At 70.5% G+C, this 55801-nt stretch carries 53 protein-coding genes and 2 pseudogenes (1 of these 55 only partly in view); 34 read left to right on the plus strand and 21 right to left on the minus strand.

Annotation, left to right across the window (positions count from 1 at the left end; translation table 11 throughout):
* The 5 genes from ACZ60M_RS12020 to ACZ60M_RS12040 all read left to right on the plus strand — a co-directional run.
* Window positions 1-518, plus strand: partial view of a DUF2264 domain-containing protein gene (locus tag ACZ60M_RS12020; protein ID WP_465417327.1) — the final stretch only. 1177 nt of this gene lie to the left of the window's left edge; only the last 518 of its 1695 coding nucleotides appear in the window; its start codon lies beyond the left edge, outside the window; the stop codon is at window positions 516-518.
* A 163-nt stretch (window positions 519-681) separates the two neighbouring features.
* A complete protein-coding gene (locus ACZ60M_RS12025) occupies window positions 682-1575 on the plus strand; it encodes a sigma-70 family RNA polymerase sigma factor (protein ID WP_465417329.1) in 894 nt (297 codons plus the stop codon).
* A gap of 16 nt (window positions 1576-1591) precedes the next feature.
* The gene (locus ACZ60M_RS12030) at window positions 1592-2257 is read left to right on the plus strand and encodes an NAD(P)-dependent oxidoreductase (protein ID WP_465417330.1); all 666 of its coding nucleotides are present in this window, start codon (window positions 1592-1594) and stop codon (window positions 2255-2257) included.
* 16 nt (window positions 2258-2273) lie between these two features.
* Entirely contained in the window at window positions 2274-2627 is a 354-nt protein-coding gene (locus ACZ60M_RS12035; RefSeq protein ID WP_465417331.1) for a DoxX family protein, read from the plus strand.
* Window positions 2628-2752: 125 nt separating this feature from the next.
* Window positions 2753-4087, plus strand: a complete 1335-nt coding sequence (locus ACZ60M_RS12040) for a jacalin-like lectin (RefSeq protein WP_465417332.1) — start codon at window positions 2753-2755, stop codon at window positions 4085-4087.
* A gap of 7 nt (window positions 4088-4094) precedes the next feature.
* On the opposite strand, the gene ACZ60M_RS12045 is transcribed toward ACZ60M_RS12040, so the two are convergent.
* Together ACZ60M_RS12045 and ACZ60M_RS12050 are read right to left on the minus strand one after the other, a co-directional pair.
* Window positions 4095-4622, minus strand: coding sequence for a hypothetical protein (locus tag ACZ60M_RS12045; RefSeq protein WP_465417334.1), 528 nt, complete (start codon window positions 4620-4622; stop codon window positions 4095-4097).
* Between the two features lie 91 nt (window positions 4623-4713).
* Complete coding sequence (locus ACZ60M_RS12050; RefSeq protein WP_465417336.1) at window positions 4714-5736, minus strand: phosphotransferase enzyme family protein; 1023 nt, start codon at window positions 5734-5736, stop codon at window positions 4714-4716.
* Window positions 5737-5933: 197 nt separating this feature from the next.
* Between ACZ60M_RS12050 and ACZ60M_RS12055 the strand changes: the two genes are divergently transcribed.
* Together ACZ60M_RS12055 and ACZ60M_RS12060 are read left to right on the plus strand one after the other, a co-directional pair.
* Window positions 5934-6749, plus strand: a complete 816-nt coding sequence (locus tag ACZ60M_RS12055; RefSeq protein ID WP_465417337.1) for a class I SAM-dependent methyltransferase — start codon at window positions 5934-5936, stop codon at window positions 6747-6749.
* A 157-nt stretch (window positions 6750-6906) separates the two neighbouring features.
* Window positions 6907-8004, plus strand: coding sequence for an epoxide hydrolase family protein (locus ACZ60M_RS12060; protein WP_465417339.1), 1098 nt, complete (start codon window positions 6907-6909; stop codon window positions 8002-8004).
* Between the two features lie 50 nt (window positions 8005-8054).
* Here the strand turns inward: ACZ60M_RS12060 and ACZ60M_RS12065 are convergent, their stop codons facing one another.
* Window positions 8055-8468 carry a peptidase inhibitor family I36 protein gene (locus tag ACZ60M_RS12065; protein WP_465417341.1) on the minus strand — a complete coding sequence of 138 codons (414 nt, stop codon included), beginning with the start codon at window positions 8466-8468 and terminating at the stop codon, window positions 8055-8057.
* Window positions 8469-8836: 368 nt separating this feature from the next.
* Between ACZ60M_RS12065 and urtA the strand changes: the two genes are divergently transcribed.
* The 11 genes from urtA to ACZ60M_RS12120 are packed head-to-tail and all read left to right on the plus strand — an operon-like array spanning window position 8837 to window position 21076.
* Window positions 8837-10093 (plus strand): urea ABC transporter substrate-binding protein, encoded by a 1257-nt coding sequence (gene urtA / locus ACZ60M_RS12070; protein WP_465417408.1) that lies wholly within the window; start codon window positions 8837-8839, stop codon window positions 10091-10093.
* Between the two features lie 28 nt (window positions 10094-10121).
* Complete coding sequence (gene urtB, locus ACZ60M_RS12075) at window positions 10122-11006, plus strand: urea ABC transporter permease subunit UrtB (RefSeq protein ID WP_465417343.1); 885 nt, start codon at window positions 10122-10124, stop codon at window positions 11004-11006.
* Entirely contained in the window at window positions 11003-12067 is a 1065-nt protein-coding gene (gene urtC / locus ACZ60M_RS12080) for an urea ABC transporter permease subunit UrtC (protein ID WP_465417344.1), read from the plus strand. Before urtB ends, urtC begins: the two co-directional genes overlap by 4 nt.
* Window positions 12064-12825 carry an urea ABC transporter ATP-binding protein UrtD gene (urtD, locus tag ACZ60M_RS12085; RefSeq protein WP_465417346.1) on the plus strand — a complete coding sequence of 254 codons (762 nt, stop codon included), beginning with the start codon at window positions 12064-12066 and terminating at the stop codon, window positions 12823-12825. The genes urtC and urtD overlap by 4 nt, the downstream gene beginning before the upstream one ends.
* Window positions 12809-13501, plus strand: coding sequence for an urea ABC transporter ATP-binding subunit UrtE (gene urtE / locus ACZ60M_RS12090; RefSeq protein ID WP_465417348.1), 693 nt, complete (start codon window positions 12809-12811; stop codon window positions 13499-13501). Before urtD ends, urtE begins: the two co-directional genes overlap by 17 nt.
* A 23-nt stretch (window positions 13502-13524) precedes the next feature.
* Window positions 13525-14208 carry a GntR family transcriptional regulator gene (locus ACZ60M_RS12095; RefSeq protein WP_465417410.1) on the plus strand — a complete coding sequence of 228 codons (684 nt, stop codon included), beginning with the start codon at window positions 13525-13527 and terminating at the stop codon, window positions 14206-14208.
* Window positions 14209-14236: 28 nt separating this feature from the next.
* On the plus strand, window positions 14237-17809 hold the full coding sequence (uca, locus tag ACZ60M_RS12100) for an urea carboxylase (RefSeq protein ID WP_465417350.1): 3573 nt from the start codon (window positions 14237-14239) through the stop codon (window positions 17807-17809).
* 19 nt (window positions 17810-17828) lie between these two features.
* On the plus strand, window positions 17829-19520 hold the full coding sequence (atzF, locus tag ACZ60M_RS12105; protein ID WP_465417351.1) for an allophanate hydrolase: 1692 nt from the start codon (window positions 17829-17831) through the stop codon (window positions 19518-19520).
* Between the two features lie 37 nt (window positions 19521-19557).
* Window positions 19558-19791, plus strand: coding sequence for a ribosomal protein L7/L12 (locus ACZ60M_RS12110; RefSeq protein ID WP_465417353.1), 234 nt, complete (start codon window positions 19558-19560; stop codon window positions 19789-19791).
* Window positions 19792-19831: 40 nt separating this feature from the next.
* Complete coding sequence (locus tag ACZ60M_RS12115) at window positions 19832-20581, plus strand: maleylpyruvate isomerase family mycothiol-dependent enzyme (protein ID WP_465417355.1); 750 nt, start codon at window positions 19832-19834, stop codon at window positions 20579-20581.
* Window positions 20582-20632: 51 nt separating this feature from the next.
* Window positions 20633-21076: a hypothetical protein gene (locus ACZ60M_RS12120; protein WP_465417357.1), complete on the plus strand. Its 444-nt coding sequence runs from the start codon at window positions 20633-20635 to the stop codon at window positions 21074-21076.
* On the opposite strand, the gene ACZ60M_RS12125 is transcribed toward ACZ60M_RS12120, so the two are convergent.
* The 4 genes from ACZ60M_RS12125 to ACZ60M_RS12140 are packed head-to-tail and all read right to left on the minus strand — an operon-like array spanning window position 21077 to window position 24656.
* A complete protein-coding gene (locus tag ACZ60M_RS12125; protein WP_465417359.1) occupies window positions 21077-21568 on the minus strand; it encodes a methylated-DNA--[protein]-cysteine S-methyltransferase in 492 nt (163 codons plus the stop codon).
* A gap of 13 nt (window positions 21569-21581) precedes the next feature.
* On the minus strand, window positions 21582-23066 hold the full coding sequence (locus ACZ60M_RS12130; RefSeq protein WP_465417360.1) for an AlkA N-terminal domain-containing protein: 1485 nt from the start codon (window positions 23064-23066) through the stop codon (window positions 21582-21584).
* 50 nt (window positions 23067-23116) lie between these two features.
* Window positions 23117-24091: a tyrosine-type recombinase/integrase gene (locus ACZ60M_RS12135; RefSeq protein WP_465417362.1), complete on the minus strand. Its 975-nt coding sequence runs from the start codon at window positions 24089-24091 to the stop codon at window positions 23117-23119.
* 28 nt (window positions 24092-24119) lie between these two features.
* Entirely contained in the window at window positions 24120-24656 is a 537-nt protein-coding gene (locus ACZ60M_RS12140) for a DUF1697 domain-containing protein (protein WP_465417364.1), read from the minus strand.
* A 76-nt stretch (window positions 24657-24732) separates the two neighbouring features.
* On the opposite strand from ACZ60M_RS12140, the gene ACZ60M_RS12145 reads away from it, so the two are divergent.
* Complete coding sequence (locus ACZ60M_RS12145) at window positions 24733-25152, plus strand: secondary thiamine-phosphate synthase enzyme YjbQ (protein WP_465417412.1); 420 nt, start codon at window positions 24733-24735, stop codon at window positions 25150-25152.
* Here the strand turns inward: ACZ60M_RS12145 and ACZ60M_RS12150 are convergent.
* Window positions 25149-26114 carry an aldo/keto reductase gene (locus ACZ60M_RS12150; protein ID WP_465417366.1) on the minus strand — a complete coding sequence of 322 codons (966 nt, stop codon included), beginning with the start codon at window positions 26112-26114 and terminating at the stop codon, window positions 25149-25151. The genes ACZ60M_RS12145 and ACZ60M_RS12150 overlap by 4 nt on opposite strands.
* Before the next feature lie 102 nt (window positions 26115-26216).
* Here ACZ60M_RS12150 and ACZ60M_RS12155 point away from each other — a divergent pair.
* Together ACZ60M_RS12155 and ACZ60M_RS12160 are read left to right on the plus strand one after the other, a co-directional pair.
* Window positions 26217-26579 (plus strand): annotated as a pseudogene (locus tag ACZ60M_RS12155) (MerR family transcriptional regulator); the annotation flags it as partial.
* Window positions 26580-26974: 395 nt separating this feature from the next.
* Window positions 26975-27937 carry an AAA family ATPase gene (locus ACZ60M_RS12160; protein WP_465417414.1) on the plus strand — a complete coding sequence of 321 codons (963 nt, stop codon included), beginning with the start codon at window positions 26975-26977 and terminating at the stop codon, window positions 27935-27937.
* 68 nt (window positions 27938-28005) lie between these two features.
* Here ACZ60M_RS12160 and ACZ60M_RS12165 read toward each other — a convergent pair whose 3' ends face one another.
* On the minus strand, window positions 28006-28503 hold the full coding sequence (locus ACZ60M_RS12165) for a tetratricopeptide repeat protein (protein ID WP_465417368.1): 498 nt from the start codon (window positions 28501-28503) through the stop codon (window positions 28006-28008).
* Between the two features lie 35 nt (window positions 28504-28538).
* Window positions 28539-29264: a hypothetical protein gene (locus ACZ60M_RS12170; protein WP_465417369.1), complete on the minus strand. Its 726-nt coding sequence runs from the start codon at window positions 29262-29264 to the stop codon at window positions 28539-28541.
* A 36-nt stretch (window positions 29265-29300) separates the two neighbouring features.
* On the opposite strand from ACZ60M_RS12170, the gene ACZ60M_RS12175 reads away from it, so the two are divergent.
* Entirely contained in the window at window positions 29301-29978 is a 678-nt protein-coding gene (locus ACZ60M_RS12175) for a maleylpyruvate isomerase family mycothiol-dependent enzyme (protein ID WP_465417371.1), read from the plus strand.
* Here ACZ60M_RS12175 and ACZ60M_RS12180 read toward each other — a convergent pair.
* Window positions 29975-30679: an HNH endonuclease family protein gene (locus tag ACZ60M_RS12180; RefSeq protein WP_465417373.1), complete on the minus strand. Its 705-nt coding sequence runs from the start codon at window positions 30677-30679 to the stop codon at window positions 29975-29977. The genes ACZ60M_RS12175 and ACZ60M_RS12180 overlap by 4 nt on opposite strands.
* A gap of 118 nt (window positions 30680-30797) precedes the next feature.
* Between ACZ60M_RS12180 and ACZ60M_RS12185 the strand changes: the two genes are divergently transcribed.
* The 7 genes from ACZ60M_RS12185 (at window position 30798) to ACZ60M_RS12215 (ending at window position 40355) form a co-directional block, all read left to right on the plus strand.
* Window positions 30798-31334, plus strand: coding sequence for a P-loop nucleotide/nucleoside kinase family protein (locus ACZ60M_RS12185; protein WP_465417375.1), 537 nt, complete (start codon window positions 30798-30800; stop codon window positions 31332-31334).
* A 64-nt stretch (window positions 31335-31398) separates the two neighbouring features.
* Window positions 31399-32538 (plus strand): WD40/YVTN/BNR-like repeat-containing protein, encoded by a 1140-nt coding sequence (locus ACZ60M_RS12190; protein ID WP_465417377.1) that lies wholly within the window; start codon window positions 31399-31401, stop codon window positions 32536-32538.
* A complete protein-coding gene (locus tag ACZ60M_RS12195) occupies window positions 32535-32816 on the plus strand; it encodes a MoaD/ThiS family protein (RefSeq protein ID WP_465417379.1) in 282 nt (93 codons plus the stop codon). The genes ACZ60M_RS12190 and ACZ60M_RS12195 overlap by 4 nt, the downstream gene beginning before the upstream one ends.
* A 635-nt stretch (window positions 32817-33451) precedes the next feature.
* Window positions 33452-35386 carry a potassium transporter Kup gene (locus tag ACZ60M_RS12200; protein ID WP_465417416.1) on the plus strand — a complete coding sequence of 645 codons (1935 nt, stop codon included), beginning with the start codon at window positions 33452-33454 and terminating at the stop codon, window positions 35384-35386.
* A 141-nt stretch (window positions 35387-35527) separates the two neighbouring features.
* Window positions 35528-37057, plus strand: a complete 1530-nt coding sequence (locus ACZ60M_RS12205; RefSeq protein WP_465417380.1) for an alpha-N-arabinofuranosidase — start codon at window positions 35528-35530, stop codon at window positions 37055-37057.
* Window positions 37054-39321 carry an alpha-L-arabinofuranosidase C-terminal domain-containing protein gene (locus ACZ60M_RS12210; RefSeq protein ID WP_465417381.1) on the plus strand — a complete coding sequence of 756 codons (2268 nt, stop codon included), beginning with the start codon at window positions 37054-37056 and terminating at the stop codon, window positions 39319-39321. The genes ACZ60M_RS12205 and ACZ60M_RS12210 overlap by 4 nt, the downstream gene beginning before the upstream one ends.
* 38 nt (window positions 39322-39359) lie before the next feature.
* The gene (locus ACZ60M_RS12215; protein WP_465417382.1) at window positions 39360-40355 is read left to right on the plus strand and encodes a LacI family DNA-binding transcriptional regulator; all 996 of its coding nucleotides are present in this window, start codon (window positions 39360-39362) and stop codon (window positions 40353-40355) included.
* A 67-nt stretch (window positions 40356-40422) separates the two neighbouring features.
* Here ACZ60M_RS12215 and ACZ60M_RS12220 read toward each other — a convergent pair whose 3' ends face one another.
* A complete protein-coding gene (locus ACZ60M_RS12220; protein WP_465417383.1) occupies window positions 40423-40866 on the minus strand; it encodes a hypothetical protein in 444 nt (147 codons plus the stop codon).
* A gap of 166 nt (window positions 40867-41032) precedes the next feature.
* The gene (locus ACZ60M_RS12225) at window positions 41033-43111 is read right to left on the minus strand and encodes a cellulase family glycosylhydrolase (protein WP_465417384.1); all 2079 of its coding nucleotides are present in this window, start codon (window positions 43109-43111) and stop codon (window positions 41033-41035) included.
* A gap of 292 nt (window positions 43112-43403) precedes the next feature.
* Here ACZ60M_RS12225 and ACZ60M_RS12230 point away from each other — a divergent pair, with 292 nt between their 5' ends.
* On the plus strand, window positions 43404-45005 hold the full coding sequence (locus ACZ60M_RS12230; protein WP_465417386.1) for a carbohydrate-binding protein: 1602 nt from the start codon (window positions 43404-43406) through the stop codon (window positions 45003-45005).
* A 45-nt stretch (window positions 45006-45050) separates the two neighbouring features.
* Here ACZ60M_RS12230 and ACZ60M_RS12235 read toward each other — a convergent pair whose 3' ends face one another.
* Window positions 45051-45461, minus strand: coding sequence for a MerR family transcriptional regulator (locus ACZ60M_RS12235; RefSeq protein ID WP_465417388.1), 411 nt, complete (start codon window positions 45459-45461; stop codon window positions 45051-45053).
* A 49-nt stretch (window positions 45462-45510) separates the two neighbouring features.
* On the opposite strand from ACZ60M_RS12235, the gene ACZ60M_RS12240 reads away from it, so the two are divergent.
* Complete coding sequence (locus ACZ60M_RS12240) at window positions 45511-46470, plus strand: alpha/beta hydrolase (protein WP_465417390.1); 960 nt, start codon at window positions 45511-45513, stop codon at window positions 46468-46470.
* 16 nt (window positions 46471-46486) lie between these two features.
* Here ACZ60M_RS12240 and ACZ60M_RS12245 read toward each other — a convergent pair.
* From ACZ60M_RS12245 to ACZ60M_RS12255, 3 genes and pseudogenes are all read right to left on the minus strand, one after another.
* Window positions 46487-47881: pseudogene (locus tag ACZ60M_RS12245) on the minus strand (pectinesterase family protein); the annotation flags it as partial.
* Between the two features lie 162 nt (window positions 47882-48043).
* Window positions 48044-48904: a twin-arginine translocation signal domain-containing protein gene (locus ACZ60M_RS12250; protein ID WP_465417392.1), complete on the minus strand. Its 861-nt coding sequence runs from the start codon at window positions 48902-48904 to the stop codon at window positions 48044-48046.
* A gap of 130 nt (window positions 48905-49034) precedes the next feature.
* Window positions 49035-49619, minus strand: a complete 585-nt coding sequence (locus tag ACZ60M_RS12255; protein ID WP_465417394.1) for a TetR/AcrR family transcriptional regulator — start codon at window positions 49617-49619, stop codon at window positions 49035-49037.
* An 82-nt stretch (window positions 49620-49701) separates the two neighbouring features.
* Between ACZ60M_RS12255 and ACZ60M_RS12260 the strand changes: the two genes are divergently transcribed.
* Entirely contained in the window at window positions 49702-50139 is a 438-nt protein-coding gene (locus tag ACZ60M_RS12260; protein WP_465417395.1) for a nuclear transport factor 2 family protein, read from the plus strand.
* Here the strand turns inward: ACZ60M_RS12260 and ACZ60M_RS12265 are convergent.
* The 4 genes from ACZ60M_RS12265 to ACZ60M_RS12280 form a co-directional block, all read right to left on the minus strand.
* Window positions 50136-51002: an ATP-grasp domain-containing protein gene (locus ACZ60M_RS12265; protein WP_465417397.1), complete on the minus strand. Its 867-nt coding sequence runs from the start codon at window positions 51000-51002 to the stop codon at window positions 50136-50138. The two genes, ACZ60M_RS12260 and ACZ60M_RS12265, sit on opposite strands and share 4 nt — an antisense overlap.
* Window positions 51003-51060: 58 nt before the next feature.
* Window positions 51061-52332 carry an MFS transporter gene (locus ACZ60M_RS12270; protein ID WP_465417399.1) on the minus strand — a complete coding sequence of 424 codons (1272 nt, stop codon included), beginning with the start codon at window positions 52330-52332 and terminating at the stop codon, window positions 51061-51063.
* Window positions 52329-53723 carry a GH1 family beta-glucosidase gene (locus ACZ60M_RS12275; RefSeq protein ID WP_465417401.1) on the minus strand — a complete coding sequence of 465 codons (1395 nt, stop codon included), beginning with the start codon at window positions 53721-53723 and terminating at the stop codon, window positions 52329-52331. Before ACZ60M_RS12275 ends, ACZ60M_RS12270 begins: the two co-directional genes overlap by 4 nt.
* 77 nt (window positions 53724-53800) lie before the next feature.
* Window positions 53801-54562 (minus strand): helix-turn-helix domain-containing protein, encoded by a 762-nt coding sequence (locus ACZ60M_RS12280; RefSeq protein ID WP_465417403.1) that lies wholly within the window; start codon window positions 54560-54562, stop codon window positions 53801-53803.
* 70 nt (window positions 54563-54632) lie between these two features.
* Between ACZ60M_RS12280 and ACZ60M_RS12285 the strand changes: the two genes are divergently transcribed.
* Together ACZ60M_RS12285 and ACZ60M_RS12290 are read left to right on the plus strand one after the other, a co-directional pair.
* Entirely contained in the window at window positions 54633-55445 is an 813-nt protein-coding gene (locus tag ACZ60M_RS12285) for a phytanoyl-CoA dioxygenase family protein (protein ID WP_465417405.1), read from the plus strand.
* The gene (locus ACZ60M_RS12290; RefSeq protein ID WP_465417407.1) at window positions 55445-55705 is read left to right on the plus strand and encodes a hypothetical protein; all 261 of its coding nucleotides are present in this window, start codon (window positions 55445-55447) and stop codon (window positions 55703-55705) included. The genes ACZ60M_RS12285 and ACZ60M_RS12290 overlap by 1 nt, the downstream gene beginning before the upstream one ends.
* The last annotated feature ends 96 nt before the right edge of the window (window positions 55706-55801 follow it).

Genomic DNA, 55801 nt, shown 5'->3' on the forward strand with positions numbered 1-55801 from the left:
ACTCGACGCTCGCCGGGTTCTCGCACGCCACGGGCGGGCCGGGCCTGGAGTCGGCGGTGCCGGACGGGGCGCTGCTGCTCTCCGAGGACGGGCGGCACTGGCGGGGCCGCGAGGACTCCGACGAGGGAACGATCGATGCGAACGGCGTGCTGACGGTGAACTGGCAGCCGTGGGAGGACGTGACGATCACGACCTCCCTCGAGGCGGCGGTCGACGGGTGGCACGCGCGGGTCCACGTGATCGATACCGGCCGGGTGCTGCACACGGGGGAGGGCGGCTGGTGCGTCCCCAGGGGTGGTCACACCGCCGAGGCCGGGGACGCGCGCGTCGCCGTCTCCAGCCAGGGGCTGCGTTCGGAGCTCATCGACAGCACGGGGGAGCGGGAGGCGGCCCTGATCGAGCCGATGCCGGGCACGCACTTGTACTGGCCCGCAACGGTACTGCCGGTGCTCAGAGGGGTCCTTGAACCGGGCAAGCATGTCCTGAAATCTCTGATATATATCGGATCCGAGGTTTAGAACCTCGCTCTTAAAAAGAGACAAAAAGACTGAAGCGTGCGCGGCTTCGCCGCGCTCTCACCAGAAGAACGACTGCGAGCCCGGTCACGATTGCGCTCCGGGTGTCACAATCGGCGGCCCTCTTCGGCTCTTGGAGTGCGACCGAGAGAAGAGGAGGGCCGCCGTGAACGCAGTACCAGAGGGTTCGGCGCCTGCCGCGGTGTTCGCCGAGCACCGCGAGCTGCTGTTCGGCATCGTCTACGGGATGCTCGGCACGGTCGCCGACACCGAGGACGTGCTCCAGGACGTCTGGCTCGCCTGGGAGCGCCGTTCCCACGGCGACCCGGTCGAGCATCCCCGCGCGTATGTGGTGCGGGTGGCGATCAATGCCGCGATCGCCCGGCAGGAGGCGGTGAAGCGCCGCCGCGAGACGTATATCGGGCCGTGGCTGCCCGAGCCGGTGATGACCGAGGCGGCGCCGGACGCGGCCGGGCCCGCGCTGCTGGCGGAGTCGGTGTCGTTGGCGCTCATGGTGGTCCTGGAGTCGCTGACCCCGGCGGAGCGGGCGGTGTTCGTGCTCGCCGACGTGTTCGGGTACGCGCACGGGGAGATCGCCGCGCTGCTGGGACGCACGCCCGCGTCGGTGCGGCAGATCGCGCACCGGGCCCGGTCGCACGTGCAGGCGCGGCGGCCGAAGTTCGATGTGGACCCGGCGGTGCACCGGCAGGTCACCGAGCGGTTCATGGCGGCCGTCTCGGGCGGCGACATCGACGGGCTGCTGGGGCTCATGGCGCCCGACGTGGTCCTCACCTGCGACGGGGGTGGCCTGGGGCCCGCGGCGGGGCCGCGTCCGATGCGCGATCCCGCGCGGATCGCGTCGCTGCTGGTCAGCCGTCGGTTCCGCCGTCACGACGGGCTCGAGGTCGAGTTCCGTCCCGTGAACGGTTCGCCTGCGGCGCTGATGATCCGCGAGGGCCGCGTCGTCGGCGTCCTCATGCTCGACCTGACGCCGGGCCTCGACCAGGTCGCGGCGGTCTATGCGGTCACGAACCCGCAGAAGCTCACCACACTTCACTGAATCCGGGGGAATCCCAATGAAACTCACCGTCGTCGCGGCGACGGGCGGGGTCGGCCGTGCCGTGCTCGCCCAAGCCCTCGCAGCGGGCCATGACGTGACCGCTGTCGTCCGTGATCCGTCCCGACTCGACCGCGCGGTGCGGTCGGTCGCCGTCGATCTGACCGAGCCCGTCGCCGAACCGCTCATCGCGGCGGTGGCCGGGGCGGACGCGGTCCTGTCGTGCATCGGTCCGCGCGGGAAGGCCGAGACCGGGATCGTCAGTGCGGGGACCGCGCGGCTCCTCGCGGCGATGCAGGCGGCCGGGGCGCACCGGATCGTCGCCATCGCGGGGATCGGCCTGTCAACGGTCGCGTCGCCGAACCGCCCGCGGCCGCTGCGGCGCGAGCCCGGCGCGGGCGCGGTCATGAACCTCGTGACGCTGCCGCTGGTGCGGGCGATGCTGGGCCCGCACATGAGCGATGTCGCCGCCGCCGAGGAGCAGCTGGCGGCGAGCGGCCTGGACTGGACGAGCGTGCGGGCCCCGTACCTCTCGGACGGGCCGCTCACCGGGACCTACCAGGTCGCCTACGGCACCAGCCTGCCCCGGGCGTTCAAGCTCTCGCGGGCGGACGCCGCGCACTGCATGCTCCGGTCGGTCACCGACCCGCGCGCTTCGCGCACCCACCTCACCGCAGCCAACTAACCAAGGAGACTCCACCATGTCCACCCTGTACCTCGTCCTCGCGATCACCTTCGGCGTCCTCAACCTCGGTTCGGGGATCGGCGCGATGGTCCGCCTGAAGACCATCCTTCCGCTCATGGACGGTGCGAACGTGCCGCAGTCGCTGCTGGTCTTCCCGATCGGCGTCCTCAAGGCCGCGGGCGGCCTCGGCCTCCTGGCCGGCCTGGCCTTCCCGCTGGTCGGCACTGCCGCCGCGGCGGGGCTCGTCCTGTTCTGGACCTGCGCGATCCACACGCACGTCCTCGCGAACTTCTGGCCGAAGGAGACGGTCCTAACGTTCACGTTCCTCGCCTCCTCGATCGCGCTGCTCGCCCTCGACCTGGCCATGTGAGCGAGGGTTCACCGCCCGGCGGGGCGCGGTTCTCCCGGCAGTCTTGAACATTTCGCATTATTCGGGCAATCTGATTGCGCCATAACCGAAGCCGGGCCCCCTCGGCCGCAAGACTCTGGAGCCACATGCACCTCCCGCCCCGCCTGGCGGCGCTCACCGCGCTGACCTCGCTCACCGCCCTCGCACTCACCGCCGCACCCGAACCGGCCGAGGCGCAGGAGACCGCGCTCAGCGGCGACCTCTCCGTCCTCTCCTACAACGTCGCTGGCCTGCCGCTCGGGCTCGGCGACGGCGACCCGGAGACGAACACGCCGATCCTCGGGTCGCGCCTGGGCTCGTACGACATCGTGCACGTCCAGGAGGACTTCAACTACCACGCGGCGCTGTACGCGGCCGACGACCATCCGCACCGGACGGCGACCAGCGGCGGCGTGCCGTTCGGCGACGGCCTGAACACCTTGTCGGACTTCCCGTTCGAGGACTTCGAACGCGTCAAGTGGGACGACTGCGCCTCGGGCTCGGGCGACTGCATCACCCCGAAGGGGTTCACGTTCATGCGTGCCCGCCTCGCCGAAGGCGTGTGGGTGGACCTGTACAACGTGCACACCGACGCCGGGAGCGAAGCGGCCGACATCGCCGCCCGCGAGAAGAACCTGCAGCAGGTCGCGGCGTTCATGGCCTCGCACTCGGCCGGGAATGCCGTGATCGTCTACGGCGACACCAACACGCGGTACACCCGCGGGGACGGCATCGCCGAGTTCGCGGCCGGCAGCGGGCTCACCGACGCCTGGGTCGAACTCGTCCGCGGCGGCGACGCCCCGAATGAAGGCGACGAGGCGCTCGTCTGCGACGACGCCACGGTGAACGAGCAGTGCGAGGTCGTCGACAAGGTCCTCTACCGCTCCGGCGACCACGTCAAGCTCGACGCGGGCCAGTTCCGCAACGACCACGCCGCGTTCCGGGACGACGCCGGGAAGAACCTGTCCGACCACTACCCGATCGCCGTGGACTTCTCGTGGTCGACCGGAGGCGACTTCACGTTGAGCGACCAGTTCGGCGGGCCGCACGGCGACTTCTTCACCGATGTGGACGACCTCGACGCGGGCGACGCGGCCCGGGTGCTGCGCCTGCGCGCGGGGTCGCGCGTCGACCAGATCGGGGCGACGCTCGCCGACGGCACCGTACTCGCCCACGGCGGCAGCGGCGGCACCCTCAAAGAGCTCCAGCTCGCTGCGGGGGAGTACCCGACGGCCCTTCGTGTGTGCCAGGGCAAGTACGACGGCCACACGCGGATCTTCTACGCCCGCTTCACGACCAGCACCGGTCGCACGCTCGAAGGCGGAACCGTGACGGGCGAGTGCGCGACGTTCACCGCGCCGTCGGGCTGGCAGATCGCGGGCTTCCACGGCCGCTCGGGCACCGCGCTCGACAAGATCGGCGTGGTCTACACGCGCCGCTGAGCCGTGCTCAGCTGTCGGCGAAGATCGGGGCCAGGAAGCCCACGGGTGCGCTGACGGCGGTCAGGACGATGAACCAGACCAGGTAGCCGGGGTCGGCCGCGTGGAGCAGGATGCCCATCACGACGACGGCCGCGACGCACAGCAGTGCAAGGAAGACCAGGAAGAAACCGCCCACAGCATCGAGCGCGGCGGTTGCGTGCAGCACGAGCGCGCCCGCCGCGCCCGCTATGAGCATCGAGCCCCCGATCGCGGCGATGCCCCAGAGCAGGTTGTCGAAAGTGCCCTCGGACCAGGCGAGCACGGCATCCCACGAGAAGCCCGCTCCCTCGTCCGAGGGCTCCTGCTCGCCGCCGGTGGTGTTCTCGGTGGCGGTCCGGTCCTCGTCGGGTTCGGCCTCAGTGGTCTGCGCGGCGCTCGGGGCGAGGGTCCAGCCTTTCTCCTCGAGCCACTGCTGGCCGCCGAAGAGGGCGAAGATGGTGGCGACGCCGGACAGGAAGGCGACGGTCCAGGCGAGGCCCTTCACGAATGTCGACAAGGGGTTCCGTTCCTCCATCGGGCGGCGCATGCGGGCGAATACCTCATGCGGGGGCGGGGCGGTGCTGATCTTATTGCCGCCGCGCCACCGGTCAGCGGTCAGTGCCGAGCGCGAGGCAGCGGCGGACTTCGCCCATGCGCCAGGCGATGTGCCCGGCGGTGTCGACTTCGCCGCTGCCGTTGCTGTGGACGAGACCTGCGGCCCAGAGGCACTGGGCCGCATGGCGGGCGGCCATGAGCAGCGGCAGGTGGGTCTCGTGTTCGGCCGGGAGTTCGCGGACGGTCCGGTACCCGTCGAGGAGGGCGGTGCGCAGGCGCGGGAAGTGGGGGTAGTCGTAGAGGTTGCCGAGCACGGGGCCGAGGTCGGCGAGGTAGTGGCCCCAGCCCGTTTCGTCGAAGTCGAGGACGCCGATGCTCCAGCCGCGCGGGGTGCGGGCCGGGTGGCAGTTGCCGAGGATGTAGTCGTGGTGGACGATCCCGTACGCATCGCGGCCCTGGCCGAGCCGGTCGAGGAGTGCGGCGGTCCGGTCGGCGACGGTATCGAAGTCGGCGAGGTCGGTGGGACTGAGAAGTTCGCGGAAGTCACCGGGGCGGTAGGGCGAGGCTTCGGTGAACAGTGCTGCGGGGTCCCAGGTCGGCAGCTGGAAACCCTCAGGTGGAGTGAAGGTCTCGGCGGCGTTGTGGAGGTGCGCGAGGGCGCGGCCGATCGCGTGGACGCCCTTAGGTCCGAGCCCGTTCTCGGGGCGTCGCACTTCTCCGTCGATCCAGGTGAGCAGGTCGCAGTGGAGGGTTCGTTCAGGCAGGGCGACTTCGACGGCGAGCGCTCCGTCTTTGGCGGGTACCGGTGCAGGGACGCGAACTCCGGCGTTCGCGAGGTCGGTGTGGACCGTGTCGAGGAACGCCAGTTCGGAACGGGTGTGTTCGGGGCGGCGGTAGTTGGGGCGGTGAACGCGGAGCACGAGGCGGCGCCGGTCTGCGGTGGTGACCTTGTAGACCGCGTTGTTGAGCAACCGGATCGGCTCGACCTCTACGGGCCCGGGAAGGTCGTAGGCGGTGAGCGCCTGCTCGGCAGCGAGGCGGGTACTGGAGGCGTAGTCGGTGTCGTTGGGCGGCAAGTGGATTCCTTCAGTGAGGCGGGTTGCGGCTATCGCAGCAGATTCGCAGCTCGCCCGCAATCGGATATCGACGGCGGGGAATGCGATTGCCCCTCGGTGCAACCGGGGCGCGGGGGTCGGGCGTGAAGTAGTGGTACGCGAAAGCAGTGGGCCCGTGAGGTTTGCGGGACTCGACAAGAACGCGGAAGGACCATGCGATGCAGCACGCTTCTGGACGAACCACCGATGAGCGGTTCCAGACGGTCGACAACTACCGGAGCGATGATGGCCTCGCGGCCCGTCAGCGCCTCTTCCAGTACAAGACTCCCGATCACGATCTTCCCGGCACGGTCATCTCGCGCATCGCGGGGCGGCCGAAGCGGGTGCTCGATGTCGGTTGCGGCAACGGCCGCTACACCGTTCGTCTCCGTGAGGCCTTTCCCGGTGCGGAGGTGATCGGTGTGGACCTCGCCTCGGGTGTTCTGGAGGCGGTGCCGGGGCCGACGGTGGTTGCGGATGTGGCGGATCTGCCGTTCGAGGACGGTTCGGCGGAGGTGGTGCTGGCGATGCACATGCTGTACCACGTGCCGGATATCCCGGCTGCGCTTGACGAGCTCCAGCGGGTGCTGGCTCCGGGCGGGGTCCTGTTCGTTTCGACGCTCGCTTCGGATGACAGGCGCGAGTACCTGCCGATCTGGCGTGAAGCGGCGCGGTCGGCGCTGGGGAGAGAAGTGCGGCAGGCGCTTTCGGTGCTCACTGAGCGGTTCTCGCTTGAGATCGCGCAGTCGATGCTGTCGGAGCGGTTCGCTTCGGTCGAGCTTCATGATCTGCAGGGGGAGATCAAGTTGCCTGAGCCGGAGCCGCTGGTGACCGCGTTCCGTTCCGAAGCGGACTTCACGGCTCTGGAGCCGGAGGAGTTCGACCGTGTCATGCTGGCGATCGAGCGGCAGCTGGAGGCGCATTTCGCCGAGCATGACCTGCTGCGGATCAAGACGCATTTGGGGATCCTTGAGTGCCGGGGTGGGCGAGGCTAGCAGGGGAAGTGGGAGGCCGGAGACCGTTTGGTTTTCGGCCTCTTGTCGTGTCTGGTGTGATACCCGCGACTGATCGTTTGGGTTTCTAACGAATGTGGTATCGTTAGATCATCAAACGTTAGCGGTTCGAATGAATATGACCCCTGGAGTGAACGCCATGAGCGCCAACGACATCACGCCCTTCCGCATCGACATCCCGCAGGCCGACCTCGACGACCTTTACGACCGGCTCTCGCGCACGCGCTGGCCCAACGAGGTCGCCGACGCCGGGACCGACTACGGGTTCCCGCTCGCCCGGCTCAAAGAGCTGGCCGAGCACTGGCGCACCGGCTACGACTGGCGGGCACAGGAGGCGAGGCTCAACGAGCTGCCGCACTTCACCACCGAGATCGAGGGCCAGAGCATCCACTTCGTCCACGTCCGCTCCGAGAACCCGGACGCCCTCGCGCTGGTCCTCACGCACGGGTGGCCCGGGTCGTTCCTGGAGTTCATCGACGTGATCGAGCCGCTGTCGCAGGACTTCCACCTCGTCATCCCGTCGATGCCCGGGTACGGGTTCTCCGGCCCCACCAGCGAGGGCGGCTGGGGCGTCCCGCGGATCGCGCGGGCCTGGGCCGAGCTCATGCGCCGCCTGGGGTATGAGCGGTACGGCGCGCAGGGCGGCGACTTCGGGGCGGGGGTGTCGACCGCGCTGGGCGCGTTCGCGCCCGAGCACGTGGTCGGGGTGCACGTCAACTACCTGCCGATGCGGCCGGTGGAGGGGGTCGAGCTGTCCGCTTCGGACGAGGCGCGCCTGGTGAAGGTGCGGGAGCTCATGGCCAACCGGCCGCCCTACCAGGCGCTGCAGGCCCTGACGCCGCAGACCATCGGGTACGCCCTCACCGACTCGCCCGTGGGCCAGCTGGCGTGGATCGCCGAGCGGTTCGCACAGTGGACGGACCCGGCCACGCCCGTGGACGACGACCGGATGCTCACCGACATCTCCCTGTACTGGCTCACCGCCACCGCCGCTTCGTCAGGGCGGCTGCACCGCGACACGCAGCGCGGCGCGCCGGGGGAGCCGTGCCGGGTGCCGCTCGGGGTGGCGGTGTTCGCGCACGACATCACCCTGTCGGTGCGGCCCCTCGCTGAGCGGTTGTACGACATCCGGCACTGGTCGGAGTTCGAGCGGGGCGGGCACTTCGCGGCGATGGAGGTCCCCGAGCTGCTGGCGGGGGACGTGCGGGAGTTCTTCCTCGCGCTCCTCAAGAACTAAGGGAGAAGCGTGCCCCGGACCGCCGCAAGCGGCGGTCCGGGGCGTCGTCGTTAGTCGGTGACCCAGACGCTGAGGGGTTGGAAGGAGCCGAGGTCGGCGATGGAGCTGGAGCCGGGGACCTGGTAGGGGCCGCCGACGCAGTCGTCGTTCATGAAGAGCGCGGCGCTGTCGGGGTCGGTGTTGATGGCGGAGTTGACGCGGCCGGCCCAGCCGTGGTCGACGAGGCTGACGCAGGTGCCGGGTTCGACGAGGGAGGAGACGGTGAAGCGTTCGCCGGTGTAGTTCTCGCCTTCGAAGAGGCAGAGGGTGGCGGTGAAGGGGCAGGGTTCGTCGGCGGCGGTGTCTTCGGCGGGTGCGGCGGCGGCGGGGGAGGCGAGGGCGAGCATTGCTACTGCCGTGAGGGCGGGGGCGATGAGTTTGCGGCGCAGGGGGGTGGGTTCGGTGGCTTGGGGGTACGTGCGCATGCGCGGTTCTCCTTTGGTCACGCGTTGCTTTGCGCGGTAAGCATAACCACGTCGTTCATTGGTGCTTTAGGACGGTTCGGTGATGTTCGAACCCTTCTTCATATCGATGTATTTCGATAATTCTCACTCGTGCCGCCTTCGGCGGTGCGGGCTTTTTTACGACCCGGTAACGGGAGTTCATACGGCCGTTCTTGACGTGAACGGCGGTGAAACATCGCGACCCTAACTTGTATCCATAGCGGATACGACGCTGTATACGCACCTGTACACCGCCGCTGCCTGCGGCGACACCCCTTGCAGGCCCGGTCCCCGTCGTGCCGGGACTTCCGCCCCGTGAAAGGTCGAAACCCCGTATGCCACAGCGTTCTATGTTCAAAGCCCGAGTCCTCGCCCGCACCTTCACCGCTACCGCCGCTGCGACCGCGCTCGCCCTGACCGCCGCGTGCGGTTCCCGTGCGGGGGAGGAGACCGCGGCCGCCGAGTCCTGTGTCGACACCTCCGGCGACACCGTGAAGGTCGGTGCGCTCAACTCCCTGTCCGGGACGATGTCGATCTCCGAGACCACGGTCCGCGACGCGATCTACCTCGCGGTGGACGAGATCAACGCCGCTGGCGGCGTGCAGGGCAAGCAGATCGAGATCGTCGCGGAGGACGGCGCGTCCGAGCCGACGGTGTTCGCCGAGAAGGCCGAGAAGCTGATCCGCGAGGACTGCGTCGCCGCGGTGTTCGGCGGGTGGACTTCGGCGTCCCGCAAGGCGATGCTGCCGGTGTTCGAGGCCAACGACTCGCTGCTGTACTACCCCGTCCAGTACGAGGGCCTTGAGGCGTCGGAGAACATCTTCTACACCGGGGCGACGACCAACCAGCAGATCATCCCGGCGCTGGACTACCTGGCCGAGACGGGCGTGAAGTCGCTGTACCTGGTCGGCTCGGACTACGTGTTCCCGCGTACGGCGAACGCGATCATCAACGCGTACGCCGCGGACAAGGGCATCGAGATCCTCGGTGAGGACTACGCGCAGCTGGGCTCGGTCGAGTTCTCGACCATCGTGAACCAGGTGAAGTCCGCCGGGGCCGACGCGGTGTTCAACACGCTCAACGGCGACTCGAACGTCGCGTTCTTCCGGGAGTACGCGAACACCGGTCTGACGCCGGAGTCGATGCCGGTCATGAGCGTGTCGATCGCCGAGGAGGAGGTCGGCGGTATCGGTATCGAGAACATCGAGGGGCAGCTGGCGGCCTGGAACTACTACCAGACCGTGGAGTCGCCGGCGAACGCCGCGTTCGTGGACGCGTTCAAGGCCGAGTACGGGGCCGAGCGGGTCACGTCCGACCCGATGGAGGCCGCGTACAACTCGGTGTACCTGTGGGCGGCGACCGCTGAGAAGGCCGGTTCGTTCGCGGTGGAGGACATCCAGGCCGCGGCCGACGGCGTCTCCTTCGACAGTCCTGAAGGGACCGTGGTCATCGACGGCGACAACCACCACGTCACCAAGACCGCGCGCATCGGCAAGATCGACGCCGACGGCCTGCTCTACACGGTGTGGGAGTCCGAGGGCGCGATCGAGCCTGACCCGTTCCTGGACGGCTACGACTGGGCCGCCGACCTCTCGGTGACCGAATAACGATGCGGGCGATCAGGAAGGACACTCCATGGACCTCCTCGTAGGGCAGTTGTTCACCGGGCTGAGTACCGGGTCGATCCTGCTGCTGGCCGCGCTGGGCCTGTCGCTCACGTACGGGCAGATGGGCGTCATCAACATGGCGCACGGCGAGTTCATCATGGCCGGCTGCTACACGGGGTACGTGACGCAGCAGGTCGTCGGGGACGCCGGGGCGTCCCTCCTGATCGCCCTCCCTGCCGGGTTCCTCGTGGGCGGGGCCATGGGCCTCGTCCTCGAGACCCTCCTCATCAGGCACCTCTACCACCGGCCGCTCGACACCCTCCTCGTCACTTTCGGTGTGGGCCTGGTGCTGCAGCAGGTCGCCCGCGACGTGTTCGGCGCCCCGGCCGTGAACGTCACGGTCCCCGAGGCGCTGCGCGGCGGTGTGGACCTGCTCGGCACCACGGTCCCCAAGACCCGGCTGTTCATCCTGGTCCTCGCGGTCCTCGCGGTCACCGTGGTCGCGCTGGTCCTGCGGTTCACTCCGGCGGGGCGGCGTATCCGGGCGGTGGTCGGCAACCGGGACCTGGCCGAGACCGCCGGGATCTCCTCTCGCGCCGTGGACGCCGGGACGTTCTTCATCGGCTCGGGCCTGGCCGGTGTCGCCGGTGTCGCTCTGACCCTCATCGGGTCGACGAGCCCCACCACCGGGCAGTCCTACCTGGTCGACGCGTTCCTCGTGGTCGTCGCGGGCGGCATGGGCCGCATCAAGGGCGCCGTCATCGCCGCCGTCGCCCTCGGCACGTTCCAGGCCGTGTTCGAGACGTACTCGACCGCGTCGCTGGCGAAAGTCGGCGTGTTCTGCGTCATCGTCGTCTTCCTCCAACTGCGCCCGCAAGGCCTGTTCACCCTGCGGACAAGGAGCCTCGCATGAGCAAGTTCCTCACCACCCGGGCCGGGACGTGGACCGGGTTCGCCGCCGCCGCGCTCGTCCTCTTCGGGGCCGCGCCCCTCATCCTGTCGGGGTTCCGGCTCGGCCTGCTCGCGCAGTTCCTGTGCTACGCGATCGTCGCCGTCGGCATCGGCCTCGCCTGGGGCCGGGGCGGCATGCTCACCCTCGGCCAGGGCGTGTTCTTCGGCATGGGCGCCTACCTCATGGCCATGCACATGAAGATGGCCGACGCCGAATTCCAGAACGGCCCCGGCTCGGTCCCCGACTTCATGGAACTGGCCGGCATCCGCGACCTCCCCGCCTACTGGGCACCGTTTAGTTCCCCCGTGTTCACGATCGCGGCGATCCTCATCCTGCCCACCGGCTTCGCGGTCCTCCTCGGCTTCGCGGTGTTCAAACGCCGCGTCAAAGGCGCCTACTTCGCGATCCTCTCCCAAGCGCTCGCCGGCGCCTTCGCGATCCTCCTCATCGGACAGCAGTCCATGGGCGGGTTCAACGGCCTCTCCCGGTTCCGGTACTTCTTCGGCTACAACCTCGACGACCCGGTCAACCAGCAGATGCTGTACTACATCGCCGCCGGGGTCCTCCTCGTCGTCCTCGCCGTCGCCCTGCAGCTCAGACGCTCCCGGTACGGGGAACTCCTCGTCGCCGTCCGCGACAGCGAAGAGCGGGTCCGGTTCCTCGGCTACGACGCCGCCAACATCAAAGTCGTCGCCTACGCGACCGCCGCGCTCTTCGCCGCCGTCGCCGGAGCGGTCTTCGTGCCCGTCGTCGGCATCATCTCCCCGGCCAGCATCGGCATCGTCCCCTCCATCATGTTCATCCTCGGCGTCGCCATCGGCGGCCGCGCCAGCCTCGTCGGCCCCGTCATCGGCGCCCTCGCCGTCGCCTGGGCCCAGACCGCCCTCTCCGAACAGTTCCCCTCCGCCTGGACCTACGCGCAAGGGCTCCTGTTCATCGCCGTCATCGCCCTCCTGCCCGGCGGCATCGCCTCGACCGCCGCCCTCCTCAAGAAAACCCGAACCGCGGAGGCCGCCGCATGACAACCGCACTCACCTGCACGAACCTCCACGTCGACTTCGACGGGTTCAAAGCCGTCAACGGCGTCGACCTCACCCTCAACAAAGGCGAAGTCCACTTCCTCATCGGCCCCAACGGCGCCGGGAAGACCACCCTCGTCGACGCCGTCACCGGCCTCGCCCGCTACACCGGGTCCGTCATCAAAGACGGGACCGAACTGCGCGGCAAGAAGGTCCACCACATCGCCCGCCGCGGCATCGGCCGCACCTTCCAGACCGCCACCGTCTTCGACAACCTCACCGTCGCACAGAACCTCGACATCGCCGCCGGAGCCGCACGCTCCCCCTGGGCGCTCCTGCGCCAGCGCCGCCACCTCCCCGAGAACGTCACCGCCGTCATGGAGCAGATCGGCCTCACACACCTGGCCGAGACCCCGGCGGGCATCCTCGCGCACGGGCAGAAGCAGTGGCTGGAGATCGGGATGCTCCTGGTCGGCGACGCCGACGTGCTCCTGCTCGACGAGCCGATCGCCGGGATGGGCCACGACGAGCGCGAGACCACCGGGCGGCTCCTGCACGACATCGCCGCCACCCGGGCGGTCGCCGTCGTCGAACACGACATGGACTTCATGCGCGCCTTCGCGTCCCGCGTCACCGTCCTCCACGCCGGGGCCGTCCTCGCCGCCGGGACGGTCGAGGAGGTCACGGCCGACCCGCGCGTCCAAGAGGTCTACCTCGGCACCACTACAGAGCAGGAGACCGCCGATGCTGCGACTGCGTAACCTCACCTGCGGGTACGGGCGCACCCCCGTCGTCCACGACGTCGACCTCGAGGTCGGCGCCGACGAGGTCGTGGCCGTCATGGGGCACAACGGGGCCGGGAAGACCACGCTGCTGCGCGCGGTCGTCGGGCTTCTCCCCGTCATGTCCGGGACGATCGAGTTCGACGGCCAGACCATCAACCGCAGAGCCGCCAGCAGGCGCGTCAAAGCCGGGATGGCGTACGTCCCTCAAGGGCAGCAGTGCTTCACGCACCTCACCGCCGGAGAAAACCTCCGGCTCGTCGCCGACGGCCGCAAGAACGGCCGAGCGCTCATCGACGCGCAGCTCGACCTGTTCCCCGCCCTCCGCCCCCTCCTGGGCCGCCAAGCGGGGCTCCTCTCCGGCGGCCAGCGCCAGCAGCTGGCGATCGCGCGGGCGCTGGTCACCGAGCCGCGGCTGCTGATCTTGGACGAGCCGACCGAGGGTATCCAGCCGAATGTGGTCGCCGAGATCGAGTCCACGGTCGTCGATCTGGCTGCGCGGGGCGGCTTGTCGGTGCTGCTGGTTGAGCAGCATCTCGGGTTCGCTTTGCAGGCGGCGGGGCGGTATTCGGTGTTGCGGTCGGGGCGTGTCGCCTCCAGCGGTACGGCCGGTGTGGGTGCGGTTGCGCGGGTGCGGGAGGCGATGGCGCTGTGAGTGGGTTCTCTGCATTGCCCGAGATGGAGGGCCCTCTGGCTGCTCGCGTGTATGTGGCGTTGCGTGCCGATCTGATGGCGGGGCGGTTTGAGCCGGGGAAGCGGCTGGGTGAGGAGCGGCTGGCGGGGATTTACGGGGTGTCGCGGACGCCGGTGCGGGAGGCGTTGAGCCGGTTGTCGGCCGACGGCCTGGTGTCGCGGGAGGTGGACGGGTTGTATCCGTACCGGCCGCGGATCGACCAGTTGAATGACCTCTACGAGGTGCGGCTGACGTTGGAGCTGCGCGGGCTCGCGCGCGCGGCGGCGGATCCTGAGGTCCGGCATGACGCGGATCTGCTGGGTCCGGAGCTGGAGCGGTGGTACCGGTTGCGGGACGCGCCGCCGGGGCCGGACGCGGGGTTCGTGGAGTCCGACGAGCGGTATCACCTGACGCTGTTGGCCGCATCGGGGAACCCGCAGCTGGCCGAGGCTTTGCAGGTGGTGAACAACCGTATCCGTCCGGCGCGGATGTTCGACTATTTCACTGCCGAGCGGATGGCCGACACGATCGGCGAGCACATTGCGATCGCCGAAGGTGCTCTGGAGGGGCGGTACGAGGAGGCGACATCGATCCTGACCCGCCATATCGAAACTTCCAGGTCCATTGTGGTCGGCCGTGCTGAGGCTGCGCTGACGTGGGCGCATCTGGCGAACGCCGTCCGCCCCTAACCCCCTTTTCTCGAGAGTGAGTCCAGTCGTGTTCGACCGCATCCTCATCGCCAACCGCGGCGAGATCTCCCGGCGCATCACCCGCACCGCCCACCGCCTCGGCATCGCAACCGTCGCCGTCTACTCCGAAGCCGACGCCGCCTCCCTGCATGTGCGGGACGCCGACGAGGCCGTGTGCGTGGGCCCGGCCGCGCCTGCCGAGTCCTACCTGAACATGGACGCGATCCTCTCCGCGGCGAAAGACACCGGCGCGCAAGCGGTCCATCCCGGATACGGGTTCCTCGCGGAGAGCGCCGAGTTCGCGCGGCGCGTCGCCGCCGCCGGCCTCGTGTTCATCGGCCCCACCCCCGAGCAGCTCGAGCTGTTCGGCGACAAGGTGACCGCGCGCGAAGCCGCTACGCTCGCGGGTGTGCCCCTGGCTGCGGGGACCGCCGCGCTCGACAGCGCCGACGACGCCGTCGCCGCGGCAGCGACAGTCGGGTATCCGGTGATCGTCAAGGCCTCCGCCGGCGGCGGCGGGATCGGTATGCGCGTCGCCGAGGACCCCGCGCAGCTCGCTGACGTGTTCACCACCGTGCAGCGGCTCGCGGCCGACAACTTCGGTGACGACGCGGTCTACCTCGAGCAGTACGTGCGCCGGGCCCGGCACGTTGAAGTGCAGGTCTTCGGGGACGGGCAGGGCCGGGTCGTGAGCCTCGCCGACCGCGACTGCACCCTCCAGCGGCGCCACCAGAAAGTCATCGAGGAAGCCCCCGCGCCCGGACTGCCCGACACCGTGCGCAAGGCGATGCATGAAGCGGCCAGGGCCCTCGCCGCCTCCGCGAAATACCAGTCCGCCGGGACCGTCGAGTTCATCTACGACCCCGAACGCGAGACCGCGTCGTTCCTGGAGTTCAACACGCGCCTGCAGGTCGAACACCCCGTGACCGAGGCCGTACTCGGCATCGACCTCGTCGAGTGGATGATCCGCACCGCCGCAGGCGACGCCGGCTTCCTCGAAGGGCTCCCCGACACCGGGCCCGCCGTCAAGGGCGCCGCGGTCGAGGCGCGCGTCTACGCCGAAGACCCCGCCCGCGACCACCTCCCCTCCGCCGGGCTCCTCACCTGCGTCGACCTCCCCGCCGGGGCCAGGGTCGACACGTGGATCGAGCGGGGCCTGGACGTCCCGGCCGTCTACGACCCGATGCTCGCCAAGATCATCACCACCGGCCCCACCCGCGAAGCCGCCTGGGCCGCGCTGGCGGAAGCCCTGGGGGACACCCGGATCGAAGGCGTCCACACCAACCTCGGGCAGCTCGCCGCCGCCGCAGTGGACGACCGGGTCGCGGACGTCGCACACGACACCGGCACGGTCGCTTCGATCAGGGACGCGACGGCGCGGATCGACGTCCTCGCCTCCGGTGTGCTCACCACTGTCCAGGACTGGCCCGGCCGCATCGGCTACTGGCAGGTCGGCGTCCCCCCGTCGGGGCCCATGGACGACTACTCGTTCCGGCTCGGCAACCGCGCCCTCGGCAACCCCGAAGGCGCCCCCGGCCTCGAATGCACCATCGCCGGCCCCACCCTCCGCTTCAGCGCACCCGCCACCGTCTGCGTCACCGGCGCGCCGGCGCCGGTCACCCTCGACGGCGAGCCCGTCGACCAGTGGGAGCCGATCGACATCCCCGCCGGGGGCGTGCTGCATGTCGGTGCCGTCGCCGACGCCGGGGCCCGCACGTACGTGCTCTTCCAAGGGGGCCTGGACGTCCCGGTGTTCCTGGGTTCGGCATCGACGTTCCCGCCCGGGCGCATCGGCGGGTACACCGGCGACCAGCTGCGCACCGGCGACCGCCTCCTGCCCGCCAGCGCCGCGGGCCTGCAAGCGGTCCCGGTCCCGGTGGCGGAGCGGCCGGGCTTCGGGCACGAGTGGGACCTGGCCGTCACGCCGGGCCCGCAGCCGGCCCCGCACTACTTCACCGTGGCCGACATGGAGCGGATCTACGCTGCGGACTGGTCTGTGCAGGTCCACGCCGGGCGGTCCGGGGTCCGCCTGGACGGGCCGCGACCGGAGTGGGCGCGTACCGACGGCGGCGAGGCGGGCCTGCACCCCTCGAACCTGCACGACAACCCGTACTCGGTGGGGACGGTGAACTTCACGGGCGACACGCCCGCGCTCCTCGGTCCCGATGGGCCGAGCCTGGGCGGGTTCGCGTGCCCGTTCACTGTGACCACCTCGGACCGGTGGAAGCTCGGGCAGTTGCGCCCGGGCGACACTGTCCGGTTCGTGCCTGTCGGCGAGGCTGAAGCGGACCGGTTGCGCGCCAACCCGGTCGCGGCCCCTGTGCTGCTGGCTGATGCGAAGCACGACTCGGCGACGCTGGCCTTGATCGATGCCGGGGAGGACCGGCCTGCGGTCGCCTACCGGCGGGCCGGGGACGACGCGGTTCTCCTCGAATACGGGCCGATGCACCTCGACCTGGGGTTGCGGATGCGGGTCGGGGCGCTCATGGACGCCCTCGCCGCCGCCGACCCTGCTGGTTTGATCGACACCACGCCGGGGGTGCGCTCCCTTCACCTGCACGTCGACCCCGACGTGCTTCCGATCCGGTCGCTGACGGGGCTGTTGGTCGAGCTCGAGCAGGACCTGCCCGATATCGCCGACATGACCGTGCCCTCGCGGGAAGTGCGGCTGCCGATCTCCTGGAACGACTCGGTCGTGGACGAAGCGATCGCCCGGTACTCGACGAACGTCCGCGACGACGCGCTGTTCAACCCGTCCAACATCGAGTTCATCCGCCGCATCAACGGGCTCGACTCGGTCGAGGACGTCGCCTCGATCGCCACCTCCGCCGAATGGCTCGTCCTCGGATTGGGGGACGTGTACCTGGGTGCGCCCGCGGCCGTCCCGGTCGACCCGAGGCACCGCCTGGTGACCACGAAGTACAACCCGGCGCGGACCTGGACCGCCGAAGGCACCGTCGGTATCGGCGGGTCCTATATGTGCATCTACGGGATGGACTCCCCGGGCGGGTACCAGCTCGTCGGGCGCACCGCCCCGATCTGGGCGGGCCTGCGGGACCTCGCGTCGTTCCACGACGGCCTGCCCTGGCTGCTGCGGTTCTTCGACCGGGTCGTGTTCGAACGCGTCAGCGAGGACGAGCTCGCCGAGGTCCGCCGGGACCTCGCCGCCGGGCGCGCCGAGATCGACATCCGGCCCGGACGGTTCAAGTACGCCGACTACCGGCGGCTCCTGGCCGACAACGCCGCCGAGATCGGGGCGTTCCAGTCCCGGCAGGCCGCCGCGTTCGAAGCCGAGCGGCAGCGGTGGGCCGACGCGGGCGAGTTCGACCGCGACCACACCGAACCCGCACCCGCCCAGGGGCTCGCGGTCGACCTGAAGCCGGGGGAGACCCTCGTCGAGGCGCCGATGGCCGCCAGCGTGTGGCGCGTCAACGTGGCCGAGGGCGACACGGTGGCCGCCGGGGACACCATCGTGGTCCTGGAAGCGATGAAACTGGAGATGCCGGTGACCGCTGCGGCCTCCGGGACCGTGACGCGCGTGTTCGCGCGGCCCGGCGACCAGGCCGCGCCCGGCACGCCGCTACTCGTCATCACCGCATAACCGCCGCCAGACAGCCATCGTGGACAACGAGACAGGGGACAATGTGAACAGCGCCGCCGCACGCGTCCGGGCCGCCCACGCCCGATACACCGGCACCGACCGGCCCGAAGCATGGATTGCCGTCCGCGGCCTCGACGACCTCCTCGCCGAAGCCGAACGCATCGACGCCGCCGTGGCAGCCGGTGCGGTGCTGCCGCTGGCCGGGACCGTGTTCGCCGCCAAAGACAACATCGATGTCGCCGGACTCCCCACCACCGCCGCCGCCCCCGCGTTCGCGTATGAGCCCGAACGGGACGCCACCGGCGTCGCCCGGCTGCGCGCCGCGGGGGCGATCTGCCTGGGCAAGACCAACCTCGACCAGTTCGCGACCGGCCTGGTCGGCACCCGCAGCCCCTACGGGCCCGTCCGGGCCGCCGCCGACCCCGCCCGCATCTCCGGCGGGTCCTCCTCCGGGTCGGCCGTCGCCGTCGCCCAGGGCATCGTCGACTTCGCGCTCGGCACCGACACCGCCGGGTCCGGACGCGTCCCCGCCGCCCTGGGCGGCCTCGTCGGCATCAAGGCGACGCTCGGGCTCGTCCCCGTCGACGGCGTCGTCCCCGCCTGCGCCTCCTACGACTGCCTCACCGTCTTCGCCCCCGGCCTCGACCTCGCCGCCGAAGCGATCCGCACCATGACCGGCCCCAGCAGCCTCGACCCCGCCTCGAGGCCCTGGCCCGCCGACGCCCCCCTCGCCGCACCGCCGGCCCCCCGCATCGCCCTCCCGCACCCCGCCGCCCTCGACGCGCTCGACCCGGAGTTCCTGCCGCTGTGGGAGACTGCGGTCGCACGCTGCGAAACCGCCGGATTCACCACCGCTATTGTGGATGTGCAGGCGCTGCTGGACGCCGCGCTGCTGCTCTACGAAGGCGCGCTCGTCGCCGAACGGCACGCCGCGTTCGGCCGCCACCTCGACGCCGCAGGCACCGACCCCGTCGTCGCCGCCATCGTCCGCACCGCCGACAAGTTCTCCGCCGCCGACCTCGCCGCCGACCAGCAGCGGCTGCGCGCCATCCGCCTCGAAGCCGCCGCACTCCTGGAAGGGTTCGACGCGCTCCTGCTCCCGACCGCACCCCGCCACCCCACGCTCACCGAAGTCGCCGCCGACCCCGTCGGCGTCAACGCCGCCATGGGCACCTACACGAACTTCGTGAACCTCCTCGACATGGCCGCCGTCGCCGTCCCCGCCGGGCACGCCGGCACCAAAGGGTTCGGCGTCAGCCTCATCGTCCCCGCCTTCAACGACCAGACCGCCATCGACCTCGCCGCCCGCTACCTCGACCAGCCCGCACCACAGGTCGCACCCGCAGGCACCGACCTCGTCGTCTTCGGCGCCCACCTCCGAGGCGAACCCCTCAACCACCAGCTCACCGCACGAGGCGCACGCTTCACCGGCGAGATCCGCACCGCCCCGGCCTACCGGATGTACGCCCTCGACACGACCCCGCCGAAACCCCTCGTCGTCCGCGACGAGACCGGCGCGAGCCTGCCCGGCGAACGCTGGCAGCTGTCGGCGGCCGCGCTCGGCCGGTTCCTCGCCGCGCTCCCGGCCCCCATGACCCTCGGCAGCATCGAACTCGACGACGGCACCTGGGCCACCGGGTTCTGCGCCAGCGCCCCCGAAGGCGCCGAAGACATCACGGCAGCGGGCGGGTGGCGGGCCTGGCGCCAGTAGGGTGGGCCGCACACCGACCGAGACACTTGGAGCGCGCATGGTGCGATACGACCCGACCCTGGAAGCCCTGGCCCGCATCGAACGCAAACTCGACCTGGTCATGCAGCACCTGGAGATCCGCGACTACGCGCCCGCGCAGCCCGACCCGCTCGCCGAAGTACGCGACCTCGCCCGGCGCGGCAAGAAGATCCAGGCGATCAAGGTCTACCGCGAACTCACCGGCACCGGCCTGAAAGAAGCCAAAGACGCCGTCGAAGCCCTCGACGCCTGAACCGGCCGGTGCTGTCGTACCCGTGTGCGACCATGCGCTGATGGACTTCCCGACACTCCAGACACACCTGGCCGCCGACGCCGCACTCTTGCAGACCGCCTGCGCCGCAGCCGCACACGCACACGTGCCCACCTGCCCGGACTGGACCGGCGCCGACCTCCTCGACCACGTCACCGAAACCTACGACCACAAGATCCAGTCCATGCGGCAGCTGCGCGACCCCGGCGACGACTACCGCATCGCCCGGCCCGGCACCCCCGGGCAGCAGTACGCGGCCGCGCTCGCCGACCTCACCGCCGAGTTCGACCAGCGCGGACCCGACAGCCTCGCCTACACCTGGTACGGGCCCGACCAGACCGTCGGGTTCTGGATCCGCCGCATGGCCCACGAGACCCTCGTCCACCGCGTCGACGCCGAACTCGCCGCCGGCCTCCCGGTCGGCCCGGTCGATCCGGCGCTGGCCTGCGACGGGATCGACGAGATGCTGCAGGTCATGCTCACCTGGGGATCGAAGGCCTACCGGGAGCAGGTCGCGCCCGTCCTGGCGGACCATGACGGGCTGGTCGTCGCGCTCGACACCGGGGAGCGGGCGTGGACCGTCCGCATCGAAAACGGGACCATCGACGGCGTTGCAGGGATCGCGGCCGACGCGCATGCCGTCGTGAAGGGCGGGGCGGGCGAGCTCATGCTGTGGCTGTGGCGGCGCCTCCCGGTCGACGCCGTCGCGGTCGAGGGCGATGCGGGCCGGGCGGCGGGCGTGTACGACCTGATCGGGGCGTTCGCGCAATAGCGGCCCAGTGGACATGACGGTCACTCGCGGGATTCGGGTAGGGTCGCGGCCATGAAACCCCCGCCGCAGCCGACGGTCCGCCGCGCACTGGTAGCCGCCGTGTGGCTCGCGTGCGTCTTCGGCGGGCTCCTCGCCGCCGTGTGGGGCATCGCCTGGGCCCTCGAAGACGGGCCCCAGCCGAGCGTCGCCACCGTGGCCTCCGCGACGCACCTGGCCTTCCCCGAAGACACCGAGATCACCGCATCGGACCTGTCGCAGATGGAGTCGCCGACGCCGGGGGACCGGGCCGAGCTCACCGTCGAGATCCCCTCCGAGGACTTCGACGACTTCATCGCCGACAACGCGATGGAGGCGCCGCTGCTGGCCGGGACGACCCCGAACGGGACCGCGACGGGGATCATCCCGGCCGGATGCAACGACGAGATCTGCTACGCCGCCAGCATCATCGTCGGCAGCGACGCCGTCACCGTCGAACTCGACGTCACCCTCATCTAGCTAGGCGAAGAGAGCCGGTTCGCCGCGTTCGAGCGACAGCAGCCTTTCTTTGCGCCACAGGCCGCCGGCGTAGCCGGTGAGCTTCCCGTTCGCGCCGATCACCCGGTGGCAGGGGACGATGATCGCGATCGGGTTGCGGCCGTTCGCCAGCCCCACGGCCCGCACCGCTTTGCGGTCGCCGATCCGGTCGGCGATGTCCATGTAGGCGACGGTCTCGCCGTAGGGGATGCGGCACAGCTCGGCCCACACCCGCCGCTGGAAATCGGTACCGGCCGCCGCCAAAGGCAGGTCGAACTCCTTCAGGTCCCCGGCGAAATAGGCCTCGAGCTGGTCGACGGCGGCTTCCAGGACCGGGGTGGGCTCCTCGGGGCCCCAGGCGTCCTTCATCTCCTCGACGCCCATGTTGACGCAGGTGACGCCCTCGTCGGTGGCGGAGACGGCCATCAGACCCAGGGGCGATTCCATCTTCAGGTGCCTGGCAGTGCTGTTCATCGCATGCGCTCCTTCAATTCTCGTGCGGCAGGTGGTTCGTCGGGTGCTCGCTGGAGGCCCACAGGTACTGGACGGCGTAGGCCCGCCACGGCGCCCACGCGAGCGAGCGGGCCTCCAGGGCCTTCCCGGTCCCCAGGCCCAGGTTCCGGGCGCCTTTGACGACGCCGAGGTCGGTGGTGGGGAACGCGTCCGGGTCGCCCAGGGCCCGCATGGCGATCATCTCCACGGTCCACGGCCCCACCCCCGGCACGTGGGCGAGATCAGCGCGTGCTCGCGCCCAGTCGGCGCCGGGGCCGACGTCGACACGGCCCTCGGCCAGTGCCGCGGCGAGGGCGAGGACGGTGGCCTTGCGGCGCCCGGGCATCGGCAGGTGCGCGGGGTCGGCCCCGGCGATCGCCTCCGGGGACGGGAACAGCCGGGTGAGGCCGCCGTCGGGGTCCTCGACCGGTTCGCCGTAGCGTTCGGCCAGGCGGGCCGCGACGGTGGCGGCGGAGGCGGTGGCGATCTGCTGGCCGATGACGGCGCGGATCGCGTACTCGGGGCCGTCGGCTTTGCGCGGCACCCGCCGCCCCGGGGTCTTCGCCACGAGCGGGGCGAGGACCGGGTCGGTGGTGAGGGCCTCGGTGGGGGCGTACGGGTCGGCGTCGAGGTCCAGGGCCCGCCTGCAGCGGGCGACGGCGGCGGTGACGTCCCGCAGGTCCGAGACGCGCAGGCGGCATTCGATGTAGCCCGGGCCGGGTTTCAGGGCCGCGGTGCCGGGGCCGTGGGGCAGGCGCAGGGTGCGCCGGTAGGCGCCGTCCCGCCATTCCTCGACGCCGGGCGCGGCGGCGGCGGCGAGGTGCCCGAACAGGTTCGACGGTTCGAACGGTTCCCGGTAGGCCAGGCGCAGCGTGATCGCGCCCCCGCCGGACGTGTTGCGGCCCTTGGCTTTGGTACGCAGTTCGGTGGGGGAGCAGGCGAAGACGTCGGCGACGACGCGGTTGAACGCCCGGATGGAGGCGAACCCGGCGGCGAACGCGACCTGCCCCATCGGCAGATCGGTGGATTCGATGAGGGTGCGGGCGACCTGGGCCCTCTGGGCGCGGGCCAGCGCGGCCGGTCCGGCCCCGACCTCGCTGATGAGGAGGCGTTCGAGTTGCCGCAGGGAGTAGCCGAGGCGCTGGGCGAGTCCGGCGGCGCCGTCGCGGTCGACGACGCCTTCGCCGATCAGGCGCATGGCGCGGGCGCAGACGTCGGTGCGCCAGTCCCAGGCGGGGGAGCCGGGGGAGGCGTCGGGGCGGCAGCGTTTGCACGCGCGGTAGCCGGCTTCCTGGGCGGCCGCGGCGGACGGGTAGAACCGTTGGTGTTCGCGTTTGGGTTTGACCGCGGGGCAGGAGGGGCGGCAGTAGATGCGGGTGGAGGTGACGGCGAGGAACACCCAGCCGTCGAAGCGGGCGTCGCGGCCGGCGACGGCGGCCTGGAGCCGCTCCTCGCTGCCGGTGATCGCTGGGAAGTCCATGCTCTCAAGGGTGCCCGGCGGGTACGACATCGACTAGCCAGAATTCGACATCACGGTTCGGGGAGGTGGAGGCGGTCGACCGCCTCGCGCGAGCGGCGGGCGGGTCGGCGGTCGTAGCGGGCGGTCGTGGCGGGTGAGGCGTGGCCGACCAGGGACTGGGTGATGGCGAGGTCGACGCCGGCGTCGAGGAGTTCGCCGATGAACGTGCGGCGGAAGTCGTGGGGGGTGTGGCGGCGCTGCCCGGCCTCGACCAGGCGTTTCATGAGCAGGTCGGCGATGGCCTGGCCGGTCATGCCGGACAGGCGGGTGCCGGTGCGGCGCAGGCGTCCGGCCTTGTTGATCGGGCAGAACAGGGCGCCGGGGTCCTGGCCGCGGACGGCGGTCCACCGGTCGATGCGGGCCTGGGCGGCCTCGGTGACGTAGACGGCGCGTTCCTTGTTGCCTTTGCCGACGATGCGGATGGAACGCTCTGCGGGGTCGTAGTCGGCCAGGCGCATCGAGGCGATCTCGCTTCTGCGGCAGCCGGTGGAGTAGAGGGTGGCCAGGACGGCGGCGTCGCGGGCCCCGGCGGGGCCGGGGTCGGCGTCGCACGCGTACAGGGCCGCGCCGAGCGCTTCGGCGTCGACGGCCTGGCCGACGGGGAGCCTTTGGGCTTTGACCGGTTGCAGGTCGCAGGCCCGCTGGTAGTCGTCGGCGGCCATCAGGTCGAGGCGCCAGGCTTCTTTGAGGACGCGGCGCAGGGCGGCGAGGTGCTTGTTGACGTACGCGCCGGACCAGCCCGCGTCGATCATGGCCGCGCGCAGCCGGGAGGTGTGCTCGTAGCGCAGCAGGTGCCACGGCTGGCCTTCACCGACGGTGTCGGGGTCGCCGGAGAGGAGCTGGGCGATGCGGTCGAGGCAGCCGCGCATGGTCCGGCGCGACTCGGCCGACCCGAGCGTGTCCAGGTACGCCCGGTACGGGTCCGCCCCGGTTCCTTGCGGTGCGGGGGCGGCGGGCCAGTCGATCCCGGCGATCTCAGCGGACATGCGTCCCACGATAGTCCAAGCCCCGCAGTCATTCCGGTGTCCGGGCGGCGGCCATGTCCCGCAGTTTCCGCACGGTGCGGAGGTTCCGGGCGGTCGCCTCCAGACCCTTGAGGGGCTTCCAGAACCCGGTCCGCTCCAGCGTGGAGGTGCCGAGCCCGGCCGGGTAGTACACCCACACCTCGGTGCCGTCCACATGCGCTTCCTCGGCCTGTCCTTCCGGGACCGCCAGCGCCGGGGCGGGCCCGGACAGGAACGTCACCGTCACTTTCGACACGTCCAGGTCCCGGCCCGCGAACGGGTCCGATGCGGCGATCCGGTCGATCTGGGCCGCGGTGCGGACCATCACCGGGACGGCGTGCCCGAACCGGTCCTCGATCACCGCGCCCACCTCGCGTGCGACCGCGCCGGCGTCCAGGCCGGAGTCCAGGACGATGTTCCCCGACTGGATGTAGGTGCGCACCCGGTCGAACCCGGCCTTGCCGAGGGCGTCGCGCAGGTCGGCCATCGGGACCTTCCGGTGCCCGCCGACGTTCACACCGCGCAGTAGCGCCACATAGGTCGTCACGGATGCCCCTCTCGCCGCAGTGGACCGAACCTACCCCGACGGTACGACACTGTCCGGCGTGGCAAGATCGGCAGCTATGAGCCCGGCGTTCCGCACCACCACCATCGCCGTCCACACCGGACGCCGCGAACACGTCCGCGACCTCACCGGCGACTGCGAGGCGTTCCTGTCCTCAGTGGGCGCCCGCGACGGCCTGCTCAACGTGTTCGTCCCGCACGCCACCGCCGGGATCGCCGTCATCGAGACCGGCGCGGGCTCCGACGAGGACCTCCTGGACGCCCTCGCCGACCTCCTCCCGCGCACCGACCGGTGGCGCCACCAGCACGGCTCGACCGGGCACGGCCGGGACCACGTCCTGCCCGCCCTGGTCGCCCCGCACGCCACCCTCCCGGTCGTCGCCGGGCGCATCGCCCTGGGCACGTGGCAGTCGGTGCTGCTGGTCGACACCAACCGCGACAACCCCGACCGGACCGTCCGCCTGAGCTTCCTGGGCTAGGCGGCCGCGTCCAGGCGCTCGCGCTGGCCCGCGTCGAGCTTCAGGTCGAGCCCGGCGGCGGCCTCGTCCAGCTGCGCCACCGACGACACCCCGACCAGGGGGATCACCGGCGCCGCGAGGCCGGCCAGCCACGCCAGCACGACCTGGCCCCGCGTCGCCCCCGTCTCCGAGGCGACCTCGTCGAGGACCTTGAGGCGCGCGTCGGTGCCGGGGTGGCGGTAGTGGTCCCCGAGCGGCTTCGCCGGGTTCGTGTACGACCCCGACAGCAGCGAGGAGTACGCGAGCACCGCCATGCCCTCGGTTCCGGCGATGAAGTCGAGGTCGGTGTCGGCGGCGTGGACGTGCCCGCCCTCGGGCAGCACCGCCCCCGGGCGCGGCTTCAGGTAGGAGTAGCGGTTCTGCATCGCCGTGTACGCGGCCGCGCCGGTGGCCGCGGCGATCTGCCGGGCCCGCTCGACGCGCCACGCGGTGTGGTTCGACGCCCCGACCATCCGGGTCTTCCCCGCCCGCACCACGGCGTCGAAACCGGCGACCGTGTCCTCGATCGGCGTGGCCCGGTCGTCGCGGTGCGACCAGAACAGGTCCACGTAGTCCGTGCCGAGGCGCTCCAGCGACTCCTCGAGCCCGGCGCCGATCCGTTCGGGCGTCAACGGCTCCGAATGCTCCAGGCCGCCGCCGGGGAACGAGGGACGGCGCCCCACCTTCGTCGCGATGACGAGGTCCCCGCGGTTGCCGCGGGCGGCGAGCCAGCGGCCCAGCAGCAGCTCCGACTCGTCGCCGGTGCCTCCGGGAATCCAGAACATGTAGCAGTTGGCGGTGTCGATGAAGTTCCCGCCCAGTTCGGTGAACCGGTCGAGGATCGCGAAGCTCGTCGCCTCGTCCTGCACGCCGCCCAGGGCCATCGCCCCCAGGCACAGGCGCGACACGCCGATCCGGTCCGGTCCCAATGCGATCCGCTCCACAGCGGTCTCCTTCCGTTCGCTTCTCTTGCTTCCGACGCTAGGGCTTGGAGTGGACTCCAGCGCAAACCCGCAGGCAGGCGACGTGGAGTATCCTCGTTTCTCGTGGCAGACAATGCAACGGCGGCGACCTACACGATCGGCGAGTGCGCGCGCCGCTCCGGATTCACCATGGACACGCTCCGGTACTACGAGCGCATCGGCTTGATCGACGAGGTCGGGCGGACCGCGACCGGGCAGCGGCGGTTCACCGACGCCGACCTCGAATGGCTCGGCACGTTGAAATGCCTGCGCGACACCGGGATGCCCGTGGAGCAGATGGCCCGCTTCGCCGACCTCGTCCGCGAAGGCGACCAGACGATTCCCGAACGCATCCGGCTCCTGGAGGCCCACCGGGTCGCCGTCGACGCCCGCATGGACGACCTCGCCGCGAAACGCGACTACATCTCCGGGAAGATCAAGTACTACCGGGGCGTATTAACGGTCGACACCGGTGACGGCGGTGGCGATACTCGACGCGTGCAGCACACCCTCCACGCCCGCGCGATCGCCGCACGGCTCGCCGCCGACCCCGCCCCCGGCACACTCGGTATCGGCCTGTTCGGGTCCGTCGCGGCAGGCACCGACCACCCGCATTCGGACATCGACCTGATCGCCGCCGCCGAACAGGACCCGGGGACCGAAGTCCGCCAGGTCGAGGGCCGCATGGTCACCCTCACCCGCACCAGCGCCGAGGATCTCGAAGGCGCGTTCACGCGCCCGTGGGAAGCCATCACTGCTGTCAACGGCTGGCGGGGCGCACAGATCCTCTACGACCCGGCCGGGCTCATGGCCCGCCTCCAGGCCCGCGCACACCAGTGGACATGGGACGACCTCCCGGACGCGAACCACTGGGCCGCAGGCGAACTCGTCGGCCTCGCCGAAGAGGTCCACAAGGTCTGCGGAATGCTCGCCCTCGACCGGCCCCGGGCCGCGGCCGCGAACCGCCAGGTCCTCGCCCTGCGGCTCGGCCACCCGATGGCCGCGGCACACCAGATCCTCGCCGACTCCGAGAACGACCTGTGGGACGCCCTCGCCGACACCCTCGGACCGCTCTGGGCGCAGGCGTGGGACGCCGCCACCGGGGTCACCGGCTGCGACCACGACACCGGGACCCGCGCCGCACTCAAGCTCTACTGCCTCGCCGCCGCCGCACTCGAAACCCGCCTCGACGGCAGCGACCGGGACATCGTCCGCACCGCACGCGACCTGGCACTCGACACCTACCGCAGGAGGCCCTGATCCGCCGCCACGTCCTCACCGGAGCCCCCGGCGCCGGAAAGACCACCGTCCTGCGCCACCTGGCCGAGGCCGGGCACACCACGGTCGCCGAAGCCGCCACCGACCTCATCGCAACCGCCCAGGCCGCAGGCGACGACACCCCGTGGGAGCGGCCCGGATTCACCGACCAGATCGCCGCCCTCCAACGCGAACGCCAGACCGCCGCCGACCGACTGCCGGGCCCCGACCAGTGGTTCGACCGGTCCCCGGTGTGCGCGCTCGCGCTGGCCCGCTTCACCGGCAACCCCGTCGGGCCCGTCCTCACCGCCGAACTCGACCGCATCAAGCACGAATGCGTCTACGAAACCCGCGTGTACCTGCTCGACCTGCTCGGGTCCATCGAGGCGACCCCGGTGCGCCGCATCGACCTCGCAGGCGCCCGCCGCTTCGAGCAGGTCCATATAGCGGCCTACGTCGAGCACGGCTACGACATCGTCCGCATCCCGCCAGCGCCCCCGGCCGACCGCGCCCGGCTCCTCCTGGACCTCGTGAAGGACCCCCGTTGAGCGAACCGGCCGCCGACCTCGCCCGCAACCTCGCCGAAGTCCTCGCCGACCCCGTCGGCTCCTAGGGGTCAGGCCGGGTCGAGGCCGACCAGGCCCCTCGCATAGTTCACTGTGGACCGCTGGTAGCGGGGGAGATGCGGCGCGAGGGCGATCAGGGCGACCGACAGGCCCTCCCGGTCGCGGCCGAGCTTCGCGAGGGTCAGCGCCTCGCACATCGCGAGGGCGTCGTCGTACTCGTTCGAGCCGCGCCCACGCTCTTCGGCCAGGATCTCCAGGGCCCGTTCGGGTTCGCCGAGCTCGCGCAGCGACGACGCCATCTGGATCGACACCCGGCGGCGCCGCACCCCGGCAAGGCCCGCGGCGATCGCCCGCTCGTAGTAGCCGACAGCCTCGGCCGTGCGGCCGGTCGAGTCGTGTGCGCCGCCGACCTCGAACAGCGCCACCGGGTCCTCAGGCCCGCACTCGGCGGCGAGGTCCTTCATCGCGGCGACGAACGCGTCCTCGCCGTACTCGTCGATCCGGTCCCACAGCGCGGCTACACGCGCCTCCCAAGCCTCATTCGTCATGCCCCGCAACCTACGCCACCGCGAAGACCATTCGCCTACCGGTCGGTCAGGCCGTCGGGGAGCGCACCGAGCCCGCCCAGCAGGACCAGGCGCTCATCGGCGTCCAGCACCTCGTAGACCGGCGCGTCGAGCCGGTTCGTCTCCGCTTCGATCGCCTCGCGTGCCGGACCGGGCTCCAACGCCTGGATGCCCTCGGCCGTCAGGCCCGCCGCACCCCAGGCGGCCCGGTGCGCATCGGCCCGGTAGTGCCGCAGCGCCTCCACCCGCGACGCCAGCAGCGCCGACGGCGACGCCCCCGCAGGCTCCCACACCGGCGTCAACACCCGAAACACCAGGCCCCCAGTCGCCTGCCCGGCCTCCAGCAGCCGCCCCACCAGCGGCACCACCGCCTCGACCGCGGCCAGGCCCGGCATCGACGGACTCGGCCGGTACGACCACAACCGCTCCGCGGTCGCCGCGAGGACCCGGTCGGCCTCCAAGACGACCTCGCGGCCCCGCTCGGTCAGATGCCAGCACCCGTCGATGCGCTCGACCAGGCCCGGCGCCTCGGCGGCGTCCGGATCGAACGGCCAGTACGCCATCCGCGCCGCCAGCGCCGCCTCCGGCACCGGGTGGTCCAGCAGCGCCGGGAACACGTCGATCTCCACCCCCGGCTTCAGGCCCCGCCGCGCATACAGGTCCCTGATCTCAGGGCGCGCCGCGCGCCGCAGCGACACGTGGACCCGGTCGATCACGGGACGGATGACAGCGGCATACGACATGCGAACCTCCTTGCGGGGGAAATAGAATCCGACCTCATGATCGCATCCGCGCCGCTCGCCGCGCTCACCGCCGAAACCGCCCGCCTCGACACCGTCCTGGCCGGACTCGCCGACACCGACTGGGCCGCACCGACGCGCTGCACCCCCTGGGACGCCGCCGCGCTCACCGCGCACATCACCGGAGCCCTCGCCCGCCTCGGCCCCATGCTCGACGCCCCCGAACCCCCCGAAGCGCTCGTCGACGCCGCCGGGTACTACCGGCCCGACGAACGCTTCTCACCCGAGACCAACCACATCCGCGTCGACGCCGCCACCGAAGCCGCCGCCGACGGGGGACCGGCCCTCGCCGCCCGCTTCCACACCACCAGCCGCGACGTCCTCGACCGGTGCGCCACCGAACCCGCGGGACGGCGCGTCACCACCCGCCACGGCGACCCCATGACCCTCGCAGACTTCCTCACCACCCGCGTCGTCGAAACCGCCGTCCACGGCATCGACCTCGCCGACGCCCTCGACCGGCCCCGCTGGACCACACCCGAAGCCGCCGCACACGTCACCGCGCTCCTCCTCGGACCCGGCTACGACACCGCGCTGGCAGGCCTCGGACTGGATCAGGTGGCGTTCATCGCGAAGGCCACCGGCCGCGACCCGTTCACCGGCACCGAACGCGCCGCGGTCGAGGCACGCGGTATCACCTGGCTCGCGCTCGGCTAGCAGCTCGACGCGGTGTAGTCCAGCAGCGCGGTCTTCTCGGCCTCGTCGACACTCAGATGCCACTCGGTCTTGACCTCGACCCACGCCCAGATATAGGCGCACCACACCGCTGCATCCGTGGGCATCCACTCGGCCGGGTCCTGATCCGACTTGGACCGGTTCGAGGAGGCCGTCACCGCGATGAGATGCCAGTTGTTCTCCTGCCAGTTCGCGTACACCCGGCGGTCCTCGGTGGTCCAGTCGACCGCACCCGAACCCCACGCTTCCTTGAGCGGCACGAAATGGTCGATGTCGATGTCACCCGAGGCGGTCACCGTCTCGCCGTCATACATCGAGATCCACTCGCCGGTCATCGCCGCATCGCAGTCGGCCTCGCTCAGCGCACCCGTGCGGTCCTGCTTCACCAGGACGTCGTCGCGGGCGTCGCACCCGTTGCCGTCGTCGTCCTTCCAATGCGGGAACAGCGACCGGTCATAGCCCGAGTCGCGCTCCCCGGCGACCTCCAACGACTCGATACCGGCGGTCAGATCAGCCGCATCCACCGCGACGGTGAACGGCGCGGTGTCACTGAACTCGTTCGACACCTGCGTACCGGCCCCCGCCGGGGCACCGGACGTCGCGTCATCGGCGAGACCGGACAGGTCGGAGCACCCGGCCGCGAACACGAGCGGGAAAACCAGGAGCAGACGGGGAATGCGCACAGGCGGCGTCCTAACGGGACGAGAACGGGCAGGTCGACGCAGCGATGCGCCCGGGGTGTTCGCAACGTAACACAAACAGTTCCGCCGCAACAAGACCGCTCCTGCTAGATTCCCCCGAATGATCGTATGGCTCAACGGCAACTTCGGCGCCGGCAAGACCACGACCGCGCGCCTGCTCAAAGACGCCCTCCCCGCCCGCGTCTTCGACTCCGAGCACATCGGATACCTCCTGCGCCCCATCATCGGCGACCTCCCGCACTACGACTTCAAAGAATGGGACCCCTGGCGCGGCCTCACCATCGAGACCGCCCGCCAAGTCCTCGACTACGTCGGCGGCACCCTCGTCATCCCCCAATCCGTACTCCAACACCACTACTGGACCGAACTCACCGACGGCTTCGCACAACACGGCATCCCCCTGCGCGCCTTCACCCTCCACGCCGACCGCGACACCTTCCGCCAGCGCGTCGAAGCGGACACCGAAGAACCCACCGCCAAGCAGTGGCGCCTCGACCACCGCGACACCTACGAGACCGCCCTCCACGAATGGATGCGCGACGCCACCGACGTCATCGACACCACCCACCGCACCCCCGCCGAAGTCGCCGACCACCTCACCACGCTCGTCCACCAGGGGAAACCCGCAACCGCCTGAAAACGTCACACCCGGGCGCGACGATGGGGACGAGCAGCCACACGACACGGCAAAGGAGCCTCCCATGGCCTACCTCGTCCTCATCGGCACCCGCAAAGGACTCTTCACCGCCCGCTCCGACGACCGCACCACCTGGACCGTCGACGGCCCCGTCAAACTCGACGACGACGGCTTCACCGCCGTAGCCGAGATCTACGCCGCCGCCTGCGACCCCGCCACCGGCCGCGTCCTCGTCGGCGCCTCCACCTTCTTCGGACCCTCCATCTGGCGCTCGAACGACCACGCCCAGACCTGGTCCGAACCCGAGAACGCCCCCATGGCCTTCCCCCAGGACCTGCCCTACCGGCCCCTGGACTTCTCCGACGACGCCGGCACCGACCGCCCCGACTCCGACCAGACCAACACCGTCAAACGCATCTGGCAGCTCACCTACGGCCCCGGCCAGCGCGTCTGGGCCGGCGTCGAACCCACCAGCCTCTGGACCTCCGACGACGGCGGCGACACCTTCACCTTCAACCAGGCCCTCTGGGACCACCCCGAACACACCACCTGGGCCTCCGGCGCCGGCGGACCCGCCGTCCACACCATCGTCCCCGACCCGAACAACGAACAACACCTCACCGTCGCCATCTCCTCAGGCGGCATCTACCAGACCGGCGACGACGGCAAGACCTGGACCGGCATCACCAAAGGCATCACCGTCGACTACGGCCCCGACACCGAACCCGACTCCGGCCAGTGCATCCACAAAGTCACCCGCGACGCCGCAGGCACCCTCTACGCCCAATCCCACGGCCCCGCCTACCGCGCCACCCGCCCCGACGGCGGCTGGGAGAACATCTCCGCCACCCTCCCCTCCAACTTCGGATTCGCCATGGTCGCCCACCCCACCGACGCCGGCACCGTCGTCGCCTGGCCCGTCGGCGAATCCATGGACCGCACCCCGCCCGGCCACCACATCAGCGCCTGGCGCACCACCGACTCCGGCGACACCTGGACCAAGTGGGGGACCGGCCTCCCCGCCGAACCGTACTTCGGGACCGTCATGCGCGACGGCGCCTGCACCGACTACGCCGCCGACCCCGGCTGGTACTTCGGCACCCGCTGCGGCGACGTCTGGGCCGCCGACGACACCGGCCACTGGCACCCCGTCGCCGCCCACCTGCCCGACGTCCTGTGCGTCCGCGCCATGGAGACCCCGTGAACATCGACGTGAAACTCCCCGCCGCGCTGGCCTCCGAGTGCGGCGGGGTCCGCCACCTCGACATCGTCGTCCCGGAGGAGGCGACCCTCGGGGACGTGCTCGACCGGGTCGCCGCGGCCCACCCGCGGCTGGGGCGGCGGCTGCGGGACGAGGCCGGGCGGCTGCGCCGGTACGTGAACGTCTATGTCGGCGACGAGGAGAGCCGGCGCCTGCAGGGCCTGGAGACGCCGGTGCGGGGGTTCGACGTGCAGATCCTGCCGTCGATCGCCGGAGGGTGAACACGCAGCGAGGGGGGGGGGGGGGGGGGGGGGGGGGGGCCCTGGGGGGGGGGGGGGGGGGGGGGGGGGGGGGGGGGGGGGGGGAAAAAAAAAAAAAAAAAAACCCCCCCCCCCCCCCCCCTCCCCCCCCTCCCCCCCCCCCCCCCCCCCCCCCCCCCCCCCCCCCCCCCTCCCCCCCCCCCCCCCCCCCCCCCCCCCCCCCCCCCCCCCCCCCCGCCCCCCCCCCCCCCCCCCCCCCCCCCCCCCCCCCCCCCCCCCCCCCCCCCGTTACTGCCGGGCCGGGACCTGCGTGCGCTCTGGCCCGAGCGCGGCCCCGACGAGAAGGTGTCGCTGTCGCGGCGCGCGGGCGAGGGGCTGGCGGTGCTCCATGCGGTGCCGTCGCCGCCGATCGGCCCGGCCGACTGGGGCCCGGGACTTCGACGGGCGCGCCGAATGCTGGTTCGGGATCTGAGTACGCAGCGCAGGCCCGCCGTCAACGGGTTGTAGGGATCGCAGCCGCTCGCGTCAAGAAAACGTATGGATTCGCGATCATCGATCACGAAACGGGTTTTCCCTGGTTTGCCGGACTACGATCCTGCAGCGAAAGGAGCACACCCTTGACCGCTCAGACCAGTGCAGACACCGCCGACCCGGGGCTGGAGTCGCACTCCGACCGCCCGCGCACCCCCACCCCCCGGGGGACCGCGAAGCTCGCCCTCCTCGTAGGCGCCCTCGGCGTCGTCTACGGCGACATCGGCACCAGCCCGATCTACGCCCTCCAGACGATCTTCAACCCCGCCGACCCGCACCCGGTGCCCACGAACATCGCGAACGTCTACGGCGTGATCTCGCTGATCTTCTGGTCGCTCGTGCTCATCGTGACGGTCTTCTACGTCGGCCTCGTGATGCGCCTGGACAACGACGGCGAGGGCGGCATCATGGCCCTCATCACGCTGATCCGCCGCCACAGCCAGGGCCGGGGCCGCAAGGCCGGGCTCGCGCTCGCCGCGCTCGGCATCTTCGGCGCGGCGCTGTTCCTCGGCGACAGCATGATCACGCCCGCGATCTCGGTGCTCTCGGCCGTCGAAGGCATCAAGACGGTCAACCCCGACCTCGAGACGTTCATCATCCCGGCCACGGTCGCGATCATCGTGCTGCTGTTCGCGTTCCAGCGCAAGGGCACCGCCGTCATCGGCAAGTTCTTCGGGCCCATCATGATCGTGTGGTTCACCGTCCTCGCGGTGCTCGGCATCGGCGGCATCGCCAGCAACCCCGAGATCCTCCGGGCCCTCTCCCCCGTGTACGCGGTCGACTTCCTGTTCGGCCACTTCGGCATCGCGTTCTTCGCGCTCGCCGCGGTCATCCTGACGTTCACCGGCGCCGAAGCGCTGTACGCGGACATGGGTCACTTCGGGCGCAAGCCGATCTCACGCGCGTGGCTGTTCATGGTCTTCCCGGCGCTGCTGCTCAACTACATGGGCCAGGGCGCGCTCATCCTGGAGGACACCGGGAACATCCAGGGCTCGTTCTTCCTGCTCGCCCCCGAGTGGTCGCGCATTCCGCTGCTGGTCCTGACGGGCATGGCCACGGTGATCGCCTCGCAGGCCGTCATCAGCGGCGCGTACTCAGTGGCCTCGCAGGCCTCGGAGCTGGGCTACCTGCCGCGCCTGCGCGTCGCGCACACCTCGGAGCACCACTACGGCCAGATCTACGTGCCGTGGATCAACTGGCTGCTCATGGTCTCGGTCCTGATCCTGGTGTTCGCCTTCCAGACCTCTGAGGCGCTGGCGTTCGCCTACGGCATGGCCGTGATCGGGACGATCGTCATTGTCACCGTGCTGTTCCTGTACTTCGCGCGCGTCCGCTGGGGCACGCCGAGGTGGGTGCTGTGGACCGGCGGCGGCATGCTGCTGGCGCTCAACGTGACCTTCCTGGCCGCGAGCAGCACCAAGATCATCCACGGCGCGTGGCTGCCGCTGCTCATCGGCGTCACCGCGTTCACCGTGATGATCACGTGGCAGCGCGGCCGGGAGGTCGTCTCGGCCGAGCGCGAGCGCCGCGAGGGGCCGCTGCGGGAATTCGTCGACAAGATGCGCCGCGGCGAGCCGAAGGCCGCCCAGGTGCCGGGCACCGGCGTGTACCTCGGCCGGGGCAACGCGACCGCGCCGCTGGCGCTGCGGGCCGCTTTGGAGCTCAACCACGCCCGGTACGCGCAGACCGTGGTGCTCGCGGTCCAGACCGAGCCGGTGCCGCGCGTCCCGGACGACGAGCGCATCATCGTCGACGACCTCGGGAACTGCCAGGACTCGGTCATCCACGTGACCGCCCGCTTCGGCTACGCCGAGACCCCCGACGTGCCGCGCGCGCTGAGCCTGGTGCGCCCCGAGCAGTCCGAGGGCCGCAAACTCCGCCTGGACAAGGCCGTGTACTTCCTGTCCACGATCCAGCTGAAGGCCGGGACGGAACCGACGATGGCGACCTGGCGCAAGCACCTGTTCATCGCCACCTCGCACATCACCTCGGACGCGGCCGAGCACTTCCAGCTGCCGAGGGACCGCACCATCATCGTCGGCTCCCACATCGAGGTCTGACCTCGCCGGTACTGCACGGCCCGGGCGGAAACGCCCGGGCCGTTCTGCGTCCGGGGCTTGACACGGCGGGTACGGGACCGGGTAGAGTGAACCGCGCTTTACCGATAAACACCATGTGCTCTACCGCCAGGAAGGCCCCTAATGAGCAACGACGCCGTTTCCGCCGTCATCAACGTCGACATCGAAGGCCCCCAGATCAGCAAGCACGTGTACGGCCACTTCGCCGAGCACCTGGGCCGCTGCATCTACGGCGGGTTCTACGTCGGCGAGGACTCCGACATCCCCAACGAGGGCGGCATCCGCCTCGACGTCGTCGAAGCCCTCCGGGCCCTCGACATCCCCAACCTGCGCTGGCCCGGCGGCTGCTTCGCCGACGAGTACCACTGGATGGACGGCATCGGCCCCAAAGAGGACCGCGCCGCCATGATCAACACCCACTGGGGCGGGGTCGAGGAGAACAACCACTTCGGCACCCACGAGTTCATGGCCCTGTGCGAGCTGCTCGAGACCGAGCCGTACATCTCCGGCAACGTCGGCTCCGGCACCGTCCGCGAGATGAGCGAGTGGGTCGAGTACCTCACCCGCGACGGCGACTCCCCCATGGTCCGCCTGCGCAAGCAGAACGGCCGCGAAGAGCCGTGGAAGGTCAAGTTCTGGGGCCTGGGCAACGAGACCTGGGGCTGCGGCGGCAACATGACCGCCGAGCAGTACGCGCTCGACGCCCGCAAGTACGCCACCTACTGCCGCGACTACGGCGACAACAAGCTCTACCGCATCGCCGCCGGGGCCGCCGACTTCAACTTCGAGTGGACCAAGACGCTCATGGAGCAGCTGAGCCACATCGGCTGCCAGCGCGTCGAGCGCAAGCTCTACTCCGCCGTCTCCGTGCACTACTACACGATCGCGGGCACCTGGGACAAGAAGGGCGACGCGAAGGACTTCTCGACCGACGAGTACTACACGACGATGCTCAAGGCCAACCGCACCGACGAGCTCCTCACGGGCCACGCCAACGTCATGGACCTGTACGACCCGACCAAGGAGATCGGGATCGTGCTGGACGAGTGGGGCACCTGGTGGGACGTCGAGCCCGGCACCAACCCCGGGTTCCTGTACCAGCAGAACACGATGCGCGACGCGCTCGTGGCGAGCCTCCACTTCGACATCTTCCACAAGCACGCCGACCGGCTCGTGATGGCCAACATCGCGCAGACGGTGAACGTCCTCCAGGCGATGATCCTCACCGACCCCGACTCGGGCGCGCTGGTGCTCACCCCGACCTACCACGTGTTCCAGATGAACAAGGGCCACCAGGACGCCGCGAGCCTGCGCGTGGACGCCCCGAAGGGCCTCCCGGTCCGCGAGGTCGACGGCAAGGAGCTGCCGACGGTGTCGGTCTCCGCTTCCCGCAAGGACGGCCGCCTGCTCGTCTCGCTGTCGAACCTGGACGCCGAGGCCGCACAGGACGTCGAGATCGACCTGCGCGGCGGCGGCCTGGGCGCGTACGAGGCGCTGATCCTCACCGCCGACACGCTGCAGTCGCACAACACGCCTGAGGCGCTCGAGGCCGTGGCGCCGCGCGCGCACGAGGGCGTGAAGCTCGAGGGCTCGAAGCTGCGCGTGCACCTGCCCGCGCACTCGTTCGTCACCGTGAGCGGCGACCTCGCGTGAGCGAGCGCTTCACCGTCCGCGTCGGCGCCGCTGGCGCCGACGCGGCCCCCGAACTGTGGGGCCTGTTCATCGAGGACCTGAACGACGCCCTCGACGGCGGACTCAACGCCGAGCTGGTCCGCAACGGCGACTTCGAGTTCAACGAGGCCGACAGGGCCGGTTGGAACGCGCTCACCGGGTGGACCGCCACGGGCGGTGTCGAAGTACGCCAGGACGACCCGGTGCACGAGAACAACGCGCAGCACGTGCGCCTCACCGGCCCGGCGGGCCTGGAGAACGAGGGCTGGGACGAGGTCGGCCTGGTCGAGGGCGACCGGCTCAGGCTGTCGTGTTTCGCGCGGGCGCACGGCGAGTCGGTCGTGCTGGGGTTCGGTGTCGGCGACCTCGCCGGAGCGGACGCCGAGGTGGCGCCCGGCGGGTGGCGGCTGATCGAGGTCGATCTGGTCGCGGTGCGCGGCGGCCGGGCCCGGCTGCATGTCGGCATCGCGGCGGGTGCCGTGGACCTGGACTGCGTCTCGCTGCGGCCCCTCGGGCCTGACGGCGAGCCGCTGACGTTCCGTCCCGATCTCCTTGCGGCGCTGCAGGACCTGAAGCCGAGTTTCATCCGCTTCCCCGGCGGGTGCGTGGCGCACGGGCTGGGCCTGGAGAACCTGTACCACTGGAAGCGCACGATCGGGCCGCGCCACGAGCGCGAGCAGATCCGCAACCTGTGGGGCTACCACCAGTCGCGCCAGATCGGGTACGTCGAATACTTCGAGCTGTGCGCGGCCACGGGCGCGACGCCGGTCCCGATCGTCGCGGCGGGCGTGTGCTGCCAGAACACCCCGGGCGGCGGCGCGCCGATCCCCGAGGCCGAGATGGGCCAGTACGTTCAGGACGTGCTCGACCTGGTCGAGTTCGCCAACGGCGGCACCGACACGGTGTGGGGCGCGAAGCGGGCCGAGCTGGGGCACCCGGAGCCGTTCGGGCTCAAGTACCTCGGCATCGGCAACGAGGACCAGATCACCGACGCGTTCCGGGACCGGTACGCCCGCATCGAGGACGCGGTGCGCGCCGCGTACCCCGAGCTCGCGGTCATCGGCACGAGCGGGCCGCAGCCCGCCGGGCCCGACTACGAGGCCGGGTGGGCGTACGCGCGCGAGCGCGGCACCCCGGTCGTCGACGAGCACGGGTACCAGATCCCGCGCTGGTTCCACCAGAACATCGACCGGTACGAGGCGTACGACCCGGACGGCGCGAAGGTCTACATCGGCGAGTACGCGGCCCGGTCGAACAAGGTGCGCTCGGCGCTGGCCGAGGCGGCGTACATGATCGGGCTCGAACGGCGTCCTGAAGTGGTGCGGCTCGCTTCGTATGCGCCGCTGCTGGCGCGCGTGGGGCACACGCAGTGGGAGCCGGACCTGATCTACTTCACCGCCGACGAGGTGCGGCCGAGCGCGTCGTACTACGTGCAGCGCGGTTTCGGCGCCGAGCGGGGCGAACGGGTCCACGCGGTCGAACTCGAAGGGGTGCAGCCGGTTCCGGTGGCGATCCCGCGCGAGGGCACGGCGCTGCTGCAGTCGCGTGGGGCGACCGTCCAGTTCACTGACGTGGTGCTCGACGGGAACCCGGTGCCCGAGGTGGTCACCGGGCCTGACGGCGAGGGCGTGCTGCTGGGCCGGATCGACCCGGCCGCGGCCGAGCTGTCGTTCGCGGCCGAGCGCCGGGACGGCACCGAGGGGTTCGTGGTGCGGCTCGGTCCCGAAGCGCCGCAGAGCTTCATCGAAGTGCAGCTCGGGGCGTGGCAGAACAAGTCGACCTCGGTGACGCGCAGCGACGACGGGATCGGCGAGAACGACCACGGGCCGCTGCCGTGGAAGGGCGTGCAGACCGGCGAACCGGTGCTCGTGCGTATCAAGCTCGACGGGCCGCGCGTGCGCGTGTGGGTCGACGGCGAGCTGCGGCACGACTACGAGCAGGACCTGCGGCCCGAGCAGCGGGTCGTCGCCGGGGCGCTCTCGCGCGCGGGCGAGCGCGGCACCGAGTACGTGCTGCGGCTGGTCAACGCCACCGACACGGCGCGCACGGCTGCGGTGGAACTGCCTGCGGCGGGTACGGTCGCGGCGTCGGTGACCGTGATGGCGGGCGCCGGTCCCGACGAGGGCGTGCCCGGCGAGGCCTCGCCTGCAGCCCTTGCGGACGTGGAAGTGAGCGGCGAGGGCGGTTTCGACCTGGAGCTGCCGCCGTGGTCCTTCGCGACGGGCGTAGTCCGTCCCGTCGGATGATGGGAGGATAGTGCGGCAGATGAGAGGCGGTACCTGACATGGTGACGATGAGCGACGTGGCGCGGCTGGCCGGGGTCTCCAAGATGACCGTGTCCAACGTGGTCAACAACCGGCCCGGGGTGAGCGACCCCGTGCGCCGGCGCGTGCTCGAAGCCGTCCAGCAGTCCGGGTACCGCCTCAACGTCAACGCCCGCACGCTGAAGGCCGGGCGCACCGGGGTGATCGGCCTCGCGGTGCCCGGCGTCGACCAGCCTTACTTCGGGATGCTCGGCGTGCACGTCATCGAGGCGGCGCGCGCCAAGGGCTTCCATGTGGCGATCGAGCAGACCGACGCGGCCGAGGAGGGCGAGGCGGACGCGATCGCGCAGTCGCACCGGCTGCAGTTCGACGGCCTCATCCTCAGCGCGGTGATCCTCGACCCGCGCGAGCAGGCCAACACGTGGGCGGACTTCCCGATCGTGATGCTCGGCGAGCGCGACTTCGGGCAGACCATCGACCACGTGGGCATGGACAACGAGGCCGGTTCGCGCGCGGCGACCGAGCACCTCATCGCTCAAGGCTGCACCCGGATCGCGAACGTCACCGGCTGGAGCCTCGAAGGCGTGCACGTGGGATCAAGGCGCCACCGGGGCTACACGGAGGCGCTGCGGGCGGCCGGGATGACGGTGGACCCTACCCTCGTCTGCTTGTCCGGCATGGGCATGGAGACCGGGCGCCGGGCCGTGCACGACCTGCACGAGGCGGGCGTCGAGTTCGACGGCGTCGTCGCGATCACCGACACGGTGGCGCAGGGCGTGCTGCGCGGCCTGGCCGACCTCGGCCTGCGCTGCCCCGAGGACGTCCGCGTCATCGGCTTCGACGACATCCCCGTCTCGGAGTTCCTGGCGCCGTCGCTGTCCAGCGTGGCCCCCGACCACCGGTGGATGGCCGAGAAGGCCGTGGAGCTCATCGCCAAGCGCCTGGAGGACCCGAACCGGCCCCCCGAGGAGCACACGGCCCCGTTCGAACTCAAGATCCGCGAATCGACGCGGTGAGTCCTGTGCAGCCCTGGCCCCCAACGCCAGGGCTGCTCCGAACCGCTCGGCGGCTCAGTGCAGTCGGCTAGGCCGTGATGTTCCCGCTGTAGTCGTGCCACTTGTAAGTGCCGCTGTTCGAGGCCCAGATGTGGATGCGGTACGTGGCGCCTTCGGCGACGTTCGAGTCGCAGACGGTCATGCCGCCCGCGGAGTTGCTGGTGCTCGTGTCGTCGAAGCAGACCGGGCCCGTGTTCTTCCAGTACCAGTACCCGGCCGGGTCGAGGGTGAGGGTCTGGAGCTGGGCGCGGGTGCCCCAGCCGTCGGCCCGGAAGTCCAGGAGCGCCAGGTTCTCGCCCGAGCTGGAGCTCTCGGCGCGGCCGCCGTTGTAGATGACGTTCGGGTCCTTCCAGAACGCGGTGCCGCTGCTGGCGGCCTGGGCGGCGCTGGGAGCCATCCCGAACCCGACGAGGGCGGCGGCGGCGAGCACCGTGCAGGCGCGGGCGACGAACTTAGAAGAGCGGACAGACATGCATTCTCCTTTGTGAACAGCCGGAGCCGTTGTGGACGTTTGGGATCGTCAGATGTCTATACGCTGATTGAAGAGGAACGGTTGCACCGCTCCCACGATAATTCTGCGTGACCGGATGCGAACGGCCCCAGCGCGATGCGCTGGGGCCGTTCCACTATGTGTCAGGTCAGGTGAGCGAGCCGGTGACGTTGCCGCCGGACTCGGTCACGTAGTAAGTGACGGTCTTCCCGCTCCAGAAGTGGAACGTCAGGGTGACCTTCTGGCCGTCGTTCACGTCGGTCCAGAACGCCTGCGGGAGCGCGACCGTACCGGCCGTGTAGTCCGGGCTGAACGCGCGGGCGAACTCCTTGTAGGAGGTCCAGTTCTGCGGACCGGCGGCCGTGCCGTCCGCGTACTTCGCCTCCATCGTGGCCAGCTGGTCGCCGTTGAACTGGGTCGGGATCGCGAACGTTCCGGTCGCGCCGGTCGCGGCCGACATCGTCGGCTGGTCGTAGGAGATGACGCTGATGCGCCACGGCGCACCCTGCGAGAACACGGCGGTCAGGTTCGCCTTGACGCCGTACGCGCGGTCGCCGAGCAGCGTGGTGAGCCTGCTCGCCTTGATCGTGAGGGTGTTGCCCGAGATGGTGTAGTCGGTGCCCTGCACGAGGTTGGTGGTGCCGAGGCGCAGCGCCTGGAACGTGGTGCCGTTCGGGTTCAGCGTGAGCGACACGTCCGCCACGGTGCCCGACTTCGCCACGTACACCTGGTCCGTGGAGGCCGTGCCCGAGCGCGTGGTCCAGCTGGACTTGAGCATCGTGAACAGCTCGGGGTCCTTCCACTGGAACGTCGTCCGGTTGAAGTGCTGGCCATTGTCCCACAGCTGCATGGTGATGCCCTTCTGGCGCGCGAAGTAACCCGCGTACTCGAAGAACTTCAGCTTCTCGCCCTGCTCCACGGTGCCGGTGTGGGCGTCGAAGCCCAGCAGGCCGTACTCGCCCATGATCACCGGGATGCCGTTGGCGATGAACTCGTTGTAGGCCCGGTTGAAGTAGCCCTCCAGGTCGGCCTGGACCTCGGCGTTGAACTTCGTGTAGCCCGCGATGTTCACGCTGAACGGCCAGAAGCCGTAGTAGTGGATGGTCGCGGCCAGGTTCTCGTCGTTCAGCGCGTCGATCGTGGCGCTCAGCGCGTCCAGGCGGCCCTGGTCGGCGTTGGTGTGGAGCGTCGGCAGGACCAGGACGCGGGTGGCGTTGCCGCCGCCCGTGCCGCGCACGATCCCGTGGAACTGGGTGTTCAGGTCGTCCAGGAGGCCGTAGGCGGTGGCGTCGTCGACGTTCGCGAACTGCGGCTCGTTGACGCTCTCGAACAGGAGCTCGGGCGGGGCGTCGCGGAAGCGGGTCGCGAGCTCGGTCCAGATCGCCTCGTAGCGGTCCTCGACCACGGTGCGGTTGGTGTTCATGGCCGACATCCAGATCCACGAGTCGTGGTGGATGTTGATGAGCACGTACAGGTCCGCGTCGAGCGCCCAGTTCACGACCTCTTCGACCCGGTCGAGGTAGGCGTCCTCGACGGCGTAGGGCGCGGTCTTGGACTGGTGGTTGTCCCACGTGACGGGGATGCGGATGCTGTTGTACCCCTGGGCGGCCACGTTCTGGATGAGCGACTGGGTGATGCGCGGGTTGCCCCACGCGGTCTCGTCGGCGCCCACGGCGTCGAGCGAGTTGCCGAGGTTCCAGCCCGGCTCCATCGCGGCCACGGTCTCCATGGCCGTCAGGCCGCCGGTGGGCGGCGGGGTGGTCGTGGGCTGCGTGGTGGGCGAGGTCGTGGGCTGGCCGACGCCGCCGTCGCAGACGACGCCGTTGAGCTTGAACTGCGCGGGCACGCCGTTCGCGCCGGACCAGGAGCCGTTGAAGCCGAACGAGACCGAGCCGTTGGTGGCGATCTTGGCGTTGTAGTCCACGTTCGTCGCGGTGTAGGTGTCACCGGAGTTCGCGGTGGTCGCGCCCCAGGCCTGGGTGATGCGCTGGCCGTTGGGGAACGTCCACACCAGGTCCCATTTGTTCACGGGCGTACCGAGGTTGGTGATCGCGACGTTGCCGGTGAAGCCGCCGGGCCACTCGCTGGCGACCTTGTACTCGACCTTGCAGCCTTCGGCCGCGTAGGCGACCGAGGGCATGAGCACGCCGAGCCCGGCCGCCATGGTGGCGACCGCCATCACCACCAGGGTGATCCATCTGCGGGTACGTCGTTTGACGCCTTGCATGGCACTCCTTAAGTCCGCGTTGACTTGCCGGGGGTCGAACGAGGAGACCTATCGAACATCCTCGATACCAGATTAAGTTTAGTGACCCAACTTTGTCAATCGCTCCCAGGAGGCGGTTTCGCGCGGACCACCCCGAACGGGAGCGCGAATGTCCGATTTGCACCCTTGACAGAGGAAAGCCTTTTCCTTACGCTCGTGGCAACCGGTTGATTCATACATTTCCATGTATTACTCACCGGCCCTGGGGCCCTCTCACCCCCAGTGCGACAACGTAGTTGCGAAGGGAAGCAACATGTCTCGTCGAAGAAACGTGCGCACCGCGCTCGTGGCCGGGTTCGCCGGCATCATCGCCACCGCGGCCACCCTGGTCGCGATGAACTCCGCCTCCGCGGCGCCCATACGCTACGAGGCCGAAACCTCGCCCGCCACGTGCTCCGGCACGATCGACTCCAACAACGCCGGGTTCTCCGGAACCGGCTTCTGCAACACCCCCAACGCGACGGGGGCGACGGCCCAGTTCACGGTGAACGCGGCCAGCGCGGGCACCGCCACCCTTGGCATCCGGTACGCCAACGGCACCACCGCCACCCGCCCCGCCGACATCACCGTCAACGGCTCGGTCGCCCAGTCCGCCAGCGCGTTCGGCGGCACGGGCGCGTGGACGACCTGGTCCACGAAGACCCTCACGGTGCCCGTGAACGCGGGCAGCAACACGATCCGCCTCACGGCCACGAGCGCCGACGGCCTCGCCAACATCGACTACCTCGACTTCGAGGTCACCGGCGGCGGCACCACGACCCCGCCGCCCACCAGCGGCGCGATCTACGTGGCGCCGGGCGGCACGGACTCGGCCGCGGGCACCGAGGCGGCCCCGACCACCCTCGCCACGGCGCTGAGCCGGGTGAACGCGGGCGGGACCATCTACATGCGAGGGGGCACGTACAACTACTCCTCGACCGTGGTCATCGACCAGGACTCGGGCTCGTCGAGCGCGCGTACGACGCTCGCGGCGTACCCGGGCGAGAAGCCGGTGCTGAACTTCTCGGCGCAGGCCGAGGCGTCGGCGAACCGCGGCCTGGCGCTGTACGCGAACTACTGGCACCTCAAGGGGCTGACGGTGGAGCGGGCCGGTGACAACGGCATCTTCGTGAGCGGCAGCAACAACATCCTGGAGCGCACGCTCACGCGCTACAACCGCGACAGCGGCGTCCAGCTCTCGCGCCAGTCGTCGACGAGCACCACGGCGTCGTGGCCGGCGAACAACCTGATCATCAGCGCGGAGTCGCACGACAACGCGGACGCCGACGGCGAGGACGCGGACGGCTTCGCGGCGAAGCTGACCGTGGGTTCGGGCAACATCTTCCGGTACGCGGTGGCGCACAACAACGCCGACGACGGCTGGGACCTGTACACGTACTCCGATTACGACCCGATCGGGACGGTGCGGATCGAGGACTCGCTGTCGTACCGCAACGGCACCCTCACCAACGGGACGGTCTACTCCAACGGCGACCGCAACGGCTACAAGCTGGGCGGCGAGGACGTGCCGATCAACCACACGGTGGTGCGGAGCATCGCGTTCGACAACGGGCAGCACGGGTTCACGTACAACTCGAACCCGGGTGCGATGACGATCTCGAACAACCTGAGCATCGACAGCACTGAGCGGAACTTCCAGTTCAGCGCCGGCTCGCACGTGTTCCGCAACAACACCTCGTGCTTCTTCAGCGGCGGCACGAACGACAGCATCTCGGGGAACTCGGACAGCTCGAACCAGTTCTGGTCGGGCTCGAACGGCTCCCGCTGCGCGAACTACTCGGGCGCCCTCGCCTGGTCGTTCGACTCCACGGGCAAGCTCGTGGTGACCTTGGGCGGCAGGGTGGTGACGCTCTAACTCCCGCATGAAAGCGGCCCGTCCGGGGTTCCGGACGGGCCGCTTTCATGTCGCGGGGGCGTCGCCTGCAGTGCGGGCGACGGCGAAGGGGCGTTTGAATTCGGGGCATTCGACGAGGGACGGGTGGGTGCAGGCGGCGGCGTGGCCGAGGCTGTCGCGCATGCGGGTGAGGCGGTCGATGTCCTCGTCGATCTGGCGGGCCCGGCGGGCCAGGTGCTCGCGCAGTTCGGTGTCGTCGGGTGTGGACTTGAGGAAGCGCTCGATCTGGGCGAGGGTGAAGCCGATGGAGCGGGCGCAGCGGATCAGCTCGAGCCGGTCGAGGGTCTCGGTGGCGAAGGTGCGGCGGATGCCGTTGCGGCCGTTGGATTCGATGAGGCCGCGCCGTTCGTAGAAGCGCAGTGCCGAGGGGGCGAGGGCGGCCCGTTCGGCGACTTCGGCGATGTCGAGTTGATCCATGTCACTGCTCCCTTGACTTGAAGCGTGGTTCAAGTCGGAGCATAGACCCATGACAGCGAACGAACGCCACTCAGGTCAACCGAATCCTCAGGTCCACTCGTATCTGGAGCGCATCGCCAAGGGCGGCTTCGGCGATCTCCACACGTTCACGCCCGAGCAGGGCCGCGAGGGCACGCGCCGCCAGATCCCGCTGCTGGCGGAACCCGAACCGGTCGCCGAGGTCCGCGACCTCGAGATCCCGGGGCCGGACGGCAGCCTGCGGGTCAGAATCTATGAGCCCCTTGGCGAGACGCCCGGTCCGCTGCCGATCACCATGTACTTCCACGGCGGCGGGTTCGTGGTCGGCGACCTCGACACGCACGACGGGCTGTGCCGCAGCCTCGCCAACGGAGCGGAGACCCTGGTCGTGTCGGTCGAGTACCCGCTCGCCCCCGAGCACCCGTTCCCGGCGGCCCCCGAGGCGAGCTACGCCGCCACGTGCTGGGCGGCCGAGAACGCCGCGTCGATCGGCGGCGACCCTTCGCGGATCGCCGTCGCGGGCGACAGCGCCGGGGGGAACCTCGCCGCGGTGGTCGCGCTGCTGGCGAAGGAGCGGGGCGGGCCGGACCTGGCCTTTCAGCTGCTGATCTATCCGGACCTCGACTTCCGCAGGATCAACTGGAGCATCCGGGAGTACGCAGGGCTGCACGGCAACGTCTCGCGCGCGGCGCAGTCCTGGTTCATGGACCACTATGTGCCCGATGTGGAGGCGCGGCTCGACCCGCTGGTCTCGCCGCTGCTCGCGCCCGACCTCACCGGGCTGCCGGAGGCGCTGGTGGTCACCGCGGAGTTCGACGCGCTGCGCGATGAGGGCGAGGACTACGCGCAGCGGCTCGCCGCCGCCGGAGTGCCGGCGGTGACCGCCCGCTACCCGGGGATGATCCACGAGTTCCTCCGCCACCGCTTCGACGACAGCGAGCGGGCCCGGCAGGATGCCGCTGCGGCGCTGAAGAAGGCGCTCTACAAGTAGGAACGGCGTCGCCGCCGGGGCCGGTGTTCTGGTACTCGCGCAGGCGCGCGTCCTCCCAGGCGAGGCCGGACATGTCCGACCACGGCTCGGCGGTGCGGATGTGGGCGCCCATGACGGTCTGGCGGTAGAGGACCTGGCCGCGCGCGGTGGTCGAGCCGCCTGCGGGCCACGGGCGGCCGAGGTACACGGAGTTGGCGGGCGCGTTGCTGGTCAGCGTGCACTCGGTGAAGAGCATCCCGTACTGGTTGGTGATCTCGGTGCTCGGCGCGACGATGTAGCCGTTGTTGGTGGTCGAGCCGCGGTTGAGCGAGTGGATCTGGCACCCGTCGAACACGGCGGTGCCGCGCCCGAAGATGAAGTCGACGTCGCCCTCCACATAGCAGTCGTGGTAGTACTGCCGCGAGACCGTTGTGGCCGAGGCGGAGTCAGTCAGAAGGGTGTCCTGGTTGCCGAGGAACCGCACGTTGTCGAAGACCATGCGGTCGCCCTGGACCTTGACGGCCACGGCCTGGCTCTGGCCGTTCGCGGCCTCGTCGTAGGAGTTGGCGAACGTCAGGTCCTCGGCGGTGAAGTTCGCGCCCTGGAGGAGGACGCTGGCGCTGCCGCTGGTCCCCCACGTGCCGCCGCTGCCGTTGCTGCAGCCGGCGCAGCGGTTCTCGTGGATGACGACGTCGGCCGCGTTGCCGGTGGCGCCGATGAAGGTGATGCCGGTCTTGGAGGAGGGCACGGTCACGGCGCCTTTGTAGGTGCCCTTCTTGATGAGGATGGTCGAGCCGGACGGCGCGGCGTTCACGGCCGCCTGCACGGTCGTGTGGGTGCCGGTGCCGTCAAGGGCCACAACGTAGTCGGCGTCGATGTCGCCTTCGGCGGGGTTGAGCTCCCACTGCTGGTTGGTGGCGCCGGTGGGCGTGTACTGGGAAATGCGCCCGCCTTGCGCGGTCGACCATTCCCAGACGTCGAGGGCCTTGCCCGAGGCGCGGTTGATGAAGGTCGCGTAGCCGCCGCTCTCGGTCACGGTCCACTGCTGGTTGGTGGAGCCGCCGTCGCCCCACTGCTGGATCGTGGCGCCGTCGGCGCTGCTCGCGCCCGCGACGTCGAGGACCATCCCCGAGTGTCGCACCTGGATCTTGTAGTAGCCGCCGCCTGCGTCGACGAAGCGGAACTGCTGGTCGTAGGAGCCGTTGCTGGCCCACTGGACGAGTTCGGCGCCGCTGGCGGTCGAGGCGGCGCGGATGCCCATCACCAGGCCCGAGTGCCGGGACTCGATGTTGTACCAGACACCGGTCTCGACCGCGTGCGCGCTGGTGGTGACGAAGAAGCTCCCGGCCGCGGCGATGACGCCGCCCAGGACGACGGCGAGCAATGCCGCCAGGCGCCTGCGCCGCGGGCGGCCTTCGATTGGTTGAGACATGAGCACTCCAAAGGAGAGCCGGACCGCTGAGACATGCCGGGAGTTCCCCCAGCAATCCGGGCATTTATGTTTGTCAATGAAAAGTCTAGGGCAATCGCTTCCCAAAGCCAACCCTCGCGAACGGACCCGGCCCTGCTGGATCAGGTCCGTTCTCCTTGCAGGTCAGCCGTTGTTGGTGCGGCCGACGTAGACGTTGCGGGCCTTGTAGTACGTGTCGCCGGTCGGACCGCCGGAGCCCGAGGCGCCCTCCATCTGGAGGTTGATGATCACGTTCATCGGCTTGCCCACGAAGTTCGATCCGGTATGGGCGCCCTTCCAGGAGCCGTCGAGGTAGTAGTGGATCTGCACGTCGGCGCCGGAGGTCTTGGTCATCCAGATCCGGTACTCGTGCCAGCTGCCGGGCGAGGCGACGGTGACGATGGTGTTGTCCCAGCCGCCGTCGTAGGTGTTGAACCAGTTCCGGTTGTCGCCCTTGTACTCCAGGATGTCGCTCTCGGGCGGCCAGGAGTTCGCGCCGGTGATCCAGAAGGCCGGCCAGGTGCCGCGCGCGGACGGGGCCTGGAACTCGCCGCGCACCTCCCAGTTCGGGAACTGGTCGTTGACGAGCACCTGGTTCTTGGCGTGGATCGCGGCCGAGTGGTAGTGGATGGGCAGGTAGGGGTCCTTGCTGCTGGCGCCCTCGTCCCAGGTGATGCGGGTGGCCTTGAGGTTGAGGACGCCCGCGGGCGAGAGGTAGCAGTGGTTGCTGTCCGTTGAGGACGCGTACATCCGGGCGGTGCCGTTGTGGTCCGATCCCCAGGGGTACAGGTAGTTCCACTCGGATTCGAGGGCGGCGCGGCTCGCGAAGGAGTTGCCGTCGATGAGGGTCTCCCAGGCGGCGGCGCCGATCTGCCGCGCGGCCGCGTCGGCCGCCCGTGCCGGGTCGGGGACGAGGAGCGGGGCCGTGGCGGCCGCTGCGGCGGCGGCCGCGATCCGTTTGAGGGCCGTGCGTCGGGAGCTGCCTGGTCGCGGTTGGTTCGTCATGGTGACCGCCTTCGCGTCGTCGCGTGCCGACGCGACCGCCGGAGAAATGCGGCCACATCGAACATTTTCAATATATGTTGCACATCGGACGCACGGTTGTCAACGCCTTCCAACGCGGTAACGGCTGCCGTCAGGACGCCTTGGGGCGCAGGCCTTCGCAGAGGAGGTCGAGGGCGCGGCCGCGCAGCGCCCCGTCCCAGTCGGCGGCGACGGCCTCCTGGCACAAAGCCGCAAGCAGCGGGATGAGTTCGTCGGACCGCAGGTCCGCGCGGACGGCGCCGCCGTCGCGGGCGCGGTCGAGGAGGATGTCCACGGAGGGCCGCAGGCGTTCGAGGGCGTCGGCGACGCGGACCTGGACGCCGGTCTCGGCGAGGCGCGCGAAGATCGCCCGCTGGGAGGCCCCGGCCTCCATGATGAGGGCGCAGAAGGCGAAGAGGGCGTTCGGATCCTGGTCGCGGACCATCGCGTCGGCCTTGCCGACGAGCCGGTCGAGCAGGTTCATTACCACGGCTTTGAGCAGGTCGGGCTTGGTCGGGAAGTGCCGGAAGACCGTGCCGATCGCGACCCCGGCGCGCGCGGCGACCGCGTCGGTCGCGGCGGACGCGCCCTGCTCGGCGAACACCGCCTCGGCCGCTTCCAGAATCCGCGCCCGGTTGCGGCGGGCATCGGCTCGCACCGGTCGTTCACCGCTGGGCGGCAAGCCGTCTCGGCCCATCCGGAATCCTCCTTGCCAAAGTGAGTCGGACTCACTATATTCGAAATCGAGTCCCACTCAGCTTACTTCGAGAGGCACGACCATGACCAACGCAAGCCCGCTCGACGTCTACCGCCGGATGCAGGAGGCGGTCCTCCGCGAGGAGGGCGCGACGCTGCTGCCCGCCGAGCTCCTCGCCGAGGACCTGGTCGTCGAGACCCCGTTCTCCCCGCCGGGAATGCGCCACTACGAAGGCCGCGACGCGTGGCTCGAGTTCTACGCGGCCAGGGCCCTGCCGATCCGCTTCCAGGCGTTCCGCGAGATCACGACCCTCGAAACCGCCGACCCTGAAGTCCTCGTGGTCGAGTACGAACTTGAAGGAGTCGTCACCACCACCGGCGTCGCCGCCTCGGCAACGTTCATCGCGGTCCTGCGCGTCCGCGACGGCGAGATCCTCCACTGGCGCGAATACCAGGACGTCATGGCCATCACCCAGGCCCTGAGCCTCCAACCGGAAGACCTCGGCACCGCCGCGAGTTAGGCGAGCGCCCGGAGCAGGGACGCGGGGTCGGCGCTCCGGGGGAAGTCGCTGACCCCGCCGTCGCCCACCTCGACGACCCGCCAGACGCCGTCGGCGCGCTGCGCCAGGTCAGTGGTGACGAACGGGCACCCCAGGGCCGCAACGGCTTCCGCGACTCCCGTGAGGTCGGGCTCGACCACGATGTCCGGCTGGTCGGGGTGCGGGCCGACCGCGACCGGCTCGCCCCGGACCCACCAGACGCGGGCCTCGGCCGCCCGGCCGCCCGGACCGGTGAGCGCCTCGAAGGCCCGCACGACCAGACCGCCCGCCAGGTCCGCGCCCTGTCGCTCGATGAAGCACTCGGCGGTCCTGCGCAGCGCGGCCGCGTCGGCGAGGTCATCGACGAAGAACGCCTCCGGTTCGCCCTTGCGGGACTTCACGTAGTCCTTGACCATCCCCGGCCCGCCCGGCAGCTCCCCCGCCACTGCGGCCAGCGCTTCCACCGAGGGGATCTCACTCGGCCGCAGCAGAAGCCAGCGGCTCGCCGGGGTCAGCTCGGCAAAGGTTCCGTACCAGCCAGGCAGTTCATGTGCGGTGCGGTACTGCTCGGGCGAGGTCGCGAGGTCGACGCCGCGTTCGGCCAGCGCGCGGTGCAGCGCCGTGTACTGGTCACCGGTCGTCATCCAGCCCCGGTACCAGGCCGTGCCGAGTCCTTTGGGGACGCGGGCGGCGGCCCGGTCGGGCTCGCCTCGGGTGAGGGCGTCGTGGTCGATCAGCGCGACCCGGGCGCCGAGCGCGGCGGCCAGTTCCGCTTCGGCGGCGTAGTGCTCGTCGGGGCGGCGGGGGTCGAGCATGTCGGCGCAGTACAGGAGGGCGGCGGTCATGCCGGGATGCTAACCGCCCCCGGCGAACCCGTGTGCCCGATGAGCACACTGCCTCGGATTAGCGGACGGATTTGATGGGCCACACCAGGATGCCGCCGAGGATCGTGACGATCGCGCTCAGGGCGTACAGCGCGGTGTAGCCGCCGAGGCCTGCCACGATCGGGGCGGCGAGGGCCGGGCCGAGGACTTGCGGTGCGGTCGAGGCGATGTTGATGATGCCGAGGTCTTTGGCGCGGTCGGAGGCGGCCGGGAGGACCTGGGTGATGAGGGCCTGGTCGACAGAGAGGTAGATGCCGAAGCCCGCGCCCATGATCGCGGCGGCGGCGATCGCGGCGGGCCAGGTGTGCCAGAACGTCAGGATCAGCGCCGCGATCGTGATGACCACTGAGGACACGACGACGAGCGGTTTGCGGCGGCCGGTCCGGTCGGAGAGCACGCCGCCCGCGACGGCCGTGGCGATGACCCCGCCGGTGTAGAGGAGCGTGAGGATCAGGACGCCTTCGTCGGCGCTGTGCCCGGGGAAGATCTCCTCGTAGTGCACGGCGTCCTGCAGGAAGAACAGCAGGTAGAGCGTGCCGGTGGCGTTGCCGAGCATGACGAGGAAGCGCGTGGACCAGGCCCACGCGAAGTCGGGGTGGGCGCGGGGCGAGACCCAGAATGTGGCCAGGAGGGCGCGCCAGTCGAGCGGCGGCCGGGCGGCGCGCGGCAGGGGCGGGTCCGGTGTGGACAGGATGAACGGGAGCGCCATCGCCAAGGCGGCCAGGCCGATCACGAGGTAGCCCGTGGGGATGTCGGTGACGAGCATGGTCACGATGACCGCGCCCACGACGAGGCCGAGGGCTTGCGGGAAGCCGATCCAGCCGGAGACGACGGCCCGCTGTCGCACGGGCACGTGGTCGGGGATGCCCGCGTTGAGGCTGGCGTACCCGGCGTTGAGGGCGGCTTGGGCGAGGCACCAGCACAGGAGCACGCCGAGGACGGTGGTCTGGAGGCCGAGGAGCCATAGGCCGGCCGCGCCGACGGCGATGCCGCCGAGGGTCCACGGGTGGCGGCGGCCGAAGCGGCCGGTAGTGCGGTCGGAGAGGGCCCCGGCGAGGGGGTTGGCGACGACGGCTACGAGCGCGCCGACGCCGGTGACGAGGCCGAACGCGGCGACCTTGCCGTCCTCGTCGATCTCGGCGAGCTGGAGGGGCAGGAGCACCTGGATCGGGGTGAAGAAGGCCATGTAGAGGCCGAGCATCGCGGTGGTGATGCCGCCGATCCAGACTTTGCCGACGTTGCGTTCGGGTTCGGCGAGGGCGGCGGGAGGGGCTTCGGGGGCGGTCGTCATCGGCGGTCAGCGCTCTGCCCCTGCATCGCTCCGCTGCGCTGCGCGATGTGCGCGCGGTACCAGGCGAAGGAGGCCTTCGGGGTGCGGTCCTGGGTCTCGGGGTCCACATGCACGAGTCCGAAGCGCTGGTGGAAGCCTTCGGCCCACTCGAAGTTGTCGAGGAGGCTCCAGACGAGGTAGCCGCGCACGTCGGCGCCGAGCTCGATCGCGGCGTCTACGGCTTTCACGTGGGCCGCAAGGTAGTCGATGCGGTCCTGGTCGGGGATCGAGCCGTCGGCGGCGGGCGGGACGGTGTAGGAGCAGCCGTTCTCGGTGACCCACAGGGGCGGCAGGTCGGTGCCGTAGTCCTCGGTGAGCTCCACAAGGGTCTGTGTAAGGCCCGAGGGGATGACGGGCCAGCCGAAGTCGGTGGTCTTGACGTGGTCGAACTCCACGATGTCGAAGGGCAGCGGCGACTCGGGCGGGGCGGCGGCGAGGCGGGTCGGGTTGTAGTAGTTGACGCCGAGGCCGTCGAGGGGCTGCGCGATGGCGTCGAGGTCGCCGTCTTCGACGAACGGGAGCGACTCGAGGCCGAGGGCCGAGAGGTCCGGGTAGCGGCCGAGCAGGACCGGGTCGGTGAACAGGCGCCGGTGGAGGAGGTCGTAGGCCGCCGAGGCGTGGAGGTCGTCCTCGTTGCCGCTGAAGGGGACCGCTGGCGTGTAGCTGTTGGTGAGCATCACGAAGGGGGCGCCCGCCGCGCGCAGGGCGCTGGTGGCGAGGCCGTGGCCGAGGAGCTGGTGGTGGGCGGCGGGGAGCGCGTCGAGCAGGAGGGTGTGCCCGGGGGCGTGCTGGCCGAGCGCGTAGCCGAGGGCCATGTGCTCGAACGGCTCATTGAGGGTGATCCAGTGGCGCACGCGGTCGCCGAGGTGTTCGGCGCAGAGAGCGGCGTACTCGGCGAAGCGGGCGGCGGTGTCGCGGTGGAGCCAGCCGCCAGCGCCTTCAAAGGCACTGTCAAAGGCGTTGTCTTCGAGGGGCTGCGGGAGGTCCCAGTGGTAGAGGGTGGCCATCGGGGTGATCCCGGCGTCGAGGAGGCCGTCGACGAGGCGTTCGTAGAAGTCGAGTCCGGCCTTGTTGACGGGGCCGGTGCCGCCGGGCTGCACGCGCGGCCAACTGATGGAGAAGCGGTAGACGTCGATGCCGAGGTCGCGCATGAGGGCGATGTCCTCGGGGTAGCGGCGGTAGTGGTCGCAGGCGGTGGCGGCGGTGTGGCCGTCGCGGATCTTCCCGGGCGTGGCCGTGTAGGTGTCCCAGACGGACGGCCCGCGCCCGTCCGCATCGACGGCGCCTTCGATCTGGAAGGCCGAAGTGGCCACCCCCCAAGCGAAGTCGGGCAGACGCGGCGTTGCGGCCACAGGCACCTCCGGGCGTGACGTGAGTTACTTTTCGCGAATCTACCAGTCAGGTGACCCGCCGGTAACCCCTCGTCCGCTCAGAGTTTCCGGGCGGCCTCGCGCAGCGCGCGCGGCGAGGCCCCGAGCTCGCGGCGGCAGGCCTTGTTGAACGCCTGGAGGTCTGCGATCCCCACCGCCGCCGCGACGGCCGGGATCGACAGCGTCGACTCCAGGAGCAGGTGCCGGGCCCGTTCGAGGCGGCGGCGCCGGATGTGGGCGACGACGGTGGTGCCGGTGGCGTCGCGGAAGAGGCGCGTCAGGTGGTTGTGGGACAGACCGACCGCGGCCGCGATCTCGGGGACCGTGATCGGCGCGGGCAGGTGCTCCTCGATGTACGCGAGCGCCTTCCCTTGGTGCCCTTCGGCTCCCGGGCCCGGCGCGAGCTGCGTGAACCGCCACAGGAGGGCCCAGGCCTCGGCGTTCGCGCGGGCCGGGGACTCGGCGATGACGGCCTGCCGGAACATCTCGGCCAGCGCGGGCGCGGCGGCGCCGGCGTCCTGCACGACCCGCACCTCGTGCGGGGCGCCCCGGTCGGAAAGGCGCACGTGGAGGTGGAGGTTCGGGGAGCGGCCCTGGTACCGGAAGACGACCTCCGTGGCCGCCGGGATGAGGCTCACGTACCCGGGCTTGAGCGGGTGGACGGTGCCGCCGAGTTCGATCTCGCCTTCGTAGTCGTGCAGGTGGACCTGCCACAGGTCGGGCAGGAGGAAGCGCTCCTCGGCTACTTTCTGGCCGTGGATGCCGACCCCGGCGGTGACGACCCCGGGGGGCTCGTCGAGGTGGAGCTGGACGGTTCGCATGGTGAAAACCAACCACTAGTCGGTGATTACAGCCCATTACATCAGGCAGAATAGTCCTTAGATTAGTCGCATGACAACCACCAAGCATCTTCTGACCTCGGTCGAGATGGCGCGGTTCGTCGCCAACGGTTTCCACCGGATGGACGCGATCGTGCCGCCCGACCTCAACGAGCGGGCCATCCCCGAGTTCGACGCCGGGCAGCAGCCGCACGTCGAGTACGGGACCCCGCTGAAGGAGGCGTTCCCCGAGGGCTCGATCTCGCGGGCGCTCCTGGACATCCCGGCGGTCGCGGGGGCGCTCCAGAGCCTCGTCGGGGCCGACCCCACGGTCGACCACCACCATGTCCACGTGCGCGAGCCGCATGAGGGCAGTGCCCAGCCGCTGCACGGGGACGCGATCATCGACACGCGCATCGACGCGTTCGACGTGCAGCTCATGTACTACCCGCAGGAGGTCACCGGCACGATGGGCGGCACCCTGTCCGTGCCGGGCTCGCATCTGCGCCGCACCAACGAGTCCGACACGGGCCGGTACCAGAACCTGCTGGGCCAGACCCGGCTCACGTGCCCGCCGGGCACGGTTGTGCTGCTGCACCACGGGATCTGGCACGGCGGTCGGCGCAACGACTCCGACATCCGCCGGTACATGTACAAGATCCGGTTCAACCCGACGGTGCCGCAGGTGCGGACCTGGGACATGTCCGATCTGGACGATCAGGAGGTGTCGCGCGCGCTGTCGGTCTTCCACCCCTGGTGCGAGCACGCGACGGGCCGCCTGGAGATCTACAACCGCATCAAGATGTGGCGCGCGCTCACCAACAACCCCTCGTTCGATGTCGAGTACTGGGCGACCCGCGTCGCCAACCGCCCCGGGAGGGTCTGATGAAGCAGCAAGTCCTCGTCCTCTACTTGGACAACTCCGCGCTCGACGCCCCGGTGAAGGCCTGGGCGTTCTATGACGGCACCGGGAAGACGAACCCGACCACGGGCGACAGCGACCTGCCGCCGTACGACTCCGGCACGGAGGCGCTGCGGGACGGGTGGCGGCTGTTCCAGGCCTCGCAGCTGATCCCGCCGTACCCGGGGCACGAGTACGACACGTCGTTCCTCAAGCACGAGTTCTGGTTCGAGAAGCTGGAATAGGAGACGGGACCGGGGGGGGGGGGGGGGGGGGGGGGGGGGGGGTCGCGGGGGGGGGGGTAACGAGGAGAGGGGGGGGGGGGGGGTGGATGGCGCGCC

Source organism: Glycomyces sp. NPDC050141 (assembly GCF_055586545.1).

What these genes read in the sequence shown, in the direction of transcription:
- ACZ60M_RS12175 (WP_465417371.1), top strand. Translation starts at nt 29,301, where the DNA reads ATGATCGCATCCGCGCCGCTCGCCGCGCTCACCGCCGAAACCGCCCGC.
- ACZ60M_RS12235 (WP_465417388.1), bottom strand. Translation starts at nt 45,461, where the DNA reads ATGGATCAACTCGACATCGCCGAAGTCGCCGAACGGGCCGCCCTCGCC.
- urtC (WP_465417344.1), top strand. Translation starts at nt 11,003, where the DNA reads ATGAGCAAGTTCCTCACCACCCGGGCCGGGACGTGGACCGGGTTCGCC.
- ACZ60M_RS12260 (WP_465417395.1), top strand. Translation starts at nt 49,702, where the DNA reads ATGACCAACGCAAGCCCGCTCGACGTCTACCGCCGGATGCAGGAGGCG.
- urtE (WP_465417348.1), top strand. Translation starts at nt 12,809, where the DNA reads ATGCTGCGACTGCGTAACCTCACCTGCGGGTACGGGCGCACCCCCGTC.
- ACZ60M_RS12215 (WP_465417382.1), top strand. Translation starts at nt 39,360, where the DNA reads ATGGTGACGATGAGCGACGTGGCGCGGCTGGCCGGGGTCTCCAAGATG.
- ACZ60M_RS12205 (WP_465417380.1), top strand. Translation starts at nt 35,528, where the DNA reads ATGAGCAACGACGCCGTTTCCGCCGTCATCAACGTCGACATCGAAGGC.
- ACZ60M_RS12240 (WP_465417390.1), top strand. Translation starts at nt 45,511, where the DNA reads ATGACAGCGAACGAACGCCACTCAGGTCAACCGAATCCTCAGGTCCAC.
- ACZ60M_RS12110 (WP_465417353.1), top strand. Translation starts at nt 19,558, where the DNA reads ATGGTGCGATACGACCCGACCCTGGAAGCCCTGGCCCGCATCGAACGC.
- ACZ60M_RS12225 (WP_465417384.1), bottom strand. Translation starts at nt 43,111, where the DNA reads ATGCAAGGCGTCAAACGACGTACCCGCAGATGGATCACCCTGGTGGTG.
- ACZ60M_RS12040 (WP_465417332.1), top strand. Translation starts at nt 2,753, where the DNA reads ATGCACCTCCCGCCCCGCCTGGCGGCGCTCACCGCGCTGACCTCGCTC.
- ACZ60M_RS12160 (WP_465417414.1), top strand. Translation starts at nt 26,975, where the DNA reads ATGGGACGACCTCCCGGACGCGAACCACTGGGCCGCAGGCGAACTCGT.
- ACZ60M_RS12060 (WP_465417339.1), top strand. Translation starts at nt 6,907, where the DNA reads ATGAGCGCCAACGACATCACGCCCTTCCGCATCGACATCCCGCAGGCC.
- ACZ60M_RS12120 (WP_465417357.1), top strand. Translation starts at nt 20,633, where the DNA reads ATGAAACCCCCGCCGCAGCCGACGGTCCGCCGCGCACTGGTAGCCGCC.
- urtD (WP_465417346.1), top strand. Translation starts at nt 12,064, where the DNA reads ATGACAACCGCACTCACCTGCACGAACCTCCACGTCGACTTCGACGGG.
- ACZ60M_RS12030 (WP_465417330.1), top strand. Translation starts at nt 1,592, where the DNA reads ATGAAACTCACCGTCGTCGCGGCGACGGGCGGGGTCGGCCGTGCCGTG.
- ACZ60M_RS12265 (WP_465417397.1), bottom strand. Translation starts at nt 51,002, where the DNA reads ATGACCGCCGCCCTCCTGTACTGCGCCGACATGCTCGACCCCCGCCGC.
- ACZ60M_RS12280 (WP_465417403.1), bottom strand. Translation starts at nt 54,562, where the DNA reads ATGCGAACCGTCCAGCTCCACCTCGACGAGCCCCCCGGGGTCGTCACC.
- ACZ60M_RS12095 (WP_465417410.1), top strand. Translation starts at nt 13,525, where the DNA reads ATGGAGGGCCCTCTGGCTGCTCGCGTGTATGTGGCGTTGCGTGCCGAT.
- ACZ60M_RS12130 (WP_465417360.1), bottom strand. Translation starts at nt 23,066, where the DNA reads ATGGACTTCCCAGCGATCACCGGCAGCGAGGAGCGGCTCCAGGCCGCC.
- ACZ60M_RS12145 (WP_465417412.1), top strand. Translation starts at nt 24,733, where the DNA reads ATGAGCCCGGCGTTCCGCACCACCACCATCGCCGTCCACACCGGACGC.
- ACZ60M_RS12190 (WP_465417377.1), top strand. Translation starts at nt 31,399, where the DNA reads ATGGCCTACCTCGTCCTCATCGGCACCCGCAAAGGACTCTTCACCGCC.
- urtB (WP_465417343.1), top strand. Translation starts at nt 10,122, where the DNA reads ATGGACCTCCTCGTAGGGCAGTTGTTCACCGGGCTGAGTACCGGGTCG.
- ACZ60M_RS12220 (WP_465417383.1), bottom strand. Translation starts at nt 40,866, where the DNA reads ATGTCTGTCCGCTCTTCTAAGTTCGTCGCCCGCGCCTGCACGGTGCTC.
- ACZ60M_RS12065 (WP_465417341.1), bottom strand. Translation starts at nt 8,468, where the DNA reads ATGCGCACGTACCCCCAAGCCACCGAACCCACCCCCCTGCGCCGCAAA.
- ACZ60M_RS12115 (WP_465417355.1), top strand. Translation starts at nt 19,832, where the DNA reads ATGGACTTCCCGACACTCCAGACACACCTGGCCGCCGACGCCGCACTC.
- ACZ60M_RS12255 (WP_465417394.1), bottom strand. Translation starts at nt 49,619, where the DNA reads ATGGGCCGAGACGGCTTGCCGCCCAGCGGTGAACGACCGGTGCGAGCC.
- ACZ60M_RS12250 (WP_465417392.1), bottom strand. Translation starts at nt 48,904, where the DNA reads ATGACGAACCAACCGCGACCAGGCAGCTCCCGACGCACGGCCCTCAAA.
- ACZ60M_RS12035 (WP_465417331.1), top strand. Translation starts at nt 2,274, where the DNA reads ATGTCCACCCTGTACCTCGTCCTCGCGATCACCTTCGGCGTCCTCAAC.
- ACZ60M_RS12055 (WP_465417337.1), top strand. Translation starts at nt 5,934, where the DNA reads ATGCAGCACGCTTCTGGACGAACCACCGATGAGCGGTTCCAGACGGTC.
- ACZ60M_RS12125 (WP_465417359.1), bottom strand. Translation starts at nt 21,568, where the DNA reads ATGAACAGCACTGCCAGGCACCTGAAGATGGAATCGCCCCTGGGTCTG.
- ACZ60M_RS12135 (WP_465417362.1), bottom strand. Translation starts at nt 24,091, where the DNA reads ATGTCCGCTGAGATCGCCGGGATCGACTGGCCCGCCGCCCCCGCACCG.
- ACZ60M_RS12230 (WP_465417386.1), top strand. Translation starts at nt 43,404, where the DNA reads ATGTCTCGTCGAAGAAACGTGCGCACCGCGCTCGTGGCCGGGTTCGCC.
- ACZ60M_RS12270 (WP_465417399.1), bottom strand. Translation starts at nt 52,332, where the DNA reads ATGACGACCGCCCCCGAAGCCCCTCCCGCCGCCCTCGCCGAACCCGAA.
- ACZ60M_RS12170 (WP_465417369.1), bottom strand. Translation starts at nt 29,264, where the DNA reads ATGTCGTATGCCGCTGTCATCCGTCCCGTGATCGACCGGGTCCACGTG.
- ACZ60M_RS12185 (WP_465417375.1), top strand. Translation starts at nt 30,798, where the DNA reads ATGATCGTATGGCTCAACGGCAACTTCGGCGCCGGCAAGACCACGACC.
- ACZ60M_RS12290 (WP_465417407.1), top strand. Translation starts at nt 55,445, where the DNA reads ATGAAGCAGCAAGTCCTCGTCCTCTACTTGGACAACTCCGCGCTCGAC.
- urtA (WP_465417408.1), top strand. Translation starts at nt 8,837, where the DNA reads ATGTTCAAAGCCCGAGTCCTCGCCCGCACCTTCACCGCTACCGCCGCT.
- ACZ60M_RS12165 (WP_465417368.1), bottom strand. Translation starts at nt 28,503, where the DNA reads ATGACGAATGAGGCTTGGGAGGCGCGTGTAGCCGCGCTGTGGGACCGG.
- ACZ60M_RS12285 (WP_465417405.1), top strand. Translation starts at nt 54,633, where the DNA reads ATGACAACCACCAAGCATCTTCTGACCTCGGTCGAGATGGCGCGGTTC.